The sequence below is a fragment of the Streptomyces sp. NPDC059169 genome (genome assembly GCF_042755225.1).
GTDB lineage: Bacteria > Actinomycetota > Actinomycetes > Streptomycetales > Streptomycetaceae > Streptomyces.
Map to the genome: position 1 here is coordinate 1 of NZ_JBHZCF010000006.1, position 57,671 is coordinate 57,671.

At 69.1% G+C, this 57,671-nt stretch carries 44 protein-coding genes, 1 tRNA gene and 1 pseudogene (1 of these 46 running past the window's edge); 34 read left to right on the forward strand and 12 right to left on the reverse strand.

The features are described from left to right. Together ACFXOM_RS12825 and ACFXOM_RS12830 are read right to left on the reverse strand one after the other, a co-directional pair. A pseudogene (locus tag ACFXOM_RS12825) lies at window positions 1-737 on the reverse strand (non-ribosomal peptide synthetase); the annotation flags it as partial. Window positions 738-742: 5 nt separating this feature from the next. After that, window positions 743-3,313, reverse strand: coding sequence for a Pls/PosA family non-ribosomal peptide synthetase (locus ACFXOM_RS12830; RefSeq protein WP_385037886.1), 2,571 nt, complete (start codon window positions 3,311-3,313; stop codon window positions 743-745). A 1,573-nt stretch (window positions 3,314-4,886) separates the two neighbouring features. Between ACFXOM_RS12830 and ACFXOM_RS12835 the strand changes: the two genes are divergently transcribed. The 4 genes from ACFXOM_RS12835 (at window position 4,887) to ACFXOM_RS12850 (ending at window position 8,163) form a co-directional block, all read left to right on the forward strand. Beyond that, the gene (locus tag ACFXOM_RS12835; protein WP_385037889.1) at window positions 4,887-5,615 is read left to right on the forward strand and encodes a TetR-like C-terminal domain-containing protein; all 729 of its coding nucleotides are present in this window, start codon (window positions 4,887-4,889) and stop codon (window positions 5,613-5,615) included. Window positions 5,616-5,655: 40 nt separating this feature from the next. Then, entirely contained in the window at window positions 5,656-6,810 is a 1,155-nt protein-coding gene (locus tag ACFXOM_RS12840) for an MAB_1171c family putative transporter (protein ID WP_385037892.1), read from the forward strand. A gap of 323 nt (window positions 6,811-7,133) precedes the next feature. Next, window positions 7,134-7,574 carry a helix-turn-helix domain-containing protein gene (locus ACFXOM_RS12845; protein ID WP_384942941.1) on the forward strand — a complete coding sequence of 147 codons (441 nt, stop codon included), beginning with the start codon at window positions 7,134-7,136 and terminating at the stop codon, window positions 7,572-7,574. A 13-nt stretch (window positions 7,575-7,587) separates the two neighbouring features. Then, window positions 7,588-8,163, forward strand: coding sequence for a toxin (locus tag ACFXOM_RS12850; RefSeq protein ID WP_384942943.1), 576 nt, complete (start codon window positions 7,588-7,590; stop codon window positions 8,161-8,163). A gap of 10 nt (window positions 8,164-8,173) precedes the next feature. Here the strand turns inward: ACFXOM_RS12850 and ACFXOM_RS12855 are convergent, their stop codons facing one another. The 3 genes from ACFXOM_RS12855 to ACFXOM_RS12865 form a co-directional block, all read right to left on the reverse strand. Then, window positions 8,174-11,632: an aminotransferase class I/II-fold pyridoxal phosphate-dependent enzyme gene (locus tag ACFXOM_RS12855; protein ID WP_385038062.1), complete on the reverse strand. Its 3,459-nt coding sequence runs from the start codon at window positions 11,630-11,632 to the stop codon at window positions 8,174-8,176. A gap of 71 nt (window positions 11,633-11,703) precedes the next feature. Further along, the gene (locus tag ACFXOM_RS12860) at window positions 11,704-12,645 is read right to left on the reverse strand and encodes an NAD-dependent epimerase/dehydratase family protein (protein WP_384942944.1); all 942 of its coding nucleotides are present in this window, start codon (window positions 12,643-12,645) and stop codon (window positions 11,704-11,706) included. A gap of 719 nt (window positions 12,646-13,364) precedes the next feature. After that, complete coding sequence (locus ACFXOM_RS12865) at window positions 13,365-16,712, reverse strand: BTAD domain-containing putative transcriptional regulator (protein ID WP_385037894.1); 3,348 nt, start codon at window positions 16,710-16,712, stop codon at window positions 13,365-13,367. Window positions 16,713-17,519: 807 nt separating this feature from the next. On the opposite strand from ACFXOM_RS12865, the gene ACFXOM_RS12870 reads away from it, so the two are divergent. Further along, entirely contained in the window at window positions 17,520-19,013 is a 1,494-nt protein-coding gene (locus ACFXOM_RS12870; protein ID WP_385037897.1) for a hypothetical protein, read from the forward strand. Window positions 19,014-20,003: 990 nt separating this feature from the next. Here ACFXOM_RS12870 and ACFXOM_RS12875 read toward each other — a convergent pair. Both ACFXOM_RS12875 and ACFXOM_RS12880 read right to left on the reverse strand, forming a co-directional pair. Then, on the reverse strand, window positions 20,004-20,474 hold the full coding sequence (locus ACFXOM_RS12875; protein ID WP_385037900.1) for a GNAT family N-acetyltransferase: 471 nt from the start codon (window positions 20,472-20,474) through the stop codon (window positions 20,004-20,006). Window positions 20,475-20,916: 442 nt separating this feature from the next. After that, complete coding sequence (locus ACFXOM_RS12880; protein ID WP_384948804.1) at window positions 20,917-21,138, reverse strand: hypothetical protein; 222 nt, start codon at window positions 21,136-21,138, stop codon at window positions 20,917-20,919. 71 nt (window positions 21,139-21,209) lie between these two features. On the opposite strand from ACFXOM_RS12880, the gene ACFXOM_RS12885 reads away from it, so the two are divergent. Beyond that, on the forward strand, window positions 21,210-21,578 hold the full coding sequence (locus ACFXOM_RS12885; protein WP_384948802.1) for a hypothetical protein: 369 nt from the start codon (window positions 21,210-21,212) through the stop codon (window positions 21,576-21,578). A gap of 167 nt (window positions 21,579-21,745) precedes the next feature. Here the strand turns inward: ACFXOM_RS12885 and ACFXOM_RS12890 are convergent, their stop codons facing one another. From ACFXOM_RS12890 to ACFXOM_RS12900, 3 genes are all read right to left on the reverse strand, one after another. Beyond that, a complete protein-coding gene (locus ACFXOM_RS12890) occupies window positions 21,746-21,991 on the reverse strand; it encodes a hypothetical protein (protein ID WP_384948799.1) in 246 nt (81 codons plus the stop codon). A 488-nt stretch (window positions 21,992-22,479) separates the two neighbouring features. Beyond that, entirely contained in the window at window positions 22,480-24,048 is a 1,569-nt protein-coding gene (locus tag ACFXOM_RS12895) for a hypothetical protein (RefSeq protein WP_385037903.1), read from the reverse strand. Between the two features lie 430 nt (window positions 24,049-24,478). Beyond that, window positions 24,479-24,628 carry a hypothetical protein gene (locus tag ACFXOM_RS12900; protein ID WP_385037906.1) on the reverse strand — a complete coding sequence of 50 codons (150 nt, stop codon included), beginning with the start codon at window positions 24,626-24,628 and terminating at the stop codon, window positions 24,479-24,481. A gap of 407 nt (window positions 24,629-25,035) precedes the next feature. On the opposite strand from ACFXOM_RS12900, the gene ACFXOM_RS12905 reads away from it, so the two are divergent. Next, window positions 25,036-25,704 carry a hypothetical protein gene (locus tag ACFXOM_RS12905; RefSeq protein ID WP_385037908.1) on the forward strand — a complete coding sequence of 223 codons (669 nt, stop codon included), beginning with the start codon at window positions 25,036-25,038 and terminating at the stop codon, window positions 25,702-25,704. A gap of 1,119 nt (window positions 25,705-26,823) precedes the next feature. Then, window positions 26,824-27,696 (forward strand): nuclease-related domain-containing protein, encoded by an 873-nt coding sequence (locus ACFXOM_RS12910; RefSeq protein WP_385037911.1) that lies wholly within the window; start codon window positions 26,824-26,826, stop codon window positions 27,694-27,696. Between the two features lie 60 nt (window positions 27,697-27,756). On the opposite strand, the gene ACFXOM_RS12915 is transcribed toward ACFXOM_RS12910, so the two are convergent. Beyond that, complete coding sequence (locus ACFXOM_RS12915; protein WP_385037914.1) at window positions 27,757-28,389, reverse strand: hypothetical protein; 633 nt, start codon at window positions 28,387-28,389, stop codon at window positions 27,757-27,759. Window positions 28,390-28,665: 276 nt separating this feature from the next. After that, window positions 28,666-28,737: transfer RNA gene (locus ACFXOM_RS12920), tRNA-Arg, on the reverse strand. A 618-nt stretch (window positions 28,738-29,355) separates the two neighbouring features. Between ACFXOM_RS12920 and ACFXOM_RS12925 the strand changes: the two genes are divergently transcribed. From ACFXOM_RS12925 to ACFXOM_RS13050, 26 genes are all read left to right on the forward strand, one after another. Further along, the gene (locus ACFXOM_RS12925; protein WP_384938875.1) at window positions 29,356-29,781 is read left to right on the forward strand and encodes a response regulator; all 426 of its coding nucleotides are present in this window, start codon (window positions 29,356-29,358) and stop codon (window positions 29,779-29,781) included. 55 nt (window positions 29,782-29,836) lie between these two features. After that, on the forward strand, window positions 29,837-30,805 hold the full coding sequence (gene nrtL, locus ACFXOM_RS12930) for an ArgS-related anticodon-binding protein NrtL (RefSeq protein WP_384938819.1): 969 nt from the start codon (window positions 29,837-29,839) through the stop codon (window positions 30,803-30,805). A gap of 15 nt (window positions 30,806-30,820) precedes the next feature. Then, window positions 30,821-32,212, forward strand: coding sequence for a diaminopimelate decarboxylase (gene lysA / locus ACFXOM_RS12935; protein ID WP_385037917.1), 1,392 nt, complete (start codon window positions 30,821-30,823; stop codon window positions 32,210-32,212). A gap of 99 nt (window positions 32,213-32,311) precedes the next feature. Beyond that, a complete protein-coding gene (locus ACFXOM_RS12940) occupies window positions 32,312-33,601 on the forward strand; it encodes a homoserine dehydrogenase (protein ID WP_384938873.1) in 1,290 nt (429 codons plus the stop codon). Window positions 33,602-33,607: 6 nt separating this feature from the next. After that, a complete protein-coding gene (gene thrC / locus ACFXOM_RS12945; RefSeq protein WP_384938815.1) occupies window positions 33,608-34,675 on the forward strand; it encodes a threonine synthase in 1,068 nt (355 codons plus the stop codon). Window positions 34,676-35,004: 329 nt separating this feature from the next. Further along, entirely contained in the window at window positions 35,005-35,922 is a 918-nt protein-coding gene (gene thrB / locus ACFXOM_RS12950) for a homoserine kinase (RefSeq protein ID WP_384938813.1), read from the forward strand. A 385-nt stretch (window positions 35,923-36,307) separates the two neighbouring features. Next, window positions 36,308-38,305, forward strand: coding sequence for a transcription termination factor Rho (rho, locus tag ACFXOM_RS12955; RefSeq protein WP_384938811.1), 1,998 nt, complete (start codon window positions 36,308-36,310; stop codon window positions 38,303-38,305). 321 nt (window positions 38,306-38,626) lie between these two features. After that, window positions 38,627-40,381, forward strand: a complete 1,755-nt coding sequence (locus tag ACFXOM_RS12960; RefSeq protein WP_384938809.1) for a trypsin-like serine protease — start codon at window positions 38,627-38,629, stop codon at window positions 40,379-40,381. Window positions 40,382-41,033: 652 nt separating this feature from the next. Next, window positions 41,034-42,128 carry an LCP family protein gene (locus ACFXOM_RS12965; RefSeq protein ID WP_384938807.1) on the forward strand — a complete coding sequence of 365 codons (1,095 nt, stop codon included), beginning with the start codon at window positions 41,034-41,036 and terminating at the stop codon, window positions 42,126-42,128. Window positions 42,129-42,260: 132 nt separating this feature from the next. Then, entirely contained in the window at window positions 42,261-42,485 is a 225-nt protein-coding gene (gene rpmE, locus ACFXOM_RS12970; RefSeq protein WP_384938805.1) for a 50S ribosomal protein L31, read from the forward strand. Window positions 42,486-42,615: 130 nt separating this feature from the next. Then, complete coding sequence (gene prfA / locus ACFXOM_RS12975; protein WP_384938803.1) at window positions 42,616-43,689, forward strand: peptide chain release factor 1; 1,074 nt, start codon at window positions 42,616-42,618, stop codon at window positions 43,687-43,689. Window positions 43,690-43,717: 28 nt separating this feature from the next. Further along, complete coding sequence (gene prmC / locus ACFXOM_RS12980) at window positions 43,718-44,599, forward strand: peptide chain release factor N(5)-glutamine methyltransferase (RefSeq protein WP_384938801.1); 882 nt, start codon at window positions 43,718-43,720, stop codon at window positions 44,597-44,599. A gap of 49 nt (window positions 44,600-44,648) precedes the next feature. Then, a complete protein-coding gene (locus tag ACFXOM_RS12985) occupies window positions 44,649-45,296 on the forward strand; it encodes an L-threonylcarbamoyladenylate synthase (protein WP_384938799.1) in 648 nt (215 codons plus the stop codon). Further along, complete coding sequence (locus ACFXOM_RS12990) at window positions 45,293-45,937, forward strand: protein-tyrosine-phosphatase (RefSeq protein WP_384938797.1); 645 nt, start codon at window positions 45,293-45,295, stop codon at window positions 45,935-45,937. The genes ACFXOM_RS12985 and ACFXOM_RS12990 overlap by 4 nt, the downstream gene beginning before the upstream one ends. A 123-nt stretch (window positions 45,938-46,060) precedes the next feature. Then, window positions 46,061-47,323 (forward strand): serine hydroxymethyltransferase, encoded by a 1,263-nt coding sequence (gene glyA / locus ACFXOM_RS12995; RefSeq protein WP_385037920.1) that lies wholly within the window; start codon window positions 46,061-46,063, stop codon window positions 47,321-47,323. A gap of 106 nt (window positions 47,324-47,429) precedes the next feature. Further along, window positions 47,430-48,764 (forward strand): MraY family glycosyltransferase, encoded by a 1,335-nt coding sequence (locus ACFXOM_RS13000; protein WP_384938793.1) that lies wholly within the window; start codon window positions 47,430-47,432, stop codon window positions 48,762-48,764. A 114-nt stretch (window positions 48,765-48,878) separates the two neighbouring features. After that, the gene (locus ACFXOM_RS13005; protein WP_384938791.1) at window positions 48,879-49,667 is read left to right on the forward strand and encodes a thioesterase II family protein; all 789 of its coding nucleotides are present in this window, start codon (window positions 48,879-48,881) and stop codon (window positions 49,665-49,667) included. A 472-nt stretch (window positions 49,668-50,139) separates the two neighbouring features. Continuing rightward, the gene (locus ACFXOM_RS13010) at window positions 50,140-50,553 is read left to right on the forward strand and encodes a hypothetical protein (RefSeq protein ID WP_384938789.1); all 414 of its coding nucleotides are present in this window, start codon (window positions 50,140-50,142) and stop codon (window positions 50,551-50,553) included. Window positions 50,554-50,793: 240 nt separating this feature from the next. Then, window positions 50,794-51,588: a F0F1 ATP synthase subunit A gene (atpB, locus tag ACFXOM_RS13015; RefSeq protein ID WP_384938871.1), complete on the forward strand. Its 795-nt coding sequence runs from the start codon at window positions 50,794-50,796 to the stop codon at window positions 51,586-51,588. 68 nt (window positions 51,589-51,656) lie between these two features. Continuing rightward, window positions 51,657-51,905 carry a F0F1 ATP synthase subunit C gene (locus tag ACFXOM_RS13020; RefSeq protein WP_384938787.1) on the forward strand — a complete coding sequence of 83 codons (249 nt, stop codon included), beginning with the start codon at window positions 51,657-51,659 and terminating at the stop codon, window positions 51,903-51,905. A gap of 42 nt (window positions 51,906-51,947) precedes the next feature. Then, window positions 51,948-52,496 carry a F0F1 ATP synthase subunit B gene (locus ACFXOM_RS13025; protein WP_384938786.1) on the forward strand — a complete coding sequence of 183 codons (549 nt, stop codon included), beginning with the start codon at window positions 51,948-51,950 and terminating at the stop codon, window positions 52,494-52,496. Beyond that, the gene (locus ACFXOM_RS13030; RefSeq protein ID WP_384938784.1) at window positions 52,493-53,308 is read left to right on the forward strand and encodes a F0F1 ATP synthase subunit delta; all 816 of its coding nucleotides are present in this window, start codon (window positions 52,493-52,495) and stop codon (window positions 53,306-53,308) included. Before ACFXOM_RS13025 ends, ACFXOM_RS13030 begins: the two co-directional genes overlap by 4 nt. A gap of 118 nt (window positions 53,309-53,426) precedes the next feature. Then, the gene (gene atpA, locus ACFXOM_RS13035) at window positions 53,427-55,022 is read left to right on the forward strand and encodes a F0F1 ATP synthase subunit alpha (RefSeq protein ID WP_384938782.1); all 1,596 of its coding nucleotides are present in this window, start codon (window positions 53,427-53,429) and stop codon (window positions 55,020-55,022) included. A gap of 20 nt (window positions 55,023-55,042) precedes the next feature. Beyond that, window positions 55,043-55,966 (forward strand): F0F1 ATP synthase subunit gamma, encoded by a 924-nt coding sequence (locus tag ACFXOM_RS13040; RefSeq protein WP_384938780.1) that lies wholly within the window; start codon window positions 55,043-55,045, stop codon window positions 55,964-55,966. Beyond that, window positions 55,966-57,417: a F0F1 ATP synthase subunit beta gene (gene atpD / locus ACFXOM_RS13045; protein WP_384938778.1), complete on the forward strand. Its 1,452-nt coding sequence runs from the start codon at window positions 55,966-55,968 to the stop codon at window positions 57,415-57,417. The genes ACFXOM_RS13040 and atpD overlap by 1 nt, the downstream gene beginning before the upstream one ends. Before the next feature lie 185 nt (window positions 57,418-57,602). Then, on the forward strand, window positions 57,603-57,671 hold the 5' portion of the coding sequence (locus ACFXOM_RS13050; protein WP_384938776.1) for a F0F1 ATP synthase subunit epsilon. The gene runs 303 nt beyond the window's last position; only the first 69 of its 372 coding nucleotides appear in the window; the start codon lies at window positions 57,603-57,605; its stop codon lies off the right edge, out of view.

Consider the following 57,671-nt stretch of genomic DNA (forward strand, 5'->3'; position numbering starts at 1 on the left):
TCGTGGACCCGCACGTCCGGCAGCTCGACGACCGGCCCGGAGCCCATCGACAACTGCTCGTCCACCTCATCGGCCGACACCAGCCCGCCGGCGCCTCGCACCCGGCCACCCGCGGCCATCTCACCCAACGCCGCCGCGTAGTAGCCCGCCCACCGTGCAGCCGCCCCGGCATCCACCACCGCGGTGTCAAAACCAGCCCGCACCACCACCCGCCCACCCCGCCACACCGGCTCGACCCGCCACACCACACCCTCCCCCACACCACCCACAACCCCAACCCCAGCCCCAGCCACCCGCCCACCACCAACATCCAGCACCGTCTCAAACCACGGCCCCTCCTCCCCACCCACCCCCACCACCGGCACACCCCGATGCGCACACACACCCACCCACGCCCGATCCGCAGCCCCCACCACATCCACCCACGACGAACCCTCCCCCACCACCACCCGACACGGCAGCACCCCACCCTCCACCACCACACCAGTAACCACCTCGTCCTCCCCCGACAACACCGCCAACACCCGCGCATGCGCCGCCAACCACACCGCCTCCCACCCCACCCCCCACTCCCGCACCAACCCCCGCAACCCCTCCACCACCCCATCCGACACCCCCACCTCACACCCACCCACCCCCGACACCCCACCCACCGACCACCGCGGCACCACCGTGAAACCGCCCACCCCCACCACACCCCGCCAGAAACCACGACCGGTATCCATGCTCGTTGTCATGGGGGTCACCCCTCCACTCGCGACGGTGCCGTCGGGCCGCCCGTGCGGCAGACCGCTGTTGGTTGATGAGCGGCTTCTCGCAACTCCGTGGCGGGGTTCCCGCCCCACCACGCGTGGTCGGGAACCTCCTCGCCCTTCATCAGGAACGAGTCCGGTGCCAACACCGCACCGTCGCCCATCGTCACGCCGTAGTGGACGTGGGCGCCGACGCCGAGCGTGCAGCCCGCGCCGACCGTGCTGTAGTCGGACTTGAAGGTGCCGTCCTCCTGCGAATGGCACTGGACCTTGCTGCCCGCGTTGAGCGTGCAGTCGTCCCCGATGGTGGTGAGCGTCCGCTCGGTCACGTAGCAGCCGTCGTCGAAGACCCGCTTGCCGATCCGAACGCCCAGCAATCGCCAGATCACGCTCCTGAAGGGCGTGCCGTTGAAGATGTTGAGGTATTCGTCGGGGACCTTCCAGAGGCGCTCGTGCCACCAGAAGTACGGGTCGTAGATGGAGCACAACTGCGGTTGCAGCGTGCGGAAGGCCGCGACGGCGCGTTCCACCAGGACGAGGTACAGGGCCGTCACGGCCAGGGTGAGGACCAGGGACACGGCGATCACCACTTGCCCGAGGACGCCGTAGAAGTCGACGGCCGCGAGTCCGATCACGGTGAGCACGAAGAGGTACAGCCACCGCACGAAGAGGAAGTAGATCATCGAGCGGATGTTGTAGCGGTTCTTCGCCGCGAGGTTGCGGTGCAGTGTGTCGCCGTTGCGCAAGTGGTCGAAGCGTGAATCCCGATCGACGGACCGGGGTATCTCGAAGCTGGGCGAGCCGAGCAGCCCGACGCCCTCGCGGACTTCTCCGTCGAGCGGGACCAACACCTTCGTCGCGAGGAGGCAGTTCTCACCCGTCCTGGCACCTGACGGAAAGGCGATGTTGTTCCCGAGGAAGTTGTGCGCTCCTATCGAGGCTCGGGAAACTCGGAAGGACGTGCTCGAGAAGTCCGCATTGACGAGGGACAGACCGTCGGCGACCATCGTGCCGCTCCCGACGGAGGCGAGGTACGGGGTTTCGTGCTGTACCTCCGTACCGAAGTTCGACCCCGTCTGCTCGACCCGGGACAGCTTGTATCCCAGGGCCTTCAGATAGTGAACGATGTAGGAGCTGTCGCCGAAGAGCCTCTTGTAGAACTTGATGTTCGTCATGCGTGCGATCGTCCGGTGCACCGAGTAGTGGAAGCCGTACAGCGGATAGACCTTGTCCGGTTTGATCGTCAGGTTCAGCAGACGCGGGACCGTGAACAGGATGGCCGGGCCCAGGATCAGGGAGCCGACGAACACCACGAAGGACACGGCCAGCGCGTCGACGAAGAGCTCCGGGGACGTGAGCGGCTGTGCGCCCGCGTCCAGCCGACTGCCCAGCGCCGGGATCCGCGTGACCAGCACGTATGCGACGCCGACTGCCAGTGGCACGTACACGAAGTAGAGCTGGAGCAGGGTGACGAGGCCGTATCCCGCACGGCGCAGCGCGCCGCAGCCGGCCGGATCGACCCGTACGTAGTCGATCTCCGTGGGCTGCGCGGGGGAGCCGTGCCAGCGCTCGCCGGCCGGGACGCACTGGCCGCTGTACAGCGCGGACGTGTGCCCGAGCTGTGCTCCGTCGCCCATCGACGTGTCGATGTCCAGCACCGTCTTCTCGCCGACGAACACGTCACGCCCGAGGGTGACGCGACCGGTTTGGATCCGGCCGGCGTGCGCCCGGTAGCAGAGCAGGAACGCCTCCTTGCGGATCACGGTGCCGGACCCGATGGTCAGCAGGTCGGTGCAGACCGGAACCGTGCGCGAGAGGATCGTGACGCCCTTGCCGACCCGCGCGCCGAGGGCCCGCAGGTACAGCACGTACAGCGGATTGCCGACGAGGAAGACGACCGGGTTGGCGTGGATCAAGACCTTGACGGTCCAGAAGCGCAGGTAGGTCAGGCCCCAGACCGGGAACTCACGGGGCTTCCAGCGGCCGACGAGGATCCACTTGGCAGCTATCGGGAAGGTGCACAGCGCGGTGAAACCGGCACCGCCGAAGACGAGGGCCCGGAGGTAGGTGTCGACGATGCCGGAGCCGTCCCGTACCCACTCGTAGCCGCGGGCCGTGACGAAACCGGCGACGAAGGAGTAGGCCACGAAGAACAGCAGCTGCGCCGTGCCGCACAGCACGTACTGCAGCGTGCTCGCCCGGGGCGCGGGCTCTGGCGGCACCTCCGGGGCGGGCCCGGCCGGGCCGGGGGAGGGAGCGGTCTGCTCCAGTGCCGTGGCGAGGCTCCTGATGGTCGGGTGCCGGTAGATGTCCTTGATCGACACCGACGGTAGGTCCGACCGCTTCCTGACCCGCGCACAGAACTGGGCCATTATCAGCGAATTGGCACACAGGTCATCGAAGAAGTGGCTGTCGACGGATATCTTCTCGACGCCCACGACATCTGCGAGTATCTCCGCGAGGTCCGTATCATTGCCGCTCTTCGGGCCGGAGTCTCTGCTCTTGGATATTGCAGATTCGTCCGGCCCGGGCGGCAAGACCTCGACAGATTTTTCCACCATTCGAGCTCCTTGAGGAAAATTTGACCACCGTCGGCCGGTCCGGCCCGATACCGGTGTCCTCACGCTCCGGCGGTGGCCGGAGCGGGCAAAGCGGCAGCCACGAGGTCGTGAACTCTCTCCTGGTCGACAAACCCTTGGTTCGCGCTGTTTTCAAGTCTCCTGCCGGCCTTCTCGCGGTGCCACTCGAACTCGGGTGGTCAGAAGGGCGGGAAAAAGCCGACAGCACTAGGGATCGCTGGTGTGCGGAGGCTCTGCGTGGGCCGCCCGCTGTCGTCCGTTGTAGTGACGGTGGGGTGGCCTTCGACGGCCGTTGCAGCGGCCCGACGATCATGAAGGGCGGTCCGCGGCGGGAGCGCTCTCCACTCGCTTGAATTCAGGGGCGCGGGGTGCGGCGATCACCGCGCAGTAGTGTTTCTCAAACGAGACTACTCCGCGGTGGATACATATTTTCCTCTACCGTCCATCTTGTTCGAGGGACGTAATGTATACGGTTCTGCTGGCGATTTGGATTGCCTGATGGGACCATTGATGGGGCGAAGGGGGCCAGGCTCGCGTGCGCTCGCTAGCCTGGACCCGGTCGGCCGTGCGGTGCCGCTCATCGGGCCCGGCGCGACGTCCGACTGATGCGGTCACCGGGCGGGTCCTCGACCGCGCCAGATCGTTTGCGGGGACGTTATGGGGATTCCTGCCCCCGCATAGGGAACGATGTCCACCGGTCCACCGGCGGACGTCGTTCCCGGACCGGGCCGGCGGGTGCGTCAGGTACGCGACGACGCGGGGAGCGGCGGTGCCGCCTCTCGTCCGTAGTGGGCCGTGCGGGCGAGGGGCGGCAGCCGCCGGTCGCATCCACGGCCCAGTCGCACCGCCGGTCCCCGGGCGTTTCCCCGCCGCGGCCGGCGTCCGCCAGCGGTCCCCCCATGGGGCCTGCTGCCCGGGCCCGCTGCGCGAAGGACGGGGACGGCGAGGCTCCCCCCACCACAGATCGGATCGGGCGCGTGGCCGGGCCCACGCCATCGTGAAACGGGTGGGGCAGCCGTGCTCCCTTTGTGCGGCCCGTCTTCGGCGAGCGGCCGATCAAGACATCAGAAGAGGCTTCCGCGGGCGGGCGGGAGCCCCGTGACCGCTGTCGCGAACCGATCGTCGGCGCACCCGAAGCGAAGCTCCCCGGACGCCGCGCCCGGGTCCCCACGCTCAGGATCCTCGAATGATCAGCTCCTGGACGGACGCTGTCCGTCGATCACCTCCGCAGGCTGTCGCATGCGCATTGCGCGAGCACTCCGAAGGACGGTCACACCAGTCCCCTCGAGTCGCAACTTCCGGTCGGCGGCGGCTCCACGTGTCGTGACTTCGCCCCCTCACGACCACGACGTGGCAGAGCGGTGACGTCGGGGCGCGTACCCGAAGATCCCGGCAACACAGCGTGTTCCCAGCCCCCTTGGTGGGGTGGGTGGCCGCGATGGGTGTGCTTCCGGGCCCTCGATCCGACCGGAGGGTGGCCGAATCACAGTGCTTGATCGGGGCGCCGGAAGCTACGACACGCGTGATCGTCGTCGCTGACAGGTACGGTTTGGCCATGGATGATTCCGGAACGAGCGTCGCCGCAGGGAGCACCGGGCTGCCGGCCACCATCAAGGACTCCGCGCGCCAACTCCTCCCGAAGGTGGGCGCCGGAGGACTGACCCTGGATGCCGTCGCTGCATCGAGCGGGCTTGCCGTCACCGAGGTGGAGGCCGTCTTCCCGCACCGTGACGACCTGCTGACCGCGCTGGTCATCGACGCCTACGACGCGTCGGGTGCCGCGATGGAGCAGGCCGACCGGGCTGCGGGGGACGCCGGCGCGTCCGCCGGCACCCGGCTCCTCGCGGTCACGCGCGCACTGCGGACGTGGTCGTTCGCCAACCCCGGTGAGTTCACGCTGATCTACGGCTCGCCCGTGCCCGAGTACCACGCCCCGCAGGAGACGGTCCCGCCGGCCTCGCGCACGCCCGCCGTCCTCGCGGGCATCGTGCGAGCTGCACTGCAGGCCGGCGAACTCACCCCACCCGGGCGTCCGTTGACCGGTCCCTCGCTGCTGCTGCCCGAGGCCGTGGAGCTCTTCGGCGGCGTACCCGAGGCTCCGTTCTCGGACGTCGTCGAACGCGGGATCGTGCTCTGGAGCAGCCTGATCGGGCTCCTGGTGTTCCAGGTCTTCAGCCGTACCCACGACAGTGTCCGGGACGAGTCCGCGTTCTTCGACTTCGCGGTCGCCGTGGCGGCCGAGAGCATCGGACTCGTGGTTCCCACGGGCGACAACACCGACTAGACCGTCCGCCGCACGTGCGGCACCGGCGGGGAATCAGGCCGTGAACACCACCAGAACCCTCTGCTTCGTCATCGCGGCGTTGTCGTCGTACGCCGCTCTCGTCTACCGGCTGTGCCAAGTGGGGCGCAACTGGCGGGACAACGCCTACCGTGCGCTGGTCGTCACCCTGCTGCTCCAGTGCCTCACCTTCACGATGGGCGCCGTCGCCATGGGGAGCGAAAGCTTCCTCGGCGTCGGCAACCTGGCCGTCCTGGTGATGCACGTTGCGGCGGTCGCCTTCTGCGTCAGCGCGCAGATCATCCTGCTGCGGTGGGCGACCGCTGCCGAGGAGGCGGCGCGGAAGACCCGCTACTGGCTGATCACCGGAGCCGCTCTCAACGCACTCCTCATCGCGCTGTTCTTCATCGCCGACGGACCCGGCCGGCCGGCTTCGGACTTCAACACCGGCAGTGGCCAGCCGCTGATCCTCACCTACCTGCTGGTCTTCATCGTCTCCCAGGCGCTTCCGTGCGTGACGATCTTCCGGCAATGCGGCCCCTACGCCCGTATGGCCGGCAAGGCATCGCTGCAGCAGGCCCTGCGGTTGCTCTCGGTCGCCGCGGTCGTCCTCTTCTTCTACTGCCTCGCCAGGACGGTCAACATCCTGACCGCTGCGGCCGGGATCGACATCGGTGTCTGGCAGGTCGCCGCCTCCGTCTTCAGCGCTGCCGGGATCGTTGTCCTCTCTCTCAGCCTGACCATCTCCTCCTGGGGGCCGTCGGCCGGCAAGTTCCTTTTCTGGATCCGTAGTTACCAGTCCTACCGCGCGCTGTACCCGCTGTGGCGGGATCTGTACGAGTCCTCCCCGGACATCGTTCTGGAGCCACCGGGGGCCGCGGTCTCCGACCTGAACTACCGCCTCCACCGGCGCGTCATCGAAATACGTGACGGGTGGCGGGACTTGCGTCCCTACATCGACCGCACCTCCAACGGGCCGGGCGGAGCGGCGCCGGGTGTGAGCGCGGAGATCCGGCAGGCGTTCGCGGAAGCGTCGCAGATCAAGCAAGCCCTGCATGCCAAGCGTGCCGGCACCATTCCCGCGGACAACAAGGACGCGGCCGACTTCGAGGACCGGGACACGGACAACTTCACGGCCGAGGTCGCCTGGCTGACCAAGGTCGCGTCCGCCTACCGTAAGCTCGAAAAGGCGAGTTGAGAGCTCCCGCCCGGTCTGTACCCCCGTCAGACCGGGCGGGTATCTCCCGTTCCCCCGTTTCCCCCATGGGGAGCCCGTCCTCCCCACACGATCCGGGCGTTGATGTCGCGCCCGGCGGGCTCGGCCCCGTTCGTCCCCCGTGGCCGAGCCCGGCCGATGCGCATGGCAACCAACTCGGCTACCCCCGTGAGCAAAGTTAGCTGGCAGCTATCGGCCGGGTTCCACGGTGGCGGAGTCTCGGCAGATTGTCAACTGACCGCTAATCTGCGAAACTGACGATTAGCCACGAGCAACTGTCGAAGAGGGCCGGGAGGGAAAATCCAATGTCCGAGACCGACGACCGGCCCGTACTGGCGGTGCGTCTGGACGACCTCTTCAAGACGATCCGCCCCAAGGGCAAGCACTGGACCAATGCCGAGGTCGCGGAGGAGCTGAAGCGGGCCAACCCCGAACTCAGGGTCGGCGGCGTGTACCTGTCCCAGCTGCGGACGGGCAAGCGCTCCAACCCCTCGCCCGACCTCCTGGCCGCCCTCGCCCGCTTCTTCGGCGTGTCCGTCGCCTACTTCTTCGACGACGAGGTCGCCCAGTCGGTTCTCGGCGAGGTCGCCGCCATCGAGGCACTGCGGCAGGCAGGCGTCCGCGCCGTGGCCATGCGCGCGGCCGGGATGAAGAAGGAGAACCTCCAGGCCATCACGGCCATCATGGACCAGTACCGGCAGATGCAGGGTCTGCCGCCCGTCAGCGACTCCTCGGAGCCGCAGTGAGGGGTACGGGGGAGTGAGGCGCGCGGGCAAGGGCCGGTCGGTCGACCAGGGCCGCCGCAGTCACCTCAAGAGGCTGCGCAAGAGCAGCGCGCGGCGCATCGCCGACCTCGACCTGCCCGAGGTGAGCGATGTCGCCGAGCTCTGCCGCTACCTCGGGGAGGTCCGCGAGCGGCCCATCACGCTGGTGCCGATGCAGATGCCTGCGTCGCACCCGTGTGGGATGTGGGTGGCCGCACGCGACGAGGACCTCATCTTCTACGACGCCAACACCACCAGCGCGCATCAGGAGCACATCATCTTGCACGAGCTGGGCCACATCATCTGCTGCCACCGCGGTGCGGGCTGGCTGGACGAGGCGAGTGCCCGCCTCCTCTTCCCCAACCTGGACCCCCAACTCGTGCGCGACATGCTCCTGCGCGCGACCTACGACGACGTCCAGGAACAGGAAGCGGAGATCATCGCCTATCAGCTGTCCCAGCACATGGGCAGTGCCGGAAAGGGGCAGGGTGAGCCGGCGGAAGCCGCCGCGAACGGTGACGGACCCGGCAACGACGCCATGCTCAGCCGGATCGAACGCACCCTGATCTGACGTGGCCCACTCATCGGCCGACCAGGGCCACCTCCTCCGCCAGGACCGACACGGCCCGTCTGATGTCTTCCTCGCGGTGCTCGCTGGTGACGAAGAACCGGAGCCTCGACAGCCCCTCCTCCACCGCGGGGTGGAAGATGGGGTCGGCGACGACCCCACGGGTGAAGAGCCGGTCCGCGACGTGCAACGTCCGCGCCGAATCACCGAGGAGGCACGGCACGATGGGCGTGTCGGCGCTGGAGCCCGTCGCCAGACCGGCCGCCGTCGCCAGGTTGCGGAAGAGTTCCGAGTTCCGCCGCAGCGCGCGTATCCGGTGCGGTTCCTCGACGATCAGCTCGGTGGCGGCCAGTGCGGCGGCTGCGTTCGCCGGGGTGATGCCGACGCTGTAGACGAATCCCGGCAGCGTGTGCCGCAGCCATCGCACCATCCGCGCCGAACCCCCGAGGTAACCACCGCAACTGGCGAAGGACTTGGAGAGCGTACCCATCCACAGGTCCACGTCCCTGCGGTCGACCGCGAAGAACTCGCCCACACCGGCGCCCCGTTCGCCGACGGTGCCGATGCTGTGCGCCTCGTCGACCAGCAGCAGGGCCCCGTGGCGCTTTTTCAGCTCGATCACGGCCGGCAGGTCGACCAGGTCTCCGTCCATGCTGTACGCACCCTCGACGGCGACCAGCACCCGCCGGAACCGCGAGCGGTTGAGCCGCAGCAGGTGCTCCAGCTGTTCGACGTCGTTGTGGGCGAACGGGCGTCGCGCCGCACCCGACAGGGCAATGCCCTGCAGGATGCTGTCGTGGGCGAGCGCGTCGTGCACCACCAGGTCCCCCTGGCCGACGAGGTGCCCGATCGCGGTGACGTTCGTGGCATGGCCGCTCACCAGGGTCAGGCAGTCGGCGACGCCGAGGAAATCGGCGAGGGTCCTCTCCAGCCGCACGGTCAGGCCGCGTTCGCCGGACAGCGGCCGACTCGCGGAGACCGAGGTCCCGTAGCGGTCCACCGCCCGGTGCACGGCCTCGCGGACCGTCGGATGGCCGGAGAGCCCGAGGTAGTTGTAGCTACCGAAGGACAGGTACTGCCGGCCGCCGATCTCGGTGGTGTCGCGGATGGTGCCCTGGTGGACCCGGAAGTACGGGAAGTCCGCACCGTGACCGTTGACGGCGGCCAGACGGGCCTCGAACTGCCGCACTTCCGGAAACGCATCGACGCAGGCCGTGTCGGCGTCCCAGTCCGGCCGGGACTCGAGGGGCACCGGGCCCCCAGGTGCCGAAGGCCAGGTTTCCCGGGCCGGTGGCGCTCCGGGAGCCGACGGCCCTGCAAGGTGCCGATCGGCCAGTGCGATCAACCGCCCCACGGTGAGACCGGGGGCGAACATCTCCTCGGTACGGAAGCCTGGTATTCGCCTGCCGATGTTGAGCTCCAGCTCCTGCAGCATCAGGGAGTCGAAGCCCAGGTCGGCGGCGAGAGCCATCCGTACGTCCAGATCGGCGACGGGGAAGACCCCGGTCCTCGACAGCTCTTCGAGTACGACGGATGCCGCCGACGCGGCACCGGGTCCCGACCCTCCGGGCGGGACGGCCGTTCCGGAGCGGTCGCCACGCCCGAGGTCCGCTTCGGGCGTCGCCCCCAGCGGGCGGGCGTGGTCCCCGACTTCGCGAGCCGACGCGTCCACCGCCCAGTGGTGGCGCGGGGCGAGGGGACTCGGCGGCAGGGTGCAGGGGGGCACGCGCTCCGTCACGGCCCGCAGGCCCGAGCCGGTGACCGCACGCTGCACGTGCCCTGCCAGGGTGGCCGTACGCTCCGCGGCGGACAGTGGGCCAGGGTCCACGACGGCGGTCCCGGCCTCACCCGGGGCCACGGTGCCGACCGCCATGCCCGGCCCGAGCTCTCCGGTCCGGCCCGCCGCCACGGCCTCGGCCGCGACGGTCAGCCGGACGGCGGCGTCGGCGGTGTCCTCCGCGACCACGGCGAGACGCTCCGCGAAGGGAGCCCGACGAGCCAGCGTGTCGGCCACCACCGCCAAGGGGGGCTGGTCGCCGGCGATCGTGTGTGCCAGTTCCCGGGCGTATCGGACCAGGCCGTCCCGATCGCGGGCACTGATCACCAGGAGTTGCGGGGCTCCGGCCGGAACGGGGCGCACCGTTGCTCCGGCGTGCTCCTCCACCACCAGGTGGACCCCGGTGCCACCGAAGCCGAAGGCGCTCACTCCCGCGCGCCGCGGCCGCCCGGGCTCCGGCCACGGTGTCGGCGACGTCGGGACGACCAACCGTGCGGCTTCGAGCCCACTCCGGTCGGCCAGGTCGAACTCCGGCTGCGGCGGGATCACCCCCCGGTGGACGCTCAGGACCGTCTTGATCAGCCCGGCGATGCCCGAGGCGTTGAGCGAGTGCCCGACCACCGCTTTCACCGCACCGAAGAAGGCGGGCGCGCCTTCCGCCCCGCGCAGCTCGCGCAGGACCCCCACCTCGACCGGATCGCCGACCGTGGTCCCGGTGCCGTGCGCCTCCAGGTACCCCACCGTGTCCGGGGCCACGCCCGCATCACGGTAGGCGCGGCGCAGCGCCCGGAGCTGACCGGCGGCCCGGGGGTGCATGCCGCCCTGCACGGTCCCGTCATTGGCCGTGCCCACGCCGCGGATCACGGCGTAGACCCGGTCCCCGGCCTCCAGGGCGTCGGCCAGCGGGCGCATCACCAGCACACCGGCGCCCTCTCCCAGGACGAAGCCGTCGGCATCCTTTCCGAACGGCAGGCACCTGCCGCTGCGCGACACCGCGCCGATCCGGCACAGACCCACCAACAGGTCCGGTGTGAGAATCAGTTGCGCGCCACCCGCAAGGGCGATGCGGCACCGGCCGGTGCGCAGCGCGAACACGGCGTTGGCCACGGCCATGAGTCCGCCGGAGCACGCCGAGTCCAACGCATAGCTCTCACCGTGCAGGTCGAACACCGAACTGATCGTGTTCGGCCCCATGTTGAGCAGGAGCCCCGCCACGGAGGTGCCGTGCAGCCCGTCGACGCCGCGAGCCGCCTCCAGCCACCGGGGGTCGGTGGCCCGGGCCCCGAATTCGCCACCGGCCAGCTGGCGCATCCGGATCTGCAGGGTGCTGATCTCGCGGTAGCCGCTCTCGGTGAGCGACGTGACGACGGACGTTTCCTCGCGGTCGAAGCCGTCGGCCTCCCAGCCCGCGTCCTGGATCGCCTCACGAGCCAGGTCGATCAGCATCCGCGCCTGCGGGTCCATCGATCTGGCCCGCCGCGGTGGGATGCCGTAGTGGGTGGCGTCGAAGTGGCCCACGTCCGGGAGCAGGGCCATCGTGTCCGTGTACGCCGCGTGCGCGTCGCGGATGCTGTCGCTGAGGAAGGTCGCGGCGCGCCACCGCGAGTCCGGGACGGTGCCGAACTGGGTCTCGGGAGCCGTGAGCAGCTGCCAGTACCGGTTCACGTTGCGCGCCCCGGGGAACCGGCAGGCCATGCCCACGATCGCGACGTCCTCCCGCCGCGCCCCTGCTGAATCCACTGTGGAGTCTTTCGCTGTCACCAAGGTCACCTGGTCGTGCCCAGTCGGTCGTGCCACCAGTCCACGGTTGCTGCGACCTGCTCGTCGATCGGAGTGGGGTGTGTCGCGAACTCCGCTTCGTACGCGCTGGAGTCGACGACGAACGGTCGGTCGAACTGGTATCGGATCTCCTTCAGTTCACGGATCAGCGGGGAGAAGAGCCCGGCCGCGCCCAGAACGGCGGGTGGCGTCCTGCGCACCGCCACCGGCCCCGTTGCGGACCGGGCGGCGAGACGGTCGACCATCTCCCGGAAGGACAGCGCGGGTGCCGTCGGGACGTGCCAGGCCCGACCCCACGCACGCTCCTCTCCCGATACCTCGACCAGCGTCCTGGCCACGTCAGGCACGTAGGTCCAGCTGTGGGGGACGTCCGGGTCGCCCAGTGCGGACACCGCCTTGCCGCGCAGCAGCCGGGGCATCACCCGCCCCGCCAGATGCCCGCCGTCGGTCACGCCGGGACCGAAGAAGTCGGAGGCCCGCACTTCGACCGCAGTGATGCGGCCCTGCTCGTGCAGCCCTCGTGCCTGCTCCCACACCGCAGCGCGTACCCGGCCCTTGGGGCCGGACGCAGCGAGCGGGAGTTCTTCGGTCAAGGGGCCGTCGACCGGGCCGTAGCCGTAGAGGTTGCCCAGCATGACCAGGACAGCCCCGGTCGACTCGGCCGCGGCACACACGGACGTGGCGAGGGGCGGCCATTCATCCGCCCAGCGGTGGTAGGGGGGCGCGGCACAGTTGAAGATCGCGGTTGCACCCCGGGTGGCTTCGATCAGCCGGGTGCTGTTCGCCGCGTCCAGCGCGACGTGCTCGATACCTGACTCCGGGCCGCGGCCCGAGGTGGTGATGACCCGTACGGAATGGCCCTCGGCGGCCAGCAGCCGGGCAACGGCCGCCCCGGTGGGCCCGAATCCAATAACAACATAGACATTCACTCGCGCACATTAGCGCGACTCATCTGATGACTATTCATCAGGCGGTGGTTACCCAAGGGACATTGTGTCAAGCGTCAACCACTCGGACTCGTGACCGGCGTCGATCCGGTCCGGTGCGCCACTCCCCGGGAATGCGTCGAGGTGGGGGCTCGGCCCGACGGCCCGCGGTGTTTCAGGGTGCACCCTTGAGGGCCCGCAAAGTCGGTGATGCGTTCACCGAACGCCCCGCACGCCGTGCGCAGGCCGACGGCGAGGAGCCACCCACCGTCAGTGGGACGACACGCCTCTCGGGGGACAGGGCGGGTGCTCGTCCGTGGGGAGTCACTGCGACGTCGGACACGCCTGCAGGCTGACGCGGATCTGTCGGCGGTGGCTGACATCGTGGCGGCATGACGCGAATCGACGACCGCGGCCGACACGGCCCGCCTCGGGTCGTGTCGGCCGCCACGGCCCGCCTCGGGTCGTCGAGGTGAGGGGACCGGCCACGCGCTACGGGGAGGCCGTTGCGCTGGACCGGGGGCCTCGAAGCGGAGAAGGGAACCGTCCTCGGGGCGTTGGTGCCCGTTCGCCGGAGCCGGAGATACCGAGCGACCTCTGCGTCACGGCAAGCAGCAAGGCGCTGGAGAACACAAGCCACGGGTTGGCCGGGGTCTCACGCCTCACACCCGCTCCGCCCGCAGTGGGCCGGTTCCGCGGGAAGCGTTGACCGTACCCGCGGTTCAGAGCAGGGCGGCGGCATCCTCGAGACCGAGGTCGCCGCCTTCGGCACGCGCGGTCTCGAACACCGTGTCCCCGAGCACGGCGCGTGCGGATTCCTCCGCGAGCCGCAGGTTCTCCCGCTCGAAGGAGCTGAGGTAGTGGCCCCGAGGCAGCAGTTCCTCGTGTGCGCCGACGAGCCGGGCCGCACGCAGCGCCCGCTCCTCGCCGCCGAGCCCGGTCAGCGCCCGGGCTGCGGTGAGCAACTGGGAGGCCGAGAGCTGCGGGCTGATCATCAGGGACAGCGGGGTGCGACCGAGCTCCAACGCATGGCGGCAGCGGGCGAGAGCGTCTTCGAAGGCGCCGTCGAGCACATCCACGCAGGCGAGGACACCGTGGGCCAGCCCCTCGAACACAGCGAGGGTGTCGATACGGAAGTCGTCCAGCAGTAGCCGGAGTTGGCTGCGCGCCTCGGCTGTACGGCCGGTCCTGGCCAGTTGGAGGGCCAGGATCAGACGGGCGGCGATCGCACCCTCGTAGCCGCTCTCCGGGCCGGCGTCGAGCACCTCGCGCAGGATCGCCTCGGCTTCCGCCCCACGGCTCATCTCGATGAGGACGCCCGCGAGCCGGGCCCGCAGCAGCGAGACCTGGCTCTGCGCGCCGAGGACGGCCGCGCGATCGATCGCCCGGCGCAGGTCGTCCGCCGCCGCCTCGTACGCGCCGCTGCGCTCGTATGCCTCACCACGGGCGGAAAGCGCCTCGGCCGCTCCCCAGGAGTCACCGAGCCGTTCGAAGATCTCCAGGCTGCGGTCGGCGTCGCGTCGCGCATCGTCCGCCGAGACGGTGTGGTCGGCCAAGGCGTTGGCGCGCACCTGGAGCACGGCCGCCAACTCCCAGTCGTAGCCCGCATCCTCGGCAGTGCGCGCGGTGGTGTCCAGGACCTCCAGTACGCGTTCCCGGTCTCCGGCGACGAGGACGGCGAAGAACCAAAGCGAGGCGGGGAAGCGGCATGCCTGCGGTAGACCGGGGTGGTAGGCCTCGGTCACGCGGTCCAGCCAGCGGCGGCGATCCGTGGTCGTCCACTCCTCGATCGCGTGGTCCATGGTGATCATCCGCACCAACCGCGCCTGTCGGCGCGCCTCCGCCAGCAGGTCCGGTCGCAGCGGCGGCGGGGCGTCCGTGCAACGCTCCGTCAGCGGCGGGGCAGGGACGACGGGCGGTGCGAACGGGTCGGGCCCGAGGGCGGAAACGGCTCCGGCCCAGTGGCAGGCCTCGGTGCGCAGATCCCTCAGCTGCCAGTACCAGGCGAGCGAAAGCACCAGACTGAGCCCCTCGTGCTCGTCCCGTGCGGTGACCGCCTGCCGCAACGCGGTCCGCAGGTTCCCGTGCTCCAGCCGCAGGCGGGCGAGCGCGGCACGCTGCCCGGAGCCGCGCAGCCGGGGGTCGAGCGTCCGGGCCAGCTCCCGGTAGTGCACCAGGTGCCGGCGCTCGGCGGCCTCCCGTTCGCCGGCCTCGTCGAGCCGTTCGCCCGCGTACTCCGCGACGGTCTCAAGCAGCCCGTACCGCATCTCCCCGTCCGCGCCGGGCACCGCGACGACCAGCGACTTGTCGACCAGAGATCCGAGCAGAGTAGCGACGTCCGGCCCCGTGCGCCCGGCGGGGGTGTGGTCGGACGGGTCCCGGCAGACGGATTCCGCCGCGGTGAGGTCGCATCCGCCCGCGAAGACCGATAGCCGGCGCAGGACCGCGTGTTCGGAGGAGTCGAGGAGGTCCCAGGACCAGTCGATGACCGCACGCAGCGTCTGCTGGCGCGGCAGCACCGTCCGCGCCCCGCTCGTCAGCAGGCGGAACCGGTCGTCGAGGCGGTCGGCGATCTGGGCGGCGGTGAGCATCCGCAGTCGGGCGGCGGCGAGTTCGATGGCGAGCGGCAGTCCGTCGAGACGGCGGCAGATCTCGGCGGTCGCCGAAGCGGTCGCCTCGTCCGCGTCGACGCGGAAGCCGGGCAGCGCGGCAGCGCCGCGTTCGGCGAGGAGGCGCAGCGCCACCGGTACGGGCAGCGGACCCACGGGGCGCACCAACTCCCCCGGTACGCCGAGTGGTTCGCGGCTGGTGGCGAGGACCGTGAGGCCCGGGCAGCGCTCCAGGAGCCGCTCGGCGAGCGCGGCTGCGGCCTCCACGACGTGCTCGCAGTTGTCCAGGAGCAGCAGCATGCGCCGACGCGCGCAGCGCTCGACGAGCCGGACGAGGGCGTCCCCGCTGTGACGTTCGACGCCCGCCCTGAGTTCGTCGGCACCCGCGCCCCGCAGCACGGTCTCTCGCCCCCGCAGTGCGGCGAGCACGGCATCAGGAACCGACTCAGGGCCCTCCACGGAAGCGAGTTCGGCGAGCCAGACACCGTCGGGCCAGGGATGGTCCGGGCCCGCCGCGGTCCGCTCGGCGACCTCCTGGGACAGTCGCGTCTTGCCCGAGCCGCCCGCCCCGACGAGCGTGACGAGGCGGGCCCGCGCCAGGTCCTCCCGGACGGCCCGCATCTCGTGGTCGCGCCCGACGAAACTGTCGAGCCTCGCACGCAGGTTGCCCGGCGGCCCGGCCCCAAGTATGGCGTCGCCCACCGGGCGGGGGGCCGGGGGACCGCCGAACTCGTACGCGTGCGGGTCCAGCAATTCCCCGTGCAGCGCGCGCAGCCGCGGGCCGGGGTCCGCACCGAGCTGGTCGGCGAGGGTACGGCGGACCTCCTCGTACGCGGCGAGCGCCTCCGCGGGGCGGCCGGCGTCCCGTAGCGCCGCGATCCGCAGCTCCTGGAGCCGTTCGTCCAGCGGATGCTCGACGCACGACGCCGCCAACTCCGCGAGGGCCTCCTCCGCCCGGCCGATCGCGAGCACCGCGGCCAGCCGGGTGCGGCGGGCGTCGAGCCGCCGCGTCTCCCAGCGGGCGGCCTCCGCGAACCGCCCCGGCAGGTCGGCCAGTACGGGGCCGTTCCACAGCGCGAGTGCCTCGTCGAGGAGTGCCGCCGACCTGCCGGCATCGCCATCGGCCAGTGCCCGCTTCCCCTCGTCGGCGAGCCGGTCGAACCGGTGCAGGTCCACCTCGTCCCGCTCCGCGCACAGTCGGTACGCACGGCCCTCGACGGAGGACACCGCGTCCCGTCCCAGTGCTCTGCGCAACCGGCTCACAAGCGCCTGCACCGCGCCGACGGTGTCCGCGGGCGGGTCCCCGTCCCAGACCTCCTCGACCAGGACGTCCAGCGGGACCGCGCTCCCGGGCCGCAAGGCCAGCGCGGTCAGCAGCGCCCGCAGCCGTGCGCCGCCGAGCGCGACGGGCGTACCGTCGTCGTGGAGTGCCTGGACCTGGCCGAGTACGCGGTAGTGCACCCTGTCATTGTGTCACCCACCGTTGACGCCACGGGTGTCTCGTCGAACCCCGGACCGACGGTCGCGGCTACCCGCCCGGCCCGGCAGCATCCCTGCCCGAGGTTCGCGCCCCCCGGGGATGTCCGGGTAGGCGCGTGGCAGCACGGCCCCGAGACGCCCGCCTGCCACGGTCGCGCCGTCAACACCGGGCAGCGGCACCGGACTCCGGTCCGGCCTGAGACGACGATGCTCTCTCGCCCCCGCGTTCGCCCGCGGGTTCGCCCCCGCGTTCGCCCGCGCCCGCGTCTTCGGCAGGGGCCGGGGCCGGGGATCTTCGCGACCGTCTCCCGAGCGGTCACGACACGCGACAGCGTCGCTTCCCGATGCTCGATTGCCTGCACCGACTCGGCGACCCTGCGTCGCAGTTCCTCGACCCGTGCAAGGAATGCCGTCTCCCGCACGTCCAGTTCCTCGGACAACGGAACCGTCGCCGCCCCCGAGGTCGTGACCACACCGTTGAAGCGGCATACCCAACACCACAGTCCCAGCGCAGGACTCCCCGTTCCTGCGGGAGAGCCGCATTCATTCCGGACCGTCCCTGCTTGCGGGACGGCAGCCCGTGCGTGGGCGCGCAGGTACGACCCGATATCCTGCACAGTCCGGAACATGCGTTCGGCTGGAGCGGGAGCCAGGGCCCTGGCAATCCTCGCTCTCGCTCGCCGGACGGCACTTCCCCCCCCCATGCGGCCGCCTCCTCGACGGCACCTCGCGCGAAAGGCCGGGACTGGCTTCGGTCCGCATCGCCACCCAGAGGACCTGAACACCTTTATGACTCCCCACATATCCGTTCTCCGGCGTCGTCCGCCCGTCTGGCCGGTCCCCGTGTTGTGGACCCTGGTTCTCGGCTTGTGGGGGCTGTCCAGACAGCACAGCGTGTGGCGGGACGAGGCCGCGACATGGCAGGTGGCCCGGCGATCCGTCGCCGACATCTGGCACATGCTGGGTCAGGTCGACGTCGTGCACGGGCTCTACTACCTGCTGATGCACGGACTCTTCGCATGCTTCGGGGCCGGCACCACGGCCCTGCGGCTGCCCTCCGTGTTGGCGGTGGCGGTGGCGGCGGCCTGTGTGACGGTCATCGGCCAACGGTTGGCCGGGGTATGGGCGGGCTTGGCCGGAGGACTGGCACTCGGGCTGCTCCCGGCCGTGCAGTTCTACCTCCAGGAGGGCCGCCCGTACGCGCTGGTCGCGGCGGGAGCCGGGATCTCGACGCTGCTGCTCGTGACCGCGATCGAGGGGCGCGGCCGGGCGACGTGCTGGACGGCGTACGGCGCCACCGTCCTGGTGTGCGCGCTGCTGAACTGGCTGTCGCTGCTGACCCTGCCCGCGCACCTGGCGACCCTGGTCTGGGTGAGGGCGGGGCGCGGGACGTGCGCGCGCTGGGCAACGGCTGCCGCGGCTGCGGTGCTGGGCGCTCTGCCGCTGATCCTCTTCAGCCGGCGCCAGTCCGACCAGGTGTCCTGGATCCCGCCGCTGACGTGGCACATGATGATCGGACCGGCGGTCCTGCTGGTGATCGGTGGTCTCGGGGTCCTGCTCGACCGTCCGCGGTCGGGCCGCCTGTCCGTGGCGGCCGTCGGGATGCCGCTGCTGGCGGTGCCGCAGATCGGCCTGGTCTGCCTCTCCTTGATCCAGCCGCTGTTCCTGGACCGCTACGTGCTGTTCAGCATGCTGGGTCTGGCACTGCTGATCGGCGCGGCGCTGGGTGCGGCGGAACGGGCGCTGCGGCGGCGGTTCCCGAGAGGGGCGGCGTGGCTCGTGCCGGTGGCGGTCACTCTGGCGGTGGTGGCGTTGCTGCCGCAGTCGCTGGCCAAACGCTCTCCGGCGAGCCGGGTGGACGATGTGCTCGCCGTGTCGGCGGACGTGCGGCGGCTGAAGGAGACCGGGGACGCGGTGCTCTTCGTGCCGGCGGCCCGGCGCGATGCGGCGCTGGTCTCTCCCGACGACTTCGCCGGCCTGAGGGACATCGCGCTCGAGCGGAGCCCCGTCGCGTCCGGGACACTGAAGGGCGTGGAGGCCAGTCCTGGCCGGATACGTACGGCGATGTTGGCACAGCGGCGGATACTGCTGGTCACGGACGAGGCCGACGTGGCACGGCCGGTTTCGGCGGAACGGGACAAGGTGAAGACCGCCGTGCTGAAGAAGTACTTCACGGTGGTGGCGGACGAGCAGGTCCGCGGGCGACGGGTGACCGTGTACGAGCGGCTCGAACCGGCTCGGCGCCCTGCCGACGGAAATCCGGCGCTCAGGCCGGACGCGTAGCCGGCGCTCGGGGCCGGTCGGGTGGCTGCACCTGCCGATGTCTTCCAGGGCCAGTTGCCTAACTGACGCTATGTCAGGGGCTCGGCCTCACGCATGTCCCAGACAACGAAATGCCTGTGTGCACGTCTATGTGCGGTTCTCCACGGGCGGTTTCCGCCCGGTGAGGGGTGTGCACGGCCGAGGTCCGCTCGGGCGGCGGATGGTAGCCGATCACACCGTGGCACAGGAGGGCCGGAGTGTCCCGGATCGTCACGTCCTCCACGACGAAGGAGCGGTCGCGCTCGTACCCGGGGTTGAGCGCGGCGCGCAGGTCCGCGGGGGGGCTGCTGGTGTCCCGGAGGAGGTAGAGGGCTGAGCCGAGCGGCCGGTCGCCAACCAGGGCACGGCCCGGTGGACCACCAAGGACGGGACGACCCTGGCCGAATTCGCCTGGGCGGTCCTGAACGCGCTCGACGAGGCGGAAGAACCCTCCGATCTCGCCGAACCCGACCCCGGCGCGGGAACCTGGAGCAGCGTGCGGAAGATGAGGTGCGCATCGTGCCGACAGCGTCCCCGCTCGTACGGATGCCCCCCAGGTCCGCATCGACAAGTTCGGTGCGGCAGAGGACGGCCGACCGATCGCAGGCGAGCCGGGCGACGCCGTCACGGCCTCGGAGTACTCGCGGGCATGGAAGCGAGCCCGGACCTTGGTTCCCGCCTGAACCGTCCTGGACCAGCCCGCGAGCTTCTTCCACGATGGCGAACGCCTCCTGGGCGCCGAGGACATCGACGACCCCTACCTCCGCGGCATGCTCACCATCGCCCGCTCCACCGGCCGCGCGGAACGGTCGTGGCTGCGGGAACTACTGGCCTGACACCGACACGGCTGGCCCCGCCGGTCTGCACCTGGGTGCTCCCTCTGCCGGCGAGACGGTGCGGGTGGCAGAACCAGGCCGGCCACATGCCTTCACGCTGCCCGTGCTCCGTGAGATCAAAATCTGCAGTATGAGATCACTGAGCGAGGAAGGTGAGACGCAAAACGATCTCGCCGTCGTCGACCTCCCCGGTGGGCTCAAACCCGAACTTCCGGTAAAAAGGCCACGGTTCGCCCTCGCCGGGATCGTAGCTGGTCAACAGTTCGGTGGCGCCGTCCGCGCGAACAAGGGCCGCGATCTGGGCGAGCGTCTCTCGCCCGATCCCTCGCCTCTGGTGCCGCTTGTCGACGAGGAGGCGCCAGATGAAGTGTCGCCCTTTGTAAGGTCCAGCCGGCGGCTTCCACGACAGCATCACGAAGCCGACCGGCTCGTCGCCGATGTACATGGCGCGGTACCAGGGATTGGCCTCCGGTTTCCTTCTCGCCTCCTTGAGTGACTTGGACACAGAGGCGACGAATTGCTTCTGTTTGCGTCGGACGCGGAGGGCGCGAACGGCATCCCGGTTGTCGTCGGTGACCTCCCGTAGATGCACGTCTGGGGACCTCATGCCACACCCCTTCCTACACCGAGGTGGCTGCGCCATCCGGGCCGACGTGAAGAGCCGTCGCCGTGCGGCGGTGCACGTACTATCAAGGACGTCAGGTTGGACGTCTTCGCAGCGTATTCGACGCGAGGGATCTGGAGCGGGACTGGCGCGCCGGGCTGTGTCTGCTCTGAAGTAGCCACCTTGACCTGGGCAGACGCTACAAGATCCTGTCCACGAATCGCCCGCAGCACGCGTCAAAGGGCCGCTCGGCGTTGCATCCGCCTGCGCATGCAACGAGACGCGCAAGGCTGCGCGGCCCCGGCTCGGGCGGTCGAGGTGCACGGGCAGAGGAGTGCGTCCGGACGCCCGGAACGCGGCAGCCCGCCGGGCGGCCGTCGTACCGTACGTCGTTCGAGCGCCGAGTGCACCCAAGGGAGGAAGCGGCCTTCCGCGGCCGGGGACGTTATTTCCGGCCGGGGGTCCACTTCATGCCGAGCCGGTACGCGCGGGAGATCACGTCCTGGACGCCGGGACCGTCCTGCGGGGTGAACCACCGGACCTCGCGTCCGATGACGAGTTCGCCCTTCTGCCGCTTGATGAGGGCAATGGCGCAGGCGTGCGCCTGCGGCGGGCACTCGTCCAGAACCATCCGGAAGCACTCGCCGCGGTCGGAGGTCAGGGTCACCACCGCGTCGAGGCCGGATCGACACGTCGGGAACCCTGCACGGGGTCGTCACCTGGGCTTCGATCGTTCACATGCATGCGACCGGACGTAGGACGTGTCTGGCCAGCGCGATCAGCACGGAGTACGAGATCGTCAACGCCTCGGCCCATCTGCTGCCGGTACTGCCGGTGATCCGTGCGCACGAGTTCGTGCTCGTCCGAGCCGCGGACGGGCAGGTGAGTGGCATCGTCACCTCCGCCGATCTCGCGGGCGAGTTCGGTACCGTGGCCCGCCCCTTCTTCACCCTGGGCGAGATCGAGCGCCGACTCCGGCGCTGCCTGGGGCGCGTCTACGACGAGGATGACGTGCAGAAGGTACACAATCTGTGCCACTGGGCCGTTGAGCAGGGCGGAGTCCTTGATCGACCATTTCGGCGACGCGTTGTGTTGTCCCGCGGTTAACCACCCGCTCTGGCACGCATCTGGCACGCGCGCTGCCGCTGACACCTGCCTTGTTCGATCAAGCGGGCCGTGCGGGCTATTTCAGGCCAACGACGCTGACACTTCCTGGTGATCCTACGGCTGCCCAGTCCGTTGCCGCTCGGGGGTGTTGATGTTATCCGCTGATGTCACTCAGTGGAACGCCGTCGCGCTGCCAGTCGCCGCAACCTACGGCGGCGCTGTCCCGCTGCGCGCTGCTGAGCTCTCATGACGGAGACTGTCTGTGGATCACTGATCAGATCGTAGTCGTACATCAGAAGCGCGTCGTCGTCCTTGGCGAGCAGGCATCGCAACGTGTCGATGTTGCGTTCAGGGCTGGTGAGTAGCCGCTTCGACTCCAGCCAGGCGGCCAGACCACCATCGTCTTCCAGCACGGGACCACCGTAGCCAGCTGGCCCGGCGTCGTCATGCCAGTTCTCCGGGGCAGGCATAACGCCTCGGACGAAAACGACCTCTGGGACTGCCTTTTCGGCGCCAGGGACGCGGGGTCCGATCAGGGCTTGCGTCGAGGTTGCGCCGCCCGTATCGCAGATGGCGCGTGAGCACGGGGAGACAATGAGAGAGGGCGGGAGCCAGTGAGACTGACTCCCGCCCTCTTCTTTCGGCATCCGCCCTGGTCAGCGCCTTGATTTCTACTGATCCTCGGCGAGTGCCCCCGGCAGGATTCGAACCTGCGCACACGGCTCCGGAGGGCGCTTGAGTCCCATGTATTTCGGCCGGTCAGGGCCCTGGCGGCGGCTGACCGTTCTGTCTCAGTCCACGGAAGGTCCACGGAACGGCAGCAGTCCAGACGATTGCCCTGCTGTGCGCCGCTGAAAGCTGGGGCAAGCTCCAGAAGAACGCCACCCCAGCTAAGCAAGGATCAGCTAACGAGCTGCCGGAAGCGCTCAAATAGCAGCCGAAACTCCCCAGGGTAGGGTTGCTCCTCGTCTTCGTTATCGAGCCTATTCGGGTCGGCAGGGGTATGTGCTGTAATGACCTCATCGACGAGTGCTGAAAGATCGCTGTCGTCGAGGAGGAGTACGAACTCATGGCGACTAAGCGCTGTGTCCCTGCAGCGTTGGAGGAAGTGTTCCTTGTCCGTGAGGGATCGGCATAGCAGCAGTCCCACCTTTCCGCGTAGTGGTGAGAACCTGCCGCAAAGCTGATCCAGCTCGGGATTCCCGAGCTCGGAATTGTAATTCTTGCATTCGACGAATACGTGCGAGCTCGGATGGCCTTGTCGTGTTATCCATCCGAAAAATCCTTCAGTTGAGTTGTTCGTGTATGTGATATCAACTCGCTTTCGAGTTTGATCCAAGGGGTGTTCGACAACCGGATAGGTCAGCCAAGGGTAGAAGATCGCACTAAGGAGTGCGTGTACCCTGTGATGATAGATAGTGGCATTCTCGGCGCCTGGGGGCGTGTCAAGTACTTCGTTCAGAAGGTTCCGGTAACTTACCGGTTTGGTCCCAGTGGCCTGGCTCAGCGCATCGTGATCGAGAGGAGGGGATGGCTTCTTGCGCTTTTCTTCCTTGTAGTCGCGGAGAACTTGAGAGCGGGTCAACGTCAGGTCTACCATCCTTTCTTTGCCGCCGCCATACTCCTTTTCGACGTCTATCTTGGTTACAAATTTGCGCCCCGTCTTAGCGGTTTGGACTAGCTTGCTGCCGGGCTTGTCGAGTTCCTCGTCCTGCAGTGTCGGCGCCAAATGGTTCCTAAAGTATTCCTCCTTGGTCAAGTGCAGGTCGTGGCGGACGATTACTTTGGGTACCAAGAGCAGGGGGCTTCCTGGTACCAGCATGCGAGTATTTCCCTCTTCCCATTCGCAAGTTGAGTGATTCCAAACGAGTCCACTGTACATGCCGTCTTTAAGTTCCATGCCGTAGATCGAGGCCATTGACTGCGTGTACGAGATCAGCATCCCGCGAATAATGTTCGTGGTCACATCTGAGATGATGTCCTTACCGATTCCTTCTATGAATAGGGCCGTATCTTCTAGATCCTCAAGCAGGCCAGTCTCTGCCGCCCGGCTTACTACCAGGTTATTGGTTATGCGTTGCACGAGATAAGGGCCCAGGCCTCGACCGCGTGACTTCCCTTTTGACAGGCCGAAGTGTGTCTCGTTCGGCTCCTGAAGCCGCACAAGGAGCTCGCGGAGCCTGCCCTGGTCGCCAGCATTAATTGCGTCCACCACACTATGAAAGAAAGTCGAAAGCATCGTGTGGCACTGGCTTGACCATTCGTCTGGAAGATTTTTTAGGGTGCTCGGATCGATATAGACCGGGGTGTCTTTTTCTACATCCACGTCGACGAAGTCGAGAGTCGGCTGCGCTCGCCTCAGCTTGTAATATTCGGAAACACGCATTGACGCCCCCAGGTTCGTCGACCGGTCTTCCGCAGATCGGCATCGATACCCAGGCCCGGATTTCTGTACGCTCAACTGCGCCATGTTGGCCGAAAGTAGGTTCAGGACGGGTCTGCAGGCGGGCGAAGGCGTCGGCGCTGTCCGGCGCGGCCTGGGTTCTCGAACGAGCAGGGCCTGCAGCAGATTGCCTGCGGCGGATGCGCTGGTCAGCCACCCGTCAGCAGCCACCACTCCCCATGGCCCCCTGGTACATCTGGACCTCTACCCGTGGCAAGGCTGCATTGCATGGCTGTTGCTGCTTTCCGCCACTCGCGATCAGATCCACGACTTCACTGCAGTCCGGCCCGTTGCACCTGTGCCAACCAGTCAGGGATGCGCCTAGGTAGCGCGCGTGACAGCTGCCTTGTAAGTTCGTTCGGCGACGTGTCGTAGCACTCCGAATTGAGGATGACGAAGTCGGGTTGGGCCGCTCGGGGCTGCCACTGTCCACAGTCGTTGATGTCAGTTGTGGATGTCAGAACGGGAGCATGTCCGGTGCCTCAGAGATCCGACGGGCGTACTCGTCTACGGCTTGCGACGGAACGCCCTGGGCATCTTCATCGCGCAGTGCTTCGACGAGAGCGATCGGCATCGCCTTGTCGTACTCACTCGGGTCTATGGCCACGGACGCAGGCGATCAGGGCGAAGCGAAGGCGTCAAGGCCAGCCCCGCGCTCTGAGCTTGGGAATCACTGGTGGCACCTAGCACTTTGGGGCTCTGAACAGGAGGAACGGTCATCGGGGACTCTGCCTAGTGTCCTCGCATTGAACCGCTGTTGACCGCGACTCCCAGCTTCATCTGGTGCCTTTCTGGTGCGGCCGTCGGCCAGCGGTACTGCCCCGGCAGTCAGGGCGGGCGAATCAGCACTCGCTCCTGCGCGGTGCAAGGCAGGTGGCGGTGGTGGGCAGCACGGCTGCGCTAGTTGGTGTCTGCGCCTCGGCGAGATGTGGCAAGGAGGCGCGAAGGACTTCGCTGGCACGGAATAATGCAGGGGGTTGTGTTGCCAGTGCCCGATAGCAACCAGGGGGAGATGTGGAATATCAGCTAGTGTTGGCAACCTGGGGGCTGTTTGTTGCAACAGCACTCCTGTTTGTGGTCACCGCCATTCCGGCGATTGGGCAATTTCTTGATTGGCGGAACAAGAAGAGAGCTTTGGCATCTTCAATGCTTCCTGTTTTGCACGGCATCAAGAATCAAGTAAGTGATCTTCGCGATATGCTGTTGCGTCTGGAGGGCAACCAAGGCGACATAGAGCTCTACGATGCGCTTCACAGTCATGTTGAGGGCCTGTGCGATCGAGTTGCAGCTGTGCAGGACGAGGATGGCGTATCCATTGAGCAGCGGCTGGAGCTGTACGTTTTGAGCTCGCACCTCAACTTCATGGGCTTGCAGCTAGCTCTTCTATCTGAACAGGGAGGGGCATCCGGAGGAGACGAACAGGGGGACGAGCAGGGTGACACCGAAATGGCGGACCTTCTCAGTGAAGAGGAGAGGGGGCGCAGAGCAGTAGCCTCTGCTCAGGCATCTCTTGTATCCCTGGATCGCCTCGACAGGCTTTTTGCCGGCATCGGGAGAAGATCCAAGGGGCGCACATTTACTGAAGAAATGATGCGACGAGTCGAAGGGGACACGTTGCAGGCTCAAAAGGATTTGGTCGACTTGAGGCACGCTAAGCGGCGATCTCGTCAGACAGGCGGATAGTGCGTGAGAGGTCGGTGGAGTCTCAACCGAGTCAAGAGTGGCCAGCCATCGTCTGGTGCACTTGTTTGGAAGACGCCGTATGCGGATGGCGGCTGACCTGCCAAGCCCTTGACCTGGACGGGAGCGTGGTTGGTGCCGCTGTTCCCCTTGAGTCCCCGATACGTCCCGCTGGATCGGGCACGCAGCGGGCACGGCACACTGGGCGGGTCGGCATCGGCGGTTCTGGCTGGGGGAAGCGTGAGCAAGGGTTGGCCTGAGCGTTGGTGGACGACGGCTCTCGTATCTGTGGCGCTCGCCTGCATCGTGTCCTACGACGTCTGGTGGGTCGCGAGGATCCTTGCGGAGCCAGTCTTGGACTGGTGGGATCTCCTCGGGCCATGTCTGGGAGGAACCTGGCTCGCGCTCTTGGCGGTGTCGACCGCCCACCGTGCGATCACCCTCCGCAGGAGCACACGAGCCGCAGATGCTGAGACGCAGGCCGGCCACTGAGTTCATGCCAGGACTACGGACCACGCGGTTCTCTCCCACGAAGGTCGGTGGAGCGGCTTTGGGCGGGAGCTGCCATGGGGCGAGAGATCGGGGCCCGTACGCTGGTCAGCGAAATCGGGCAGTCTGTGGACCTGCCCGGTAATGGCCCGATGTGGGCCCCGATCTTCGAGGCTCGCCCCATGGTGGCTGCCTAAAGCCGTGGAGCCGACCTGGCCCAGCCACAGCGGGCTACCGTCCACGGCATCAGGTGTGCTCGCTCTAGCCGCGCGGCCGGCGGAGCCGGGGCCCGGAGCGGGGCGGAGACAGGAGCGTCGGGGCCCGGCGCTCGAGCCGGGGCCGCGCGCGGCGAGCGGAGCGAGCCGCCTTGAACCCGTGAAGAAGATTGTTACTCAGCGGCTATTGGGATCGTCTAAAACTGCCGATCATCGTTGAGGTGCTGCTGACCCGCTACGCGAAGTGCCTCGACGGACGGCAGGACGTGGCCAACCGGCGTATCGAGGATCTGCTCCGCGAATACGAGTGAGACACCCTGCACCCCACCGAGGCCCCGGGTAACTTGTCCGGGGCCTCTCTCGTCATGAGCCCCACCTGCTGCGACGCTTTGAGCCGAGAGCGGACGAGGGGGAACTCGTGGAGCTGAAGGTCACGCGCTGGAAGCGATACGGACATGATCGCCTGTACGCGAACCTGACTGAAGGCACGGCGGTCGGTTGGGCGGATGTGAAGACTCGGGCCATCACGGTCCTGGTCGCCGAGTATCGCGACGACGTGATCGCCGTGCTGAGTGATCACTTACGGAACAAACCCGAACCGGTCGCGCCGCAGAAGACGCCGCCCAGGACGTCCAAGGCTGCGGGGCCCCCGCTGCTGCCGCCTCTGACGGCGGCCGACGACCTGTCCACGAACCGTCCCGGTGAGTCTCTGCTCCACAAATCCGGACCAGGCCTGATCAAGCGAGTCGTCTTACAGCTCCTGCGGCGCCCCGCCGAGTGGGACTCCTGGCGGAAGGGTCTGGCGGGGGAGCAGCGGGTGGGAGCCGAGCTGAACCGCTTGGAGCGGCACGGCTGGCGCGTCCTGCATTCCATCCTCCTGGCCGACAAGGTCGACGTGGACCATTTGCTGATCGGGCCCGGTGGCGTGTTCAGCATCAACACGAAACACCATCACAGAAGGGCTGTGTGGGTCGGCGACGACTCCGTGAAGGTGGGTCACGGAAAGCCGGCGCCCTATGCGCGTAAGAGCAGGGCTGAGGCCAAGCGGGTAGCCCGAGTGCTTGAGCGCTACTGCGGCTTTCCCGTCCCGGTGGAGCCGGTGCTCGTCTTCGTCGGTGTGACCGATCTGAAGGTGGTTGCCACACAGCTCAGTGTGCGCGTGTACCAGGAGCGTCAGGTGGCGGCGCTGGCGCCGCTCTCCGGGGTGCTGACGGCCGAGCAGGTCGAGCAGGTGTACAGCGTCGCTCGCCATCGACAGGCTTGGAGCCAGGTTCCGCCGGCGGCGACATGACCTTGCTCGTGTTTGAGGGCTGTGGCGTGATGCCAGCGGCCTCGTCGTTTCCTTGGCCCGTCAAGCAGGCCGGGTCGCCCGGGTCTGTTCGGAGGAGAGTAGACGTTCAAGGTTTTTCCGCTCGCCATCGAGCGCGGCGAGTATCCGTGTGCAGGTGCGTTCGAAGTCGGGCTCGACCTCGACACCGAGGTCATGGCGCAGAGTGACCCGCAGCAGATATACCCCGTCGGACATTGGACCGCTGAACCAAGCTTTGGCACGGCTGTACGCCTCGTCCGGGTGAGGACTGTTCGGCAACTGCTTGACTACGGAATACCCGACGCCGAGCGCCCTGTTGAGGATCGAAACAATCTCGTGGACATACTTCGGCAGCGCCATCTGCGCCGAAGAGTATTGCTCCAACCAAGCGTCCCTGGCGGTGTCAAGGACTGCTGGCTCGACGGTTTCACCACGCTCGGCAGCTCGGACGGAGTCTCGGGCAGCGACCCGGTAGGCGCGAGCCGTAGTGTTCAGGCGGGCATAGAGATCCCGCCTGGCTTCCTGCGCTCGGTCGTGACGGTCCTCCGCTCGTTCACGATCCGCGCGCTGGTTCTGCTCCCGGGTGACGCGCTGGCTGAGCAGCGCTCCGCCCAGAGTTCCGCCGAGCGTTCCTCCGACGCCGATGAGCGCAACTGCAAGCGTGGTCACGTCCACGAGATCCCCCACCTCGTCCGATCATTTGCCCGCCGGCGGCGGTCGTCAGTCTTCCCACCCTCGACGTTGTCCACTACCGGGACGACGATAGCGAGCGGCGCGGCTGCTCGACTTCGATGCGCTGCGCCACCTGCGGGAATGCCTCAAGATCCCGTCCACGCCTCGTCCACAGACCCCGACATACGCCCGCTCCGGGCCGCATACGCCTGCACAAGCAAAAGACCCCGGCCTCTGCGTTTCCGCTGGTGACGGGGTCTTTGGGCACCTCATACAGGGTGCCCCCGGCAGGATTCGAACCTGCGCACACGGCTCCGGAGGCCGTTGCTCTATCCCCTGAGCTACGGGGGCGTCCGCCGCTCTCGGCGGCGACGGGTAGAACCCTACCAGCTCCGGCGGGGTGCCCGTGAACAGGTATTTCCAACCGGGGTTCGGGGCGTCGGGGCCGAGTTGGCGGACGCTGCCGGCGGCTCCACGACCCTGGCCGTAGCCGTAGCCGTAGCCGTAGCCGTAGCCGTAGCCGTAGCCGTAGCCCGCCCGGCGTGCGCCCGCGCTTCGTCGCGGACGGTCCCCCCGGGGCGGTCCGCCCCGTCGGCCCCGTGCCGCCCCTGCCCGTCCTTCCCGACGCGCACGGAGGGAGGGTACGCAGGGGCGGCGCCCGGCGGCGCCGCGGGCTGCGCCGCGCTGACCCGCACCGCCCGGAGCGGTGCGGGTCAGCGTGGCGCGCCCGTTCCTCCAGCTCCCAGGTGCCCGCCCGTGGTTTCGGCCCCGCTCCAGGCCCCGCTCCCGCCTCCACCCCCACCGTCCGTTCGACGGCCGCTGCCGTGTCCCACCCGTGAACGTCATCCCCGCTCCGCCCGTCCCCCGCAAGGGTGGGGCGGGGGCCCGTCGTTTCCCCCGCAGGGGTCGGAAGTGGGGAAAAGCCGGACGCAGCCCCCTCGGCGGACCTACTCTCGAGTTGTGTCAGGCGTGTCCGGCCGGGTCCTTGTCGTCGACGACAACAGGGTCATTCGGCAGTTGATCAGGGTCAATCTCGAGCTGGAGGGCTTCGAGGTCGTGACCGCGGCCGATGGTGCCGAGTGCCTGGAGGTCGTCCACCAGGTCCGCCCCGACGTGATCACCCTCGATGTGGTCATGCCCAGGCTCGACGGCCTGCGGACGGCCGCCCGACTGCGCTCCGACCCCCGGACCAGACGCCTCCCGGTTGCGATCATCAGCGCGTGCACCCAGTACGAGGTCGACACCGGTGTCGCCGCCGGCGTCGACGCGTTCCTCGCGAAGCCCTTCGAGCCGACCGAGCTGGTCCGGCTCGTCCGGCAGTTGATGCATCGGGAGGGTCCGCCGTCAGTAGACGGCTGGCATGGTGCCGGGAGGGCCGGGAGCACGCGCGGCTGACCGCATGGCGAAACCTGTTCGCGATCACACCCCCTCCCTCCCATAGGCTTGACCCGTGACCCCCGCCGACCTCTCCCGTACCGTGCTGAGCGCCGTGCGCCGCGCGGTCGAAGAGGGTGCCCTGGAGGTGGCGGTACCCGAGCGGGTGAAGGTCGAGCGGTCCCGCCCCGGCGGGCAGGGGGACTACGCCACCAGCGTCGCACTGCGGCTCGCCGGCCCCGCGGGACGGCGGCCGCGTGATGTCGCCGAGGTCCTGCGTTCCCGGCTCAGTAACGCCCCCGGCATCGCACGGGTCGAGATCACCGGCCCCGGGTTCCTCAACTTCACGCTCGGTCGGGAAGCCGGTGCGGCCGTCATCGGGACCGTACGGGAGCAGGGCCTGCGGTACGGCCACGGCCTTGGCCTCGCCGGCACCCGGGTCGCCTTCGCGCCCGTCGCGGAGCTGCGCGCCGAGGTCCTCACCACCACGGTCGTGTGCCTGCTGCGGACCCAGGGCGCCGACGCCGTGATCGAGCCGGCGGGGAGGGAACGCGTCGCGGTGGTGCCCGCCGGGGGAGTTCCCGAGGGTCTCGGTGCGGACGCCCTGCGCTGGGCGCTGCTCCGCCCCGCCGCCCACGATCGTCCCCACCTGGGTGACGCCCTGCTCGTCCAGCGTGAGGGCAACCCCCTCTTCCGGGTCCGCTACGCCCATGCCCGCAGCCGTGCGCTGCTGCGGGGCGCCGCACGGCTCGGTTTCACCGCGGCCCCCTGTGCCCCGGTCGACGCGCCCGCCCTGCTGGCCGCCGTGGGCGCGTACCCCGCCGTCCTCGACTCGGCCGCCCGCCTCCGCGCCCCCGACCGGGTCGCCCGGCACCTCGAATCCACAGCTGACGCCCTGCTCGCCTTCCAGCACTCCGCGCTGCCCGTCGGTGACGAGAAACCCTCGGCCGCCCACCGTTCCCGGCTCGCCCTCGCCGAAGCCGCCGGGACGGTGCTCGCCGGCGGCCTGGCCCTCCTCGGCATCAGCGCACCCGAACACCTGTAGATGTGAGAGAAGAAGATGAGCCGTTCCGCACACCCCGCCGGGCCCCGCTACGCCGACGTCCTGCCCGAGGGCCACTACACCGCTCCGCCGGCTGATCTCAACGCCCTCGACACGAAGGTCTGGTCCCGGACCGTCGCTAGGAACGAGGACGGGGCCGTCACCGTGGGGGGGATCGAAGTCGCCGCGCTCGCCGAGGAGTTCGGCACGCCGGCCTACGTCGTCGACGAAGTCGACTTCCGTGCCCGCTGCCGGGCGTGGGCCGGCGCCTTCGGCAAGGACGCGGACGTCTTCTACGCGGGGAAGGCCTTCCTGAGCCGGGCTGTGGTGCGCTGGTTGAACGAGGAGGGACTCAACCTCGACGTGTGTTCCGGCGGCGAGCTCACCACCGCCCTCGACGCGGGGATGCCCGCCGAGCGCATCGCGTTCCACGGCAACAACAAGTCCGCCGACGAGATCGAGAAGGCCGTGCGCGCGGGGGTCGGGCGCATCGTCCTCGACTCGTTCCAGGAGATCGCGCGCGTCGCCCACGTCGCACAGTCGCTGGGCAGGCGTCAGCGGGTCCAGATCCGGGTCACCGTCGGCGTCGAGGCGCACACGCACGAGTTCATCGCCACCGCCCACGAGGACCAGAAGTTCGGGCTTGCGCTGGCCGGTGGGCAGGCCGCCGAAGGGGTGCGGCGCGCGCTCCGGCTCGACGGCCTCGAGCTCATCGGCATCCACAGCCACATCGGCTCGCAGATCTTCGACACCTCCGGTTTCGAGGTGGCCGCCCACCGGGTCGTGGGTCTGCTCAAGGCGATCCGCGACGAGCACGGGGTCGAGCTGCCGGAGATCGACCTCGGCGGTGGCCTCGGCATCGCCTACACCTCCGACGACGATCCGCGCGAGCCGCACGAGATCGCCAAGGCGCTGAACGAGATCGTCACCCGGGAGTGCGAGGCGGCGGGGCTCTCCACCCCGCGGATCTCCGTGGAGCCGGGCCGCGCCATCGTCGGGCCGACCGCGTTCACGCTGTACGAGGTCGGCACGATCAAGCCGCTCGCGGGACTGCGCACCTACGTGAGCGTCGACGGCGGCATGTCCGACAACATCCGTACGGCCCTGTACGACGCCGAGTACAGCGTGGCGCTGGTCTCGCGCACGAGCGACGCCGAGCCGATGCTCGTCCGCGTCGTCGGCAAGCACTGCGAGAGCGGTGACATCGTCGTGCGCGACGCCTTCCTGCCCTCCGACCTGGCGCCCGGTGACCTGATCGCGGTGCCCGCCACCGGGGCTTACTGTCGCTCGATGGCCAGCAACTACAACCACGCACTCCGTCCGCCCGTGGTCGCCGTGCGCGACGGCGAGGCGCGGGTGATCGTCCGGCGTGAGACGGAGGAGGATCTCCTGCGTCTCGATGTCGGCTGATGAAATACGCGTCTCACGATACGGACAGGGGATAGAAACCCCCGTGCGGTGGGTGAGACTGGTTCGCATTCAGCTTTATGAAGGAAACGAGGTCGGATGATGCGTACGCGTCCGCTGAAGGTGGCGCTGCTGGGCTGTGGAGTGGTCGGCTCAGAGGTGGCGCGCATCATGACGACGCACGCCGACGACCTCGCGGCGCGGATCGGGGCCCCGGTGGAGCTCGCCGGGGTCGCCGTCCGCCGTCCTTCCAAGGTCCGTGCGGGCGTCCCGCAGGAGCTGATCACCACCGATGCCCGGGCGCTCGTCGAGCGCGGCGACCTCGACGTCGTGGTGGAGGTCATCGGCGGCATCGAGCCCGCACGCAGCCTCATCACCACCGCCTTCGAGCACGGTGCCTCCGTCGTTTCGGCGAACAAGGCGTTGCTCGCCGAAGACGGCGCGACGCTGTACGCCGCGGCGGAGAAACACGGCCGGGACCTGTACTTCGAGGCGGCCGTCGCGGGCGCGATCCCGCTGATCAGGCCACTGCGCGAGTCCCTCGCGGGGGACAAGGTCAACCGCGTCCTCGGCATCGTCAACGGTACGACGAACTTCATCCTCGACAAGATGGACACGTCCGGCGCCGGCTACTCCGAGGCGCTCGACGAGGCGACCGCCCTCGGCTACGCGGAGGCCGACCCGACCGCCGACGTGGAGGGCTTCGACGCCGCGGCCAAGGCCGCGATCCTCGCCGGCATCGCCTTCCACACGCGGGTCCGCCTCGACGACGTGTACCGCGAGGGCATGACGGAGGTCACGGCGGCGGACTTCGCCTCCGCCAAGCAGATGGGCTGCACCATCAAGCTGCTGGCGATCTGCGAGCGGGCGGCGGACGGCAGGTCGGTGACGGCCCGCGTGCACCCCGCGATGATTCCGCTCACCCACCCGTTGGCCTCCGTGCGCGAGGCGTACAACGCGGTCTTCGTCGAGGCCGAGGCGGCCGGACGCCTGATGTTCTACGGACCGGGCGCCGGTGGCTCCCCGACCGCGTCGGCGGTGCTGGGCGACCTGGTCGCGGTCTGTCGCAACAAGCTCGCCGGTGCCACCGGCCCGGGCGAGTCCGTGTACACACAGCTGCCCGTGAGCCCCATGGGCGAGGTCGTGACGCGTTACCACATCAGCCTCGACGTGGCCGACAAGCCGGGCGTGCTCGCCCAGGTGGCGACGGTCTTCGCCGAGCACGGCGTATCCATCGACACGGTGCGCCAGACGGGTAAGGACGGCGAGGCTTCGCTCGTCGTCGTCACCCATCGTGCGCAGGACGCCGCCCTCACGGGGACGGTCGACGCGCTGCGTAAGCTCGACACCGTGCGCGGAGTCGCCAGCATCATGCGGGTTGAAGGAGAGTAGGGACCCATGAGCACTCGCACCCACCAGTGGCGCGGCATCATCGAGGAGTACCGTGACCGGCTTCCGGTGACGGACGCGACGCCCGTCGTCACGCTCGGCGAGGGTGGCACGCCACTCGTACCCGCCCAGTCCCTGTCCGAGGCCACGGGCTGTGAGGTGCATCTCAAGGTCGAGGGCGCGAACCCGACCGGGTCCTTCAAGGACCGCGGCATGACGATGGCGATCAGCAAGGCCAAGGAGGAGGGCGCGAAGGCCGTCATCTGCGCCTCCACCGGCAATACGTCGGCCTCCGCGGCGGCGTACGGCGGCCGCGCCGGGATGGTCTCCGCGGTCCTGGTGCCGCAGGGCAAGATCGCGATGGGCAAGCTGGGTCAGGCGCTGGTGCACGGGGCGAAGATCCTGCAGGTCGACGGCAACTTCGACGACTGCCTGGTGCTGGCCCGCCGTCTGTCGGAGAACTATCCGGTGGCGCTGGTCAATTCGGTGAACCCGGTGCGCATCGAGGGGCAGAAGACCGCCTCGTTCGAGATCGTCGACGCCCTCGGCGACGCGCCGGACGTGCACGTGCTGCCCGTCGGCAACGCCGGCAACATCACGGCCTACTGGAAGGGCTACAAGGAGTACGCCGCGGACGGAGCGTCCACGCGCACCCCGCGGATGTGGGGCTTCCAGGCCTCCGGCTCCGCCCCCATCGTGCGCGGAGAGGTGGTCAAGGACCCTTCGACCATCGCCACGGCGATCCGGATCGGCAACCCGGCGTCCTGGGAGTTCGCGCTCGCGGCCCGGGAGGAGTCCGGCGGCTTCATCGACGAGGTGACCGACCGTCAGATCCTGCGGGCCTACAGGCTTTTGGCCTCGCGCGAAGGCGTCTTCGTGGAGCCGGCCTCGGCCGCGTCGGTGGCCGGGCTGCTGAAGGCGGCCGAGGAGGGCAGGGTCGATCCGGGCCAGAAGATCGTGTGCACGGTCACGGGCAACGGGCTCAAGGACCCGGACTGGGCGGTCGCCGGGGCGCCCCAACCGGTCACCGTGCCGGTGGACGCCGCCGTGGCGGCAGAGCGGCTCGGTCTCGCGTAGCAGCCGGAACCATCCGTAGGCGCGTCAAACCCTCCCAAGCGGCCGTAAAGGCACACAGGGAGGGCGGGGGCGCGCGAAGCGGGTGGCCGAGTGGTGGCGATCTGTGGTTGGGCGTGCGACACGCATCGTGCGCCTCCCGTGCGCCCTGTGTCGCCAGGCAGCGTTCCTTCGATACGCTGTACCGAACCCGCCACGCCGCATATGCCGCGGCGCCGCTGCCCTGACGGCCCGGGTCTTCCTGTTTTCATCAGACATCTCGCCGATCAGAGCCGTTGAGCACGGATTACCGAAGATCAGCACGAATCAGAACCAAGGAGTGTCGTCGAGCGATGGCCGGTCCTGCATTCCGCGCCGCCGCCGTCCGGGTGCGCGTTCCCGCCACGAGTGCCAACCTCGGGCCGGGCTTCGATGCCTTCGGCCTGTCGCTGGGGCTGTACGACGACGTCGTCGTCCGGGTCGCGGATTCCGGTCTGCACATCGACATCGCCGGTGAGGGCGCCGAGACCCTGCCCCGGGACGAGAGCCACCTGCTCGTACGCTCGCTGCGCACGGCGTTCGACCTGCTCGGGGGGCAGCCCCGTGGCCTGGAGGTCGTCTGCGCCAACCGGATCCCGCACGGGCGTGGCCTCGGCTCGTCGTCGGCCGCCATCTGCGCCGGGATCGTCGCGGCGCGGGCGGTGACGATAGGGGGCGATACGCGGCTCGACGATGCCGCGCTGCTGGAGCTCGCCACCGAGATCGAGGGTCATCCGGACAACGTGGCCGCCTGTCTGCTCGGCGGTTTCACCCTCGCCTGGACGGATGCCGGTGCGGCGCGCGCCATCAGGATGGAGCCGTCGGATTCCATCGTTCCGGTGGTTTTCGTGCCGGGGAAGCCGGTGCTGACCGAGACCGCCCGCGGGCTTCTGCCGCGTACGGTGCCGCACGTGGACGCCGCGGTCAACGCGGGCCGGGCGGCGCTGCTCGTCGAAGCCCTCACCCGGCGCCCGGAGCTGCTGCTGCCCGCGACGGAGGACCGCCTCCACCAGGAGTACCGGGCCCCTGCGATGCCGCAGAGCGTGGAACTCGTGAACAGACTGCGCGCGGACGGGGTCCCGGCCGTCATCTCCGGTGCGGGCCCCACGGTGCTGGCACTGGCCGAGGACGGCGCGGCGGACAAGGTCGCGCGCCTCGCGGGGGAGGGCTGGGCGGCGAACAGGCTGGCCCTGGACTCCGCGGGGGCGAGCGTCCTGCCGCTTGCCTCGTAGCGACACGGGATTACCGGTGATGGAGAGGGGGAATGTTTGTTGGAGCCGGTAGTGTTAACCTCAAGTACGCAGCGCTCATTCTTGTGGCGCGGTGCTTCGTGTCCCTTTCCGGGACCAACCATTCTTCCGGGAGCCTCCCCGACTGCCTGAGCAGCCTGCCTGAGCAGTTTCGAGCACGCTCCGGAACCGGCACGACACCCCTCGCTTTTCCCAAGGAGAGGGCCGAGCAGGGGGAACTCGGGCCGGGCTTGCACGTACATCCCTTCCGCCGTACCCGGCGGGACCACCGCCCCGGCTTCGGTCCGTAAGATCACGGGCCGCCGTCGGACAGCACAACCGGTCGCCGAGCCAGAAGGCCGACGTCCGCTCCAGGGAAGGACCCTTCGTGAGCGACACCACCGATCTGATGGGCGTGACTGCCGACAACAGTGTCGACGCCGCCGCGCCCGCCGCAGGTGCTGCCTCCGGCACCACCTCACGGCGCCGCCGTTCCGGCACCGGCCTCGAGGGCATGGTCCTGGCCGAGCTGCAGCAGGTCGCGTCCGGCCTCGGCATCAGGGGCACCGCGCGGATGCGCAAGAGCCAGCTGATCGAGGTCATCAAGGAAGCGCAGGCCGCGGGCTCCGGCGGAGGCGGGGCGTCCAAGGGCGCCGAGGCGGGTAGCGGCGCGGCCGAGACCAAGCCGAAGCGCCGCGCCACCTCCAAGGCCCGTACGGGTGAGAGCGCCCCGGCGACTGAGGAGAAGGCCGAGAAGGCCGTCACCCAGCAGCAGATCGACATCCCCGGTCAACCGGCCAGCGACGACCAGCCGGTCGGCGAGCGGCGTCGGCGCCGTGCCACCTCGCCCGCGGGTAGCCCGGAAGGCGAGGCGAAGGCCGAGGCGAAGGGCGACCTCAAGACCGAGGTGCGTGCCGAGGCCAAGACCGAGGCGCAGCCCGAAGCCAAGGCCGAGGCGGCCACGGACACGGCCGAGGGCCGCCGTGGCGAGCGCCAGCGTGACCGTGGCGACCGCGGGGACCGCCAGCGTGACCGCCAGCGGGACCGCCGCGGCGGCAAGGGCGGCGACGACCAGCAGGGCGGCCAGCGCCAGCAGCAGGGCGGCGGCCAGCAGCGGCAGGGCGGCGGCCAGGACGACTTCGATGACGAGGCGGGTGGCCGGCGTGGCCGCCGGGGCCGCTACCGCGACCGTCGCGGCCGCCGTGGCCGCGATGAGTTCGGCGGTGAGCCGCAGCTCGCCGAGGACGACGTCCTGATCCCCGTCGCGGGCATCCTCGACATCCTCGACAACTACGCGTTCATCCGGACTTCCGGATACCTGCCCGGTCCGAACGACGTGTACGTGTCCCTGGCTCAGGTCCGCAAGAACGGCCTGCGCAAGGGTGACCACGTCACCGGCGCGGTCCGCCAGCCCAAGGAGGGCGAGCGCCGCGAGAAGTTCAATGCGCTGGTCCGTCTGGACTCCGTCAACGGCATGGCGCCCGAATCGGGCCGTGGCCGCCCGGAGTTCAACAAGCTGACGCCGCTGTACCCGCAGGACCGGCTCCGTCTGGAGACCGATCCCGGCGTGCTGACCACGCGCATCATCGACCTGGTGTCGCCGATCGGCAAGGGCCAGCGAGGCCTGATCGTGGCCCCGCCGAAGACCGGCAAGACCATGATCATGCAGGCGATCGCCAACGCGATCACCCACAACAACCCCGAGTGCCACCTGATGGTCGTCCTCGTCGACGAGCGTCCGGAAGAGGTCACCGACATGCAGCGGTCGGTCAAGGGCGAGGTCATCTCCTCGACCTTCGACCGCCCGGCCGAGGACCACACCACGGTCGCCGAACTGGCCATCGAGCGCGCCAAGCGCCTGGTGGAGCTGGGTCACGACGTGGTCGTCCTGCTCGACTCGATCACCCGTCTGGGCCGTGCGTACAACCTGGCGGCCCCGGCCTCCGGCCGCATCCTGTCCGGTGGTGTCGACTCGACCGCGCTCTACCCGCCGAAGCGCTTCTTCGGTGCTGCGCGCAACATCGAGGACGGCGGGTCGCTGACCATCCTGGCCACCGCGCTGGTCGACACCGGCTCGCGCATGGACGAGGTGATCTTCGAGGAGTTCAAGGGCACCGGCAACATGGAGCTCAAGCTCGACCGGAAGCTCGCCGACAAGCGCATCTTCCCCGCGGTGGACGTCGACGCGTCCGGCACCCGCAAGGAGGAGATCCTGCTGAGCGGCGAGGAGCTCTCCATCGTCTGGAAGTTGCGGCGGGTGCTGCACGCGCTCGACCAGCAGCAGGCGATCGAGCTGCTGCTCGACAAGATGAAGCAGACGAAGTCGAACGCCGAGTTCCTGCTGCAGATCCAGAAGACGACGCCGACGCCGGGCAACGGCGACTGACGTCACATCAGTACGCAATTCCGTACGCGAGGGCCCGCCCCGTCACCCCTGAGGTGACGGGGCGGTCTCGTTTCCCGGGCGCCCCCACAAACCACTGGTCAACTACGAATTGACGCACGTATCATCAGCCGGTCGAAGTGGGGGGAATTCCGCTGCGTGGCACGTCCGAGGCTGGGGGCCTCGTGATGCGCGTTGCCCGCATGCCTGTCGTGCCCCACCACTGCCTGAAACTTTCCCGGTGGGGCGGTCGCGCTCCGCCGGTTCAACCCGAGGGGTTACCGAGTGCAGATACGCACCAGTGGTGGCCGGCACAAACGCCGCATGAGACTCGCGATACCGGCCGTGGCGGCCGTCGTCGCGCTCGCGGGGGCGGGCATCGCATTCAGCGGTTCGGACTCGGCTGAGGCCGGTGAGGCGCCCGCGGCCAACTTGGAGCCGTCGCAGTCCAGCTCGGTCACCCAGGACGAGCTCGCCCAGCGCGCCGTCAAGGCGATGGAGGCCGACGCGCGGACCAAGGCCCCGTCCCCGGCGGCCCGTTCCGTCGTCAAGTCGGCGCCGAGCGCGCGCATCATCGGTGGCAAGGAGACGACGATCTCCGCCGCGCCGTGGATGGCGCAGCTCCACTTCTGGGACAGCCAGGGCGGCTACTTCTGCGGCGGTGTCGTCATCGCACCGACGAAGGTCGCCACCGCGGCACACTGCGTCAAGGGCATCAAGTGGTACTCGGACGGCGTGGTGGTCGTCGGTACCGACCGGATGCCCGCCGAGAACGGCGACCTGCACGGCGGTGTGGCACACCTCGTGAAGCGGCAGTGGCACAACCCGAAGTACGACCCGTACACGCTCGACAACGACGTCGCGCTCCTCACGCTCGAGCAGCCGGTGTCCGTCCCGTCGCTGCCGATCGCACAGCCGACCGACGGCGACCTCTACCAGGCCGGCCTCGACGGCAAGGTCTACGGCTGGGGCCGCACCAGCTCGACTGTTCCGAACAGCGGCTCGGACGTCCTGAAGGTCGCCGACGCCGACGTCGTGTCCGACTCGGACTGTGCGGCTGCCTACCCCGCGCCCACCGAGACCGCGGCGAAGTTCGTCCGCGGCCACATGCTGTGCGCCGGTGCAGCGCCGACCGGTAGTGACGCCACGACCGAGACCACCTGCAACGGTGACTCCGGCGGCCCGCTGGTGGTCGGCGGCAAGCTCGTCGGCCTCGTGTCCTGGGGCGACGTGGACTGCTCGGCGGCCGGAAAGCACGGCGTGTACGCGAAGGTGTCGACGTACTCCGCCCCGATCCAGGCCCGCGTCGACGACGCCAACCGGAACCGTGACCACACGGCCGATGTGATGGCCCGCCGTGCCTCGGACAACACCCTGTTCGGCTGGACCTCGAAGGTCACGTCGTTCGCCCGCACCATCAACGCCGGGAACTTCGCCGGGTACAACCTGATGGTCCAGGGAGACCTCGACCGGGACGACAACGAGGACCTGGTGGTCCGGGCGTCCAACGGCTCCGTGTACTGGGACCACTACGTCCCCTCGACCGGGCGGACCGAGCGCAAGCTCCTGTCCACCGGCTGGAAGACGAACAAGCAGTTCATGCTCCCCGGTGACCTCACCGGGGACGAGGTCCCGGACCTGCTCACGGTGAACTCCTCCGGCTACCTCTACCTCTACCCGGGCCGGGGCAACGGCACCGTCGCCGCACCGGTGCTCCTCGGCAGCGGCTGGGGCCAGTACCGCGAGGTCCGCGGCCACGGCGACTTCACCAACGACGGCAAGCCCGACCTGATCGCACGTGGCTCCGACGGTTCGACGTACCTCTACCGCGGCACCGGCAAGGTCTCGGCGCCCATCGAGGCACGCCGTCTGGTCGGCAAGTTCACCACCGGCAGCTTCAACACCCTGATCACGGTGGGTGACGTGAACAGCGACGGGCACGCGGACCTCCTGGCCCGTGACACCTCGGGCAAGCTCTGGCTCTACCCGGGCAACGGCAACGGCGCGTCCTCGGGCGGGATCTTCGCCTCGCGCAAGGACTTCGGGACCGGCTGGCAGGCGTACAACCTCTTCGGCTGACACCACCGTGCCTGGCGGTGCCGCGGCTTCCCGAGCGTCCGGTCCGGTGCTTCCGACCGCACGACGGCACGGCCGCCCCCCTCCTGCGGAACGCCCGGTCGGGATCTCCCGGCCGGGCGTTCGGCATGTCGGGGCGGCGCGCGGCTTCCCGCGAGGCGACGCAGCGCCGCCGGCATCACTACCCGGTGCACGGCTCGCGTGCGGCTCCTCGGACCGGACGCACCTCGCACGGCTCTGCCGGTACCCGGACCCGCATGCGCCGTTCCTGCCGCGGGCCGGCAGGTGCGCAGGTGCGCAGGTGCGCCGGAGTGGCAGGGCGCTGCTTCCCGTCGGTCCGTGGTGCGCCGGGAGTCCCCTGCACCTGGGAGCTTCGCCACATCCGCGACCCTCGCAACCGGCCCCCCGGTCCACCGGCCCGCCCGTCAGGCTCGAGGAAAAGGCGCAGGTGGGGAGTGCCTTCAGGGCATCCCCGATGCACGTTGCGGGCGCAGAACCTTGCCCACGCGCTTCTCACAGAGTTCTCACGCCCCTGTGCAACCCTTCTTGGCGCTCCACCGTCTCACCAGTGGCGTAACAAAGCTTGACAGGGTGGGCAAACCGTGCCTGAACACAACGGCCGGGGGTAACGGGACCTACGAGGACTTGAGGGGACATGGCCGACCAGAGCAGCAAGAGCAGCCGAATACGTGGCAAGGGAAGCCGGCGCAAGCCGCCCTCCACGGGACGCAGGGCCGCGACCATCGCCGCCTGGTCCGCGGCAGGTCTGGTGCTCGTGGGCGGATCGGGCCTCGGCCTCGTCTACTTCAAGCTCGACGGCAACCTGCAGGGCGTCGACATCAACAACCAGCTCGGCGCCGACCGGCCCGACAACGTCGACAACGGTTCCATGGACATCCTGCTCCTCGGGTCCGACTCGCGGGCCGGGGCCAACGGCGAGTACGGCAGGGACGAGGGTGGTGCCCGCTCGGACACCGCGATGATCCTGCACGTCTACGAGGGCCACAAGAAGGCCGCCGTCGTCTCGGTGCCCCGCGACACCCTCATAGACCGGCCCGAATGCACCGACAGCGCGGGCAAGAAGGTCCCGGCGCAACACCGCGCCATGTTCAACACGGCGTACGAGGTCGGCGGCCCGGCCTGTGCGGTGAAGACCGTCGAGAAGATCTCCGGCATCCGCATGGACCACTACATGGAGGTCGACTTCGCGGGCTTCAAGAAGCTCATCGACCAGCTCGGCGGTGTCGAGGTCACCACCACCGTGCCAATCAACGACACCAAGAGCCATCTCGACCTCAAGCCGGGCCGGCACACTCTCAGCGGCGAGCAGGCCCTCGGTCTCGTGCGCACCCGCAAGTCCGTCGGGAACGGCAGCGACCTCGGCCGGATCCAGTTGCAGCAGGCGTTCATCAAGGCGCTGATCCAGCAGGTCAAGAACGTCGGGGTGTTCACCAGCCCGACCAAGCTCTACGACCTCGCCGACACCGCCACCAAGACGATCACGCCGGATTCCGAGCTCGACTCGGTCAAGGCGCTCGTCGGCTTCGCGAACGGACTGAAGGGCCTCGGCCCCGGCGACATCCAGATGATCACGATGCCGGTGGACTACGACAAGATCGACCCCAACCGCGTCTCCCCCCTGGACAAGCAGGGCCAGCAGGTCTGGACGGCCCTCAGGAACGACCTCCCCATCCCCGCGTCCGCGACGAAGGGGACCGCGGACGGCCAGGCCGAGGGCATCGTGCAGTAGCGGGGAATACCTCGGGGCGTCCCCCGGTTTTGGGAGATGCGGCCGGTCCTGGCAGACTGGTACGTCGGCCCCGGTTCACGTGCGCGCATCCCGCGCGTGCGACCCGGCGCCCTCCCGAATCTAGGAGACACCTTGAAGCGCGACATCCACCCCGAGTACGTCGAGACCCAGGTGAGCTGCACCTGCGGCGCGTCGTTCACCACCCGCAGCACGATCGAGGGCGGCACCATCCGTGCCGAGGTCTGCTCCGAGTGCCACCCGTTCTACACGGGCAAGCAGAAGATCCTCGACACCGGTGGCCGTGTGGCCCGCTTCGAGGCCCGCTTCGGCAAGGCTGCCGGCTCCGCCAAGAAGTAGCGAGCCACTGCGCCGGTCTTCGGTCGCCCCGTGCGGGTGGCCGGGACCGGCGCTTTGCCGTCTCCCGCGGCCCGGCGCACCGGCCCCGCAGCCCAGCAGCCACCTTCGTGTACGAAACCAGGAGCCCCCGATGTTCGAGGCGGTCGAGGAACTGATCGGTGAGCACGCCGATCTCGAGAAGCAGCTCGCCGACCCTTCGGTCCACGCCGACCAGGGACACGCGCGCAAGCTCAACAAGCGGTACGCCGAGCTCACCCCGATCGTCGGCACGTACCGCTCCTGGAAGCGGACCGGCGACGACATCGAGACGGCCCGCGAACTCGCTGCGGACGACCCCGACTTCGCCGCCGAGGTGAAGGACCTGGAGAGGCAGCGCGAGGAGCTCACCGAGAAGCTGCGCCTGCTGCTCGTCCCCCGCGACCCGAGTGACGACAAAGACGTCATCCTGGAGATCAAGGCGGGCGCGGGCGGCGACGAGTCTGCGCTGTTCGCCGGTGACCTGCTGCGGATGTACCTGCGTTACGCCGAGCGCGTCGGCTGGAAGACCGAGATCATCGACTCCACCGAGTCCGAGCTCGGCGGCTACAAGGACGTCCAGGTCGCGGTGAAGCTGAAGGGCAACGCCACGCCTGAGCCCGGTCAGGGTGTCTGGGCACGCCTGAAGTACGAGGGCGGAGTGCACCGCGTCCAGCGCGTGCCCGCCACTGAGTCGCAGGGCCGGATCCACACCTCGGCCGCAGGCGTCCTCGTGACGCCCGAGGCCGAGGAGATCGACGTCGAGATCAACCCCAACGACCTGCGCATCGACGTCTACCGTTCGTCGGGCCCCGGCGGCCAGTCCGTCAACACGACCGACTCGGCGGTGCGCATCACGCACCTGCCGACCGGTGTCGTCGCCTCCTGCCAGAACGAGAAGAGCCAGCTCCAGAACAAGGAGCAGGCCATGCGCATCCTGCGTTCCCGGCTACTGGCCGCCGCGCAGGAGGAGGCCGAGAAGGAGGCCGCGGACGCGCGCCGCAGCCAGGTCCGCACGGTCGACCGCTCCGAGAAGATCCGTACGTACAACTTCCCGGAGAACCGGATCTCGGACCACCGCGTGGGCTTCAAGGCGTACAACTTGGACCAGGTGCTCGACGGTGACCTGGACGCCGTGATCCAGGCGTGTGTCGACGCCGACTCCGCCGCGAAGCTCGCCGCAGCGTAAACCGAACCGCTCAGCCCGGAGGACCAGCGTGCAGTCGCTCCCCGGGGGCCGACCCCCGTCGCCCCGCTCCTTGCTGCTTGCCGAGGTGGCCCAGGCCACCCAGCGGCTGGCCGACGCCGGCGTGCCCTCGCCCCGCTTCGACGCCGAGGAGCTCGCCGCGTTCGTGCACGGCGTCAAGCGGGGTGAGCTGCACCTGGTCAAGGACGCGGACTTCGACGCCCGCTACTGGGAGGCGGTCGCCCGGCGCGAGGCCCGCGAGCCCCTGCAGCACATCACCGGGCGGGCCTTCTTCCGCTACCTGGAGCTGCAGGTCGGGCCCGGGGTCTTCGTGCCCCGCCCGGAGACCGAGTCGGTGGTCGGCTGGGCCATAGACGCGGTCCGGGCGATGGACGTCGTCGAGCCGCTCGTCGTCGACCTGTGCGCGGGGTCGGGGGCCATCGCGCTCGCCATCGCCCAGGAGGTCCCGCGCTCGCGCGTGCACGCCGTGGAGCTGTCGGACGACGCCATCGGGTGGACGCGGAAGAACGCGGAGGGTTCCCGGGTCACCGTCCACCAGGGTGATGCGCTCGGCGCTCTCCCGGAGCTCGACGGACAGGTCGACCTGGTCATCTCCAACCCGCCGTACATTCCCCTCACCGAGTGGGAGTACGTCGCCCCCGAGGCCCGTGACCACGACCCGGAGATGGCCCTCTTCTCCGGCGAGGACGGGCTCGACACCATCCGCGGCATCGAGCGCACCGCCCACCGGCTGTTGCGGCCCGGCGGCCTCGTCGTCGTCGAGCACGCCGACACGCAGGGCGGGCAGGTTCCGTGGATCTTCAACGAGGAGGCCGGCTGGGCGGACGCGGCCGACCACCCGGACCTGAACAACCGTCCGCGCTTCGCGACCGCCCGCAAGGCCCTGCCGTGACGGCCGCCGCTGTGTTCCCCACCCTGTACGTGTACGAGGAGGCCCGCTGATGGCTCGGCGATACGACTGCAACGACGCGACGGACCGTACGACCGGCCTGCGCGAGGCCGCTTCCGCCGTCCGCCGCGGTGAGCTGGTCGTGCTGCCCACCGACACCGTGTACGGCATCGGTGCGGACGCGTTCAGCTCGGAGGCGGTCTCCGACCTGCTCGAGGCGAAGGGCCGGGGCCGCAACATGCCCACGCCCGTCCTCATCGGCTCCCCGAACACCCTGCACGGCCTGGTGACCGACTTCTCCGAGCAGGCGTGGGAGCTCGTCGACGCCTTCTGGCCGGGTGCCCTCACACTGGTCGCCAAGCACCAGCCCTCCCTGCAGTGGGACCTCGGCGACACCCGGGGCACCGTCGCCATCCGCATGCCGCTGCACCCCGTCGCCATCGAGCTGCTCACCGACGTCGGCCCGATGGCCGTTTCCAGCGCCAATCTCACCGGCCACCCGGCCCCCGAGGACTGCGACGCCGCGCAGGACATGCTCGGCGACTCCGTCTCGGTGTACCTCGACGGTGGGGCGACGCCGGGCATCGTGCCCTCGTCGATCGTCGACGTCACCGGCAAGGTCCCGGTCCTGCTGCGCGTCGGCGCGCTGGACGCCGACGAGCTCCGCAAGGTCGTACCAGACCTTGAGGTGGCCAATTGACGGCCCCTGAGGGGCGTGGCATAGGTGCGGCCGACGCGGGCGGCACCTTCAGGATCCTCCACGTCAGCACCGGCAACGTCTGCCGCTCGCCGATCACCGAGCGGCTGACCCGCCATGCCCTGTGCCGCCGCCTCGGCGATCCCCTGGCGGGCGGACTGATCGTGGAGAGCGCCGGCACCTGGGGTCACGAAGGCGCACCGATGGAAGCCAACGCCGAGACGGTGCTCGTCGACTTCGGTGCCGACCCGACCGGGTTCGTCGGCCGCGAGCTGCTCGACGAGCACGTCATCCGTGCGGACCTGGTACTGACCGCCACCCGCGACCACCGCGCCCAGGTCATCTCCATGGGCCACTCCGCGGGCCTGCGCACGTTCACCCTGAAGGAGTTCACCCGTCTCGTCCGCGCGATAGACCCCTCGACGCTGCCGGACCCTTCGCACGGAGTGGTCGAGCGCGCCCGAGCGCTGGTGCGTGCGGCGGCGGCGCTGCGCGGCTGGCTGCTCGCACCCAGCGCGGAGGCCGACGAGGTGTACGACCCGTACGGCGCGCCGATCACCTTCTTCCGTTCGATCGGCGACGAGATCCACCAGGCGCTCGACCCGGTCGTCACGGCGTTGACGGGCGTCTCCTCCCGCCACTGACGGGGCGGTGCGTCCGGCGTCGGGCCATGTCGGACAAGCAGGGGGGCAATCAGCGGGCGGACGGCAGCACGGCGGCCTACATTGGTTCGCACGCACCCGTTTCCTGAGGCCACGGAGCCCGCGATGCCGGTCACCCCTGCTGCGACAGCCGCCCCGCACACACCAGAGCTCGAAGCCCTGCGCCGGCAGGATCCGGAGATCGCCGAGGTGATCCTCGGCGAGGTACGCCGGCAGGCCGACAGCCTCCAACTGATCGCCGCGGAGAACTTCACCTCACCCGCGGTGCTCGCCGCCCTCGGCTCCCCGCTGGCCAACAAGTACGCCGAGGGCTATCCCGGCGCCCGCCACCACGGCGGCTGCGAGCTCGTGGACGCGGCCGAGCGGATCGCGGTGGACCGGGCCAGGGCCCTCTTCGGTGCCGACCACGCCAACGTGCAGCCGCACTCCGGTTCGTCCGCGATGCTCGCGGCGTACGCGGCGCTGCTGCGCCCCGGCGACACGGTGCTCGCCATGGGCCTTGCCTTCGGCGGCCACCTCACCCACGGCTCCCCGGCCAACTTCTCCGGCCGGTGGTTCGAGTTCGTCCCGTACGGCGTCGACGCGGAGTCCGGCCTGCTGGACTACGAGCAGGTCCTCAGGCTCGCCCGCCAGCACCGGCCGAAGGCGATCGTGTGCGGCTCGATCTCGTACCCGCGCCATCCCGACTACGCCGTGTTCCGGGAGATCGCCGACGAAGTGGGGGCGTACCTGATCGCGGACGCGGCCCATCCGATGGGACTGATCGCCGGGGGTGCGGCAGCCAGCCCCGTCCCCTACGCGGACGTCGTGTGCGCGACGACGCACAAGGTACTGCGCGGGCCGCGAGGCGGGATGGTCCTGTGCGACGGCCATCTGGCGGAACGGATCGACCGGGCGGTCTTCCCGTTCACCCAGGGCGGCGCCCAGATGCACACGATCGCGGCCAAGGCCGTCGCGTTCGGTGAGGCGGCCACCCCGGCGTTCGCGTCGTACGTGCGACAGGTGGTCGCCAACGCCAAGGCCCTCGCCGAGGGGTTGGCCGCCGAAGGCTTCGCGATCACGACCGGGGGGACGGACACCCACCTGATCACGGCGGATCCCGCTCCGCTCGGTGTGGACGGCCGTACCGCCCGGGGGCGGCTCGCCGCTGCCGGCCTGGTGCTGGACACCTGCGCGCTGCCGTACGGGGACGGCCGGGGCATCCGGCTGGGCACCGCCGCCGTCACCACGCAGGGGATGGCGGAGGCCGAGATGGCGAGGATCGCCGTGCTGTTCACGGCGGCCCTGCTCGGGCAGGACGGGGAAGCCCGTCGCGTACGCGAGGACGTGCGCGAACTCGCCGGGAGATTTCCGCCCCACACGGGGTAGACGGGGCGGTGTGCAACCGCCGAAGGCCTCCGTATGTCCTCACGCATGTGGCCCGCCCGGTTAGGGTGAGGGGCTGAGATGGCCAGTGAGACCTGTGGGGCAGCCCGTGCGTGATTACCTGCTGACGCTCTGTGTCACGGCCGCGGTGACCTATCTGCTGACCGGTCCGGTGCGGAAGTTCGCCATCGCGACCGGTGCGATGCCGGAGATCCGTGCCCGTGACGTGCACCGCGAGCCGACGCCGAGGCTCGGCGGCATCGCCATGTTCTTCGGCCTGTGCGCGGGGTTGCTGGTGGCCGACCACGTGAAGAACCTCAACGGCGTCTTCGAGCTCTCCAACGAGCCGAGAGCACTGTTGTCCGGCGCCGCGCTGATCTGGCTGATCGGCGTGCTGGACGACAAGTTCGAGATCGACGCCCTGATCAAGCTGGGCGGCCAGATGATCGCCGCGGGCGTGATGGTGATGCAGGGCCTCACCATCCTGTGGCTGCCGATCCCCGGTATCGGTACGGTCTCGCTCACCCAGTGGCAGGGCACGCTCCTCACGGTCGCCCTGGTCGTCATCACGATCAACGCCGTGAACTTCGTCGACGGCCTGGACGGTCTGGCCGCCGGCATGGTCGGCATCGCCGCCTTGGCGTTCTTCCTGTACGCCTACCGGATCTGGTACGGCTACGGCATCGAGGCGGCCGCCCCGGCAACGCTCTTCGCCGCGGTGCTGATCGGCATGTGCCTGGGGTTCCTGCCGCACAACATGCACCCGGCGCGGATCTTCATGGGCGACTCCGGTTCGATGCTGATCGGGCTGGTGCTGGCCGCTTCGGCGATCTCCGTGACCGGCCAGGTCGACCCGGATGCGCTGAAGCTTTTCGAGGGCAGTACCCGGGAGGCCACCCACGCCGCTCTGCCGGTGTTCATCCCCCTGCTGCTGCCTCTGACGATCATCGCGATTCCGGTCGCGGACCTTCTGCTGGCGATCGTGCGCCGCACCTGGAAGGGGAAGTCGCCGTTCGCCGCCGACCGCGGCCACCTGCACCACCGGTTGCTGGAGATCGGGCACTCGCACAGCCGCGCCGTATTGATCATGTACTTCTGGTCGGCGCTGATCGCCTTCGGCGTGGTGGCCTACTCGGTGCACTCCGCGTCGATGTGGATCGTGCTGGCGATCGTGGGGCTGAGCGCGCTCGGTCTGGTGCTCCTGCTGCTGCCGCGCTTCACACCTCGCGCGCCCCGCTGGGCCGAAGCGTTCGTGCCGCCGCGCTACCGGCGCAGGGCACCGACGGGCGACCTCACGCACGGCGCCCCCCACCACCCGCTGGACCCCGCAGCCGACCCGTCGGCCGTGGAGGCCGTGGACCGCACTCCGGCCGCCCTCGGGCTCCACGGAGCCACGGCGCTGTCCAGCAGCACGCTGCGGACGAAGGAACGCGAGCGGGCCTGACAGGCCGCGCCACGGGGGGCGGCGCGCGGCGACGCCGTGGAGCGTTGCGTTCCGGTGTCGCCCGCAGGTAGGCCCCGCAGCGGGGCCGGCCCGGAACGGAGAGGAGCAACTCCCGTGAACACGCAGGGCGTTGGCAGGAACCCATGGATCCGGCGGTTCCACCCCGCGACGGACGCGGACCGTGCGCTCGTCTGCTTCCCCCACGCCGGCGGCTGCGCCTCCTCCTACCTGGCCTTCTCGACGGCGCTCTCGCCGGCCGTCGACGTGCTGGCCGTCCAGTACCCGGGCCGACAGGACCGCATCGACGAGGCGTGCGTCGACAGCATCGCCGAACTGGCCGACGCGGTGACGGCCGAACTGCGGCCGTGGGCCGACCGGCCGCTGATGCTGTTCGGGCACAGCATGGGCGCCACCGTCGCCTTCGAGGTGGCCCTGCGGCTGGAGCGGGCCGGGATCGTGCCGCTGACGGTCTTCGTCTCCGGTCGCGCCGCGCCGTCGACACAACGCACGCAGGAGGCCGAGCGCGGCGACGCCGAACTCGTCGCCGAACTCAAGGCACTGGGCGGCACCGATGCCACGGTGCTGGAGGACGAGGAGGTCCTGCAGCTCGCCCTGCCCGCCATCCGCGGCGACTTCAGGGCCGTCGCCCGCTACCGCTACGCCGGCGCACCGCCGCTCCGGGCGCCCGTCCAAGCGCATGTCGGCCTCGACGATCCTCGGGTCACCGTCGAGGAGGCCAGGGCGTGGGCCGACCACACGAGCGGGGGCTTCGCCCTGCACACCTACCCGGGCGGGCACTTCTACCTCGACGAGCACGCCCCGCGCGTCATCGGGGCGATCGCGGGCACCAGTTCGCCCTCGGTACGCCGTGGGGGAGGCCCGCTGGGAGGGCGGTCGTCGTGACAACGGCCGGTCGTGACAACGGCCGTCGTGCCGGAGGGCTGTCGTGGCAACGGCCGTCGTGGGGAGGGCCGTCGTGGGGAGGGCCCTCCACCGCATGCCCGCCCCGGTGCGGCGCAGCAGCCGTCGGGCCCGCCGCCTCGCCGCGCGTCACCTCCGCGCACGGAGGGGTGACCGGATTCGGTGAACCGCGACGACGCGATCGGGGGAAGCGCTCCGGTCGGCGGGAGCCGAGTCCATCCGCAACAACCCCCGTGAACTGGCCCATTCCGTCGCTGTGTGACGGGCAGCACACAGTTTGGGTAAAGACTGCATCAAATAGTTTGTGATACCGTTCACGAGAACCCGGGATGGGATCGGAACGCTGCACATGACGGCCTTCCGATCGAGGGGATTCCTCGTCCTGGGCCCTGGTCCGTCCGCTCGACGACCGTCAGATCGTTCCACCCAACACCTCGCCGGAGGAGCTGCCCCCATGCAGTCCAACGACGCCCGAACCCTCCTGTACTGCGCCCTGCCCACCGCCGCCGTCGGTGTCATCGGTGTCGCGGTCAGTGCCTCCCTCGCGGGCGGCAAGGGAGCCCTGGGCGCCGCCTTCGGCGCTCTGCTCGTGCTCGTGTTCATGGGAGGGGGGCTCGTCATGCTGCAGCGCACCGCGCGCTCCTGGCCGCACCTCTTCCAGATGATGGGCCTGCTGCTCTACACGACGCAGATCCTTCTGTTGATGATCGTCCTGACCGTCGTCAAGCGGGTCGCCGTGTTCGACGGTAAGAGCACTGCCTTCACCCTGCTCGCGGCCACCCTGGTGTGGATTGCGGCACAGATCCGCGCGCACATGACGTCGAAGACCCTGTACGTGGAGCCGGATTCCGCTCAGACCTCGTCGTGACCTGTAGGGCCGGTGTAAAGGGGCTTCCGCTCATTTGCTATCGTCTCGCCACAACTGCGGCAGAGCTGGCGCGGGCGGTAAGCGCGCCCGTCACGTCTCACGCCTCGGCGCCCAGTCGCCGTCCTTGAACATCCGCAAGTCCAGTCCAGTGCCGTTCCGCGGTCGCAGGCCGCGCCGACACATTTGAGGTTGCCGTACCCATGCGCCACGCTGAAGGAGCTCGCGGTGAGTGACGCCAAGATGCTCGCCTTCGAGACCGACTGTCACATCTTCGAAGGGTGCGGCTTCCCGACCCCTGGCCTGCACTCCTTTATGTTCGAGCCCATCTTCACGGTCGGTGGGTTCGAGTTCACCAAGCCGATACTGCTGGCTTTCCTGAGCTCGTTCATCGTCGTCGGCTTCTTCTGGGCGGCCTTCAACAAGCCGAAGCTGGTCCCGGGCAAGCTGCAGATGATCGGCGAGGCGGGCTACGACTTCGTCCGCCGCGGTGTGGTCTACGAGACCATCGGCAAGCGCGAGGGCGAGAAGTACGTCCCGCTCATGGTCTCGCTGTTCTTCTTCATCTGGATGATGAACCTCTGGTCGATCGTCCCGCTGGCGCAGTTCCCGGTGACGTCGATCATCGCGTACCCCGCCATGCTCGCCGCGATCGTCTACGTCCTCTGGGTGAGCCTCACGTTCAAGAGGCACGGATTCGTCGGCGGCATCAAGAACATCACCGCGTACGACAAGTCGCTCGGCCCGGTGTTCCCGATGGTCATGTTCTTCGAGTTCCTCTCGAACATGTTCATCCGGCCGTTCACCCACGCCGTCCGGCTCTTCGCGAACATGTTCGCCGGCCACGTGCTGCTGCTGATCTTCACCATCGCCAGCTGGTACCTCCTCAACGGTATCGGTATCGCCTACGCCGGCGTCTCGTTCGTGATGGTCCTCGTGATGACCGTCTTCGAGCTGTTCATCCAGGCGCTGCAGGCCTACGTCTTCATCCTGCTTTCCTGCAGCTACATCCAGGGCGCTCTCGCCGAGCACCACTGACGGTCGGTACCCCCCAAGACAACCGGTGGCCAACCCCCACCGGCCCTGAAAGAGAAGGAAGAAACGGCATGTCCGCTCTCGACACGCTCGCTGCGGTCAACATCCAGGGCAACCTCGCCGCGATCGGCTACGGCCTCGCCGCGATCGGCCCCGGCGTCGGCGTCGGCATCATCTTCGGTAACGGTACGCAGGCCCTGGCCCGCCAGCCCGAGGCGGCCGGTCTCATCCGCCAGAACCAGATCCTCGGCTTCGTGCTCTGTGAGGCGCTCGCCCTGATCGGTCTGGTCATGGGCTTCGTCTACCCGACGCCTTCCTGATCGCTCGGCTGACGAGAATCATTTTCGACGGAAGGCACTGATGTGATCGCCCTGGTACCGCTTGCTGCTGAGGGAGAGGCTCAGAACCCTCTCCTGCCCGAGTACCCAGAGCTTGTCATCGGCCTCATCGCCTTCGCGATCGTCTTCTTCGTCCTCGGCAAGAAGCTCCTCCCGAACATCAACCGTGTTCTGGACGAGCGCCGCGAGGCCATCGAAGGCGGCATGGAGAAGGCCGAAGCGGCCAAGATGGAGGCCCAGAGCGTCCTGGAGCAGTACCGCGCTCAGCTCGCCGAGGCCCGGCACGAGGCTGCGCGTCTGCGCCAGGAGGCGACCGAGCAGGGCGCCGCGCTCATCGCCGAGATGCGCGCGGAGGGCCAGCGGCAGCGTGAGGAGATCGTCGCTGCCGGTCACGCCCAGATCGAGGCCGACCGCAAGGCCGCTGCGCAGGCGCTGCGTCAGGACGTGGGCAAGCTCGCCACCGAACTGTCCGGCAAGATCGTCGGTGAGTCCCTCGAGGACGTCGCCCGTCAGAGCCGCGTCATCGACCGGTTCCTCGCCGAGCTCGAGGAGAAGGCCGAGGCAACGCGATGAACGGAGCGAGCCGCGAGGCACTGGCTGCCGCACGTGAGCGTCTCGACGCGCTGACCGACAACACGTCGGTCGACGCCGCGAAGCTCGCCGAGGAGCTGGCCGCCGTTACCGCGCTGCTCGACCGCGAGGTGTCGTTGCGTCGGGTCCTGACCGACCCGGCGCAGGCCGGCGAGGCCAAGGCCCAGCTGGCGGAGCGACTGCTCAGCGGTCAGGTGGGCGGCGAGACCGTCGACCTGGTCTCCGGCATGGTCCGTTCCCGCTGGTCCCAGTCCCGGGACCTGGTGGACGCGATCGAGGAGTTGGCGGCCACCGCCGACCTCACCGCTGCCCACCGGGCCGGTGCGCTGGACGACGTCGAGGACGAGCTGTTCCGGTTCGGCCGGATCGTGGCCTCCAGCCCCGAGCTGCGCGCCGCGCTGACGGACCGCACCGCGACGGCCTCCGCGAAGGGCGAGCTGCTGCGCAGCCTGCTCGGCGGCAAGGCCAACGCGGTCACCGAGCGCCTGGTGATCCGTCTTGTGACCGCGCCCCGTGGACGTAGCCTGGAAGCGGGACTCGAGTCCCTCTCCAAGGTCGCCGCGGCGCGCCGCAGCCGGATGGTCGCCGTGGTGACCTCGGCGGTGCCCTTGACCGACCAGCAGAAGCAGCGGCTCGGAGCCGTGCTGGCGAAGCTGTACGGCCACGAGATGCACCTGAACCTCGACGTGGACCCGGAGGTCCTCGGCGGGATCTCGGTGCGCGTCGGTGACGAAGTCATCGACGGCACGATCGCGGACCGGATCGCCGAGGCGAACCGCCGCATCGCCGGCTGACGGCCACAACTCAACAAGCATTGCTAGAGCGGCCCGGTTGGGCCGCAGAGGATTCCTGGGGGTCGCCCCCAGACCCCCAAAGAAACTTCGGGCCCAACAAGGAGAGCAGGGAACCCAGATGGCGGAGCTCACGATCCGGCCGGAGGAGATCCGGGACGCACTGGAGAACTTTGTCCAGGCGTACAAGCCGGACGCGGCCTCGCGCGAGGAGGTCGGTACGGTCAGCCTTGCCGGCGACGGCATCGCGAAGGTCGAGGGACTTCCCTCGACCATGGCCAACGAACTGCTGAAGTTCGAGGACGGCACCCTCGGCCTCGCCCTCAACCTCGAGGAGCGCGAGATCGGTGCCATCGTCCTCGGCGAGTTCAGCGGTATCGAGGAGGGCCAGTCGGTCACCCGCACGGGCGAGGTGCTGTCCGTCGCCGTCGGTGAGGGCTACCTCGGCCGCGTCGTCGACCCGCTCGGCAACCCGATCGACGGCCTCGGCGAGATCGAGACCTCGGGCCGCCGCGCCCTCGAACTGCAGGCCCCCACGGTCATGCAGCGCAAGTCGGTGCACGAGCCCATGGAGACGGGCTACAAGGCCGTCGACGCGATGACCCCGATCGGCCGTGGCCAGCGCCAGCTGATCATCGGCGACCGTCAGACGGGCAAGACCGCCCTGGCCGTCGACACGATCATCAACCAGCGCGACAACTGGCGCTCCGGCGACGTGAACAAGCAGGTCCGCTGCATCTACGTCGCCGTCGGCCAGAAGGGCTCCACCATCGCGTCCGTGCGCGGCGCGCTTGAGGAGGCCGGCGCCCTGGAGTACACGACCATTGTCGCCGCCCCGGCGTCCGACCCGGCCGGCTTCAAGTACCTGGCGCCGTACACCGGTTCGGCCATCGGTCAGCACTGGATGTACGAGGGCAAGCACGTCCTCATCATCTTCGACGACCTGTCGAAGCAGGCCGACGCCTACCGCGCCGTGTCGCTGCTGCTGCGCCGCCCGCCGGGCCGCGAGGCCTACCCGGGTGACGTCTTCTACCTGCACTCCCGTCTGCTGGAGCGCTGCGCCAAGCTCTCGGACGAGATGGGCAAGGGCTCGATGACGGGTCTGCCGATCGTCGAGACCAAGGCGAACGACGTGTCGGCGTTCATCCCGACCAACGTCATCTCCATCACCGACGGCCAGTGCTTCCTGGAGTCCGACCTGTTCAACGCCGGCCAGCGCCCGGCCCTGAACGTCGGTATCTCGGTCTCCCGTGTCGGTGGTTCCGCCCAGCACAAGGCGATCCGCCAGGTCTCCGGCCGTCTCCGCGTGGACCTCGCCCAGTACCGTGAGCTCGAGGCGTTCGCCGCCTTCGGCTCCGACCTGGACGCCGCGTCGAAGTCCGCCCTCGAGCGCGGCAAGCGCATGGTCGAGCTGCTGAAGCAGCCGCAGTACGCGCCGTATGCCACCGAGGACCAGGTCGTTTCCGTGTGGGCCGGCACCAACGGCAAGATGGACGACGTCCCGGTCGAGGACATCCGTCGCTTCGAGGGCGAGCTGCTGGAGTGGCTGCACCGCGAGCACAAGCCGTTCATGACCTCCATCGTCGAGGGCGGCAAGATGTCGGACGACACGATCGGCACGATGGGCGAGCTGGTCGACACCTTCAAGAAGCAGTTCGAGACGTCGGACGGCAAGCTCCTCGGCGAGGACGCTCCGGCCGTCAACGTCTCGAAGTGACGACGGAAGGGACCTGACTCATGGGAGCCCAGCTCCGGGTCTACAAGCGTCGGATCAAGTCCGTCACCGCCACCAAGAAGATCACCAAGGCGATGGAGATGATCTCCGCCTCGCGCATCGTCAAGGCGCAGCGCAAGGTGGCGGCCTCCACTCCGTACGCGACCGAGCTCACCCGCGCGGTCACGGCGGTGGCGACCGGTTCGAACACCAAGCACCCGCTGACCACGGAGGCGGAGAACCCGGCCCGGGCCGCGGTCCTGCTCCTCACGAGCGACCGAGGTCTGGCCGGCGGCTACTCCTCCAACGCCATCAAGACGGCCGCCCGGCTCACCGAGCGGCTCCGTGGCGAGGGCAAGGAGGTCGACACCTACATCGTCGGCCGCAAGGGCGTCGCCTACTACGGCTTCCGTGAACTCAAGGTCACGGGTTCGTGGACCGGCTTCACCGACAACCCGTCGTACGCGGACGCCAAGGCGGTCGCGGCGCCCCTGATCGAGGCGATCGAGAAGGACACGGCCGAAGGCGGAGTGGACGAGCTCCACATCGTCTTCACCGAGTTCGTCTCGATGCTGACGCAGACCCCGGTGGACGGTCGGCTGCTGCCGCTCAGTCTCACCGAGGCGGAGGCCAGGGCCGAGGCGGGCAAGAAGACCGAACTGCTTCCGCTGTTCGACTTCGAGCCGTCGTCGGAGGACGTCCTCGACGCCCTGCTGCCGCGGTACGTCGAGAGCCGCATCTACAACGCCCTGCTGCAGGCCGCTGCCTCCGAGCACGCGTCCCGCCGCAAGGCGATGAAGTCGGCGACCGACAACGCTGGTGAGCTGATCAACACCTACACCCGACTTGCCAACGCGGCCCGCCAGGCCGACATCACCCAGGAAATCAGCGAGATCGTCGGAGGCGCCAGCGCCCTGGCCGACGCGACCGCGGGGAGTGACTACTAATGACCACCACTGTTGAGCCGACCGCTGCGGGCGTGGCCACCGGCCGCGTCTCGCGGGTCATCGGCCCGGTCGTCGACGTGGAGTTCCCCGTCGACGCGATGCCGGAGATCTACAACGCGCTGCACGTCGACGTCCCGGACCCGGCCCAGCCGGGTACCACCCGGACGCTGACCCTCGAGGTTGCGCAGCACCTCGGCGAGGGCGTCGTCCGCACGATCTCGATGCAGCCCACCGACGGTCTGGTCCGCCAGGCCCCGGTGACCGACACGGGCGAGGGCATCACCGTCCCGGTCGGCGACTTCACCAAGGGCAAGGTGTTCAACACCCTCGGTGAGGTGCTGAACGAGCCCGAGGCCAACGGCCAGGAGTCCGAGCGGTGGGCCATCCACCGCAAGGCCCCGAAGTTCGAGGACCTCGAGTCGAAGACCGAGATGTTCGAGACCGGCCTGAAGGTCGTCGACCTCCTCACCCCGTACGTCAAGGGTGGAAAGATCGGTCTGTTCGGTGGCGCGGGTGTGGGCAAGACCGTCCTCATCCAGGAAATGATCATGCGTGTGGCCAAGCTGCACGAGGGCGTTTCCGTGTTCGCCGGTGTCGGCGAGCGCACCCGTGAGGGCAACGACCTCATCGCGGAGATGGAGGAGTCCGGCGTTCTCGACAAGACCGCGCTGGTCTTCGGCCAGATGGACGAGCCCCCGGGCACCCGTCTGCGCGTCGCCCTGGCCGGTCTGACCATGGCGGAGTACTTCCGCGATGTGCAGAAGCAGGACGTGCTGTTCTTCATCGACAACATCTTCCGCTTCACCCAGGCCGGCTCCGAGGTGTCCACTCTGCTCGGGCGCATGCCGTCCGCGGTGGGTTACCAGCCGAACCTGGCGGACGAGATGGGCCTCCTGCAGGAGCGCATCACCTCGACCCGTGGTCACTCGATCACCTCGATGCAGGCGATCTACGTCCCCGCGGACGACCTGACCGACCCGGCGCCGGCCACCACCTTCGCCCACCTCGACGCGACGACGGTTCTGTCCCGTCCGATCTCCGAGAAGGGCATCTACCCCGCGGTGGACCCGCTGGACTCCACGTCCCGCATCCTGGACCCGCGCTACATCTCGGCGGACCACTACAACGCCGCGATGCGCGTCAAGGGGATCCTGCAGAAGTACAAGGACCTCCAGGACATCATCGCGATCCTCGGTATCGACGAGCTGGGCGAGGAGGACAAGCTCGTTGTCCACCGTGCCCGTCGTGTCGAGCGCTTCCTGTCCCAGAACACCCACGCGGCGAAGCAGTTCACCGGCGTGGACGGTTCGGACGTGCCGCTCGACGAGTCGATCGCCGCGTTCAACGCGATCTGCGACGGTGAGTACGACCACTTCCCCGAGCAGGCGTTCTTCATGTGCGGTGGCCTCGAGGACCTCAAGGCCAACGCCAAGGAGCTCGGCGTCTCCTGAGTCCCGTGACTCGTGACGGGGGGCGGGGCACCGTCCCGCCCCCCTTCTCACGCCCTCTCCGGGGGTGACCCCGGACCCCGGCCGCGAGGCCGGAGTGGCCCCGGGCGCTTCGGCGCCCGGAGCCCTACTAGACTTATGACCCAACACCCGGCAGAACCGCCGGGTGGTGACCCGAGGAGCCACTCTTGGCTGCTGAGCTGCACGTCGAGCTGGTCGCTGCCGACCGCCAGGTCTGGTCCGGTGGGGCCACCCTG

What these genes read in the sequence shown, in the direction of transcription:
- ACFXOM_RS12855 (WP_385038062.1), bottom strand. Translation starts at nt 11,632, where the DNA reads ATGGCCTGCCGGTTCCCCGGGGCGCGCAACGTGAACCGGTACTGGCAG.
- ACFXOM_RS13040 (WP_384938780.1), top strand. Translation starts at nt 55,043, where the DNA reads ATGGGAGCCCAGCTCCGGGTCTACAAGCGTCGGATCAAGTCCGTCACC.
- ACFXOM_RS12960 (WP_384938809.1), top strand. Translation starts at nt 38,627, where the DNA reads ATGAGACTCGCGATACCGGCCGTGGCGGCCGTCGTCGCGCTCGCGGGG.
- ACFXOM_RS12940 (WP_384938873.1), top strand. Translation starts at nt 32,312, where the DNA reads ATGCGTACGCGTCCGCTGAAGGTGGCGCTGCTGGGCTGTGGAGTGGTC.
- ACFXOM_RS13020 (WP_384938787.1), top strand. Translation starts at nt 51,657, where the DNA reads ATGTCCGCTCTCGACACGCTCGCTGCGGTCAACATCCAGGGCAACCTC.
- ACFXOM_RS12845 (WP_384942941.1), top strand. Translation starts at nt 7,134, where the DNA reads ATGTCCGAGACCGACGACCGGCCCGTACTGGCGGTGCGTCTGGACGAC.
- ACFXOM_RS12885 (WP_384948802.1), top strand. Translation starts at nt 21,210, where the DNA reads ATGCATGCGACCGGACGTAGGACGTGTCTGGCCAGCGCGATCAGCACG.
- atpB (WP_384938871.1), top strand. Translation starts at nt 50,794, where the DNA reads ATGCTCGCCTTCGAGACCGACTGTCACATCTTCGAAGGGTGCGGCTTC.
- glyA (WP_385037920.1), top strand. Translation starts at nt 46,061, where the DNA reads ATGCCGGTCACCCCTGCTGCGACAGCCGCCCCGCACACACCAGAGCTC.
- ACFXOM_RS12830 (WP_385037886.1), bottom strand. Translation starts at nt 3,313, where the DNA reads ATGGTGGAAAAATCTGTCGAGGTCTTGCCGCCCGGGCCGGACGAATCT.
- ACFXOM_RS12985 (WP_384938799.1), top strand. Translation starts at nt 44,649, where the DNA reads ATGGCTCGGCGATACGACTGCAACGACGCGACGGACCGTACGACCGGC.
- ACFXOM_RS12835 (WP_385037889.1), top strand. Translation starts at nt 4,887, where the DNA reads ATGGATGATTCCGGAACGAGCGTCGCCGCAGGGAGCACCGGGCTGCCG.
- thrB (WP_384938813.1), top strand. Translation starts at nt 35,005, where the DNA reads ATGGCCGGTCCTGCATTCCGCGCCGCCGCCGTCCGGGTGCGCGTTCCC.
- prfA (WP_384938803.1), top strand. Translation starts at nt 42,616, where the DNA reads ATGTTCGAGGCGGTCGAGGAACTGATCGGTGAGCACGCCGATCTCGAG.
- ACFXOM_RS13010 (WP_384938789.1), top strand. Translation starts at nt 50,140, where the DNA reads ATGCAGTCCAACGACGCCCGAACCCTCCTGTACTGCGCCCTGCCCACC.
- lysA (WP_385037917.1), top strand. Translation starts at nt 30,821, where the DNA reads ATGAGCCGTTCCGCACACCCCGCCGGGCCCCGCTACGCCGACGTCCTG.
- ACFXOM_RS12870 (WP_385037897.1), top strand. Translation starts at nt 17,520, where the DNA reads ATGACTCCCCACATATCCGTTCTCCGGCGTCGTCCGCCCGTCTGGCCG.
- ACFXOM_RS13030 (WP_384938784.1), top strand. Translation starts at nt 52,493, where the DNA reads ATGAACGGAGCGAGCCGCGAGGCACTGGCTGCCGCACGTGAGCGTCTC.
- ACFXOM_RS12965 (WP_384938807.1), top strand. Translation starts at nt 41,034, where the DNA reads ATGGCCGACCAGAGCAGCAAGAGCAGCCGAATACGTGGCAAGGGAAGC.
- ACFXOM_RS12895 (WP_385037903.1), bottom strand. Translation starts at nt 24,048, where the DNA reads ATGGCGCAGTTGAGCGTACAGAAATCCGGGCCTGGGTATCGATGCCGA.
- ACFXOM_RS12875 (WP_385037900.1), bottom strand. Translation starts at nt 20,474, where the DNA reads ATGAGGTCCCCAGACGTGCATCTACGGGAGGTCACCGACGACAACCGG.
- atpD (WP_384938778.1), top strand. Translation starts at nt 55,966, where the DNA reads ATGACCACCACTGTTGAGCCGACCGCTGCGGGCGTGGCCACCGGCCGC.
- atpA (WP_384938782.1), top strand. Translation starts at nt 53,427, where the DNA reads ATGGCGGAGCTCACGATCCGGCCGGAGGAGATCCGGGACGCACTGGAG.
- thrC (WP_384938815.1), top strand. Translation starts at nt 33,608, where the DNA reads ATGAGCACTCGCACCCACCAGTGGCGCGGCATCATCGAGGAGTACCGT.